Origin of the sequence: Brachybacterium sp. AOP3-A1-3, from assembly GCF_052378285.1 — a bacterium.
GTDB lineage: Bacteria > Actinomycetota > Actinomycetes > Actinomycetales > Dermabacteraceae > Brachybacterium.
The window spans coordinates 1-42,640 of the sequence record NZ_JBQSXM010000023.1; the positions used below are offsets into that span (position 1 = coordinate 1).

The following is a 42,640-nucleotide window of genomic DNA, read 5'->3' on the forward strand; positions in this document are numbered from 1 at the left end:
TCACCATCGGCCGCAACACCGTGATCGGTGCGGGGAGCGTCGTGCTGCGCGACATCCCGGACCACGTCGTCGCCGTGGGCAGCCCGGCGACGGTGATCAGGCAGCTTCCCGTCGAGGGCGGCACCGTCTGATCTCGGCGCGGGGCGGCAATGGTGCGCTGACCCTGGAATGATCACGCCATGACCTCGATACGTCTCCCAGTGGGCCTTCGCGCGTTCGTGTTCGACGTCGGGGAGACCCTTGTCGATGAGTCCCGCGCATGGAGCAGGCAGGCCGAGCTCACGGGCGTCACCCCGTTCACGCTGATGGCGATGCTCGGATCCCTGATCGAACGCGGAGAGGATCGTCGTCTCGTCTGGCGCGAGCTCGGTATCGAGGCGCCTACGGAACGTCCGACGATCACCCACGGCGATCTCTATCCTGACGCGCTCGCGTGCTTGCACGCGGTGCGGGAGGCGGGACACGTCGTCGGCATTGCCGGGAATCAGCCGTCCGGGGTGGATGAAGAGCTGCGCGACCTTGGCTTCACGGCGGACTTCATCGCCTCTTCCAGCGTCTGGGGCGTGGCGAAACCGTCGCCGGAGTTCTTCGCGCGGACGCTAGACGCCACGGGGGCCGCGCCCGCAGAGGTCCTGTATGTCGGGGACAGACTCGACAACGACGTCATGCCAGCGCGCCACGCCGGCATGCGTACGGCCTTGATCGTCCGCGGGCCCTGGGGGCACCTCCACTCCCGCCGTGCAGAGGCCGCATTCGCGGACCTGCGGATGGGCTCGCTGGCCGAGCTGATCGAGGGGCTTCGGTCGGCATAGTGGGAGGAGTTCAGCTCCCGCTGGTCGGGCGTAGGGCTTCGGCGAGGAACGCCAGGTAGGAAGGGTGAGCCAGATCGAGCGAGGGGACATCGTGGGCATCAACCCAACGCAGGTCGTCGTGCTCATCGGTCGCCAGATTGGCAGGTTCCCCACCCCAGTTGGTGACGATCCACAGCTGGAGAACCAGCCCGTCGTCGGCCGTCTCGTTCTCCACGAAGCGCAGTGCCGGCGCACCGGTGATCGTCGCGTCGACGCCGATCTCTTCTCGGAGCTCGCGGGCCAGAGCTTTCGCGGCGCTCTCGTCGGGTTCGATATGACCGCCGGGGAAGTCCCAGCAGTCCGGGTAGTACCGGCGGTTCGGGCTTCGGTGGGCGAGGAGGACTCCCTGCGGTCCGACGAGGGCACCGGCGACGACGTGATGGGGCATGAGGTCATTGCAGCACGCGTACTCTGCGCCGAGGGCTGTCCTTTGTGATCAGCGCGTCGATGGCGGCCTGTGCCCGTGGCATCCTCCGCCCCCGCACGTAGAGTGCTGATGATGCTCTCTTCTCCGGACCCCACCTCGACCTCGCCCCGTGTGCTCGCGGAGGCGACGCGACGCCGCACGTTCGCGGTGATCTCGCACCCGGACGCGGGCAAGTCGACTCTCACCGAGGCGCTGGCGCTGCACGCCCGCCTGGTGGATCAGGCCGGCGCGACCCATGGCAAGGCGAGCCGTGCCGCGAGCCTCTCCGACTGGGGCGAGGTCGAGCGCGAGCGAGGCATCTCGATCACCTCGACCGCTCTGCGCTTCGACTACCACGACGTCGTCGTCAACCTGCTGGACACCCCCGGGCACTCGGACTTCTCCGAGGACACCTTCCGGGTGCTGACCGCGGTGGACTTCGCCGTCATGCTCGTCGACGCGGCCAAGGGCATGGAGGCCCAGACCCGTAAGCTCTTCGACGCCTGCCGGCGGCTCGGGCTCCCCGTGGTGACCGTGATCAACAAGTGGGACCGGCCGGGGCTGGAGGCCCTCGAGCTCTTCGACGACATCCAGGAGGCCACGGGTCGCACGCCGGTCGCCGTGAACTGGCCGGTGGGATACGCCGGGGAGTTCCGCGGGCTGCTGGAGCCCGGGGCATCGACCTATCTGCGGCATGAGGTCATCGCCTCCGGGGCGCGCCTGGCCCGCGAGGAGATCGTCGACGGTGCCACCGACAGTGGGCTGGGCGAGGAGCTCTGGCATGAGGCGGTCGAGGGTGCCGGGGTCGCGGCCGAGCTGAACGGGACATTCGAGGCCCAGCCGTTCCTCGACGGCGAGCAGACCCCCGTGCTGTTCGCCGCCGCCGCGGGGAACATCGGCGTGCGGTATCTGCTGGACTTCCTCCTCCATCGCGCGCCGGCGCCCCGCCCCCGGCCCGACGAGGCGGGGGTGGCCAGGCCGCTGGACGCCGAGTTCTCCGGTTATGTGTTCAAGATCCAGGCGGGCATGAACCCTGCTCACCGCGACCAGGTCGCGTTCGTCCGGGTGAACTCCGGCGTGTTCAGCCGAGGCATGGAGCTGCGTCATGCGCAGTCAGGTCGCCCGGTGTCCTCGAAGTACGCCCATCACCTCGTCGGACGCAGCCGAGCCACCGTCGATGAATCCTGGCCCGGCGACGTCGTCGGCTTCGTCAACACCACCGGTCTGCACGTCGGGGACACCATCCACGAGGGCAGTCGCGTCGTCTTCCCGGGCATGCCCCGCTTCGACCCGGAGCGTTTCCGGGTTGCCCGGTCCCTGGACACCGCGCGTCACAAGCGCTTCACCAAGGGCCTCGCCCAGCTCGAGGAGGAGGGCGCCATCCAGCTGCTCCGGGACTCGAACGGAAGCCCCGGTGGGCCGGTGCTCGCAGCGGTCGGCGAACTGCAGTTCGAGGTGGTCTACGAGCGGATGCGTCGTGAGTTCGGGGTCGAGATCGCGCTCGATCCGCCGATGCCGTACAGCCTGTCGCGTCCCTTCGCGCGCTCCGAGGTCTCCACGATCGCGTCGATCGGCGGGGTCGAGGTGCTATTCCGACCCAGCGGCGAGCCCGTCGCGCTGTTCCCGGACCGTTGGCGGCTCTCGCGCGTGCAGGAGAAGCACCCGGACGTCTTCCCGGAGCGGGTCTCGCGCGGCTGATGTGTGCGGAGCGCCCTCGGGGGTGCTCGAACGATCGGGCGGTGCTTCTCGCCGTGGCCAGGGCCCTCAGACGATGATCGTCCGGCCGGTGTCGACGCCGTCGACCGCGCGGACGAACGCCCTGGCCACCTCCTCGTCGGAGACAGGCCGGTGGCCGGGGAACGTCGCGTGGAAGTGCGGGGAGTTCTCGAGCACGTCGGGGGAGACGACGTTGAGGCGGATGCCGCGCGGTGCCTCGGTCGCCGCGGTGGTCACGAACGACTCGATCGCCCCGTTGGCGGCCGCGGCGGCCGCGGCGGTGGCGATCGGTTCGCGGGACAGGACCCCGGACGTGAGCGTGACCGAACCGCCGGCGTTCAGATGGTCGAAGGCATGGCGGACCACATCGAGCTGTCCGAGAGTCTTCACGGCGAACGCGTCCGCATAGTCCTCGCGCGTGAGCTCGGTGACCGGCTTGAAGGGCACCCCGCCGGCGGTGACGACCACGGCGTCCAACGGACCGACCGCGTCGAACAGCGCGGTGACCGACGCTGAATCGGCCAGATCGACCGACGGCTCGCTCGACCGGGAGGCGCGGACGACCTCGTGCCCCTGCTTCTCGAGCGCGGACGCGGCGACGCGGCCGATGTTCCCGGTCGCTCCGATGACGAGCACCTTCATGACGGTTACCTTCCGACGGACTGGATGCATGGCGCCGCCCCTGCGAGGCCAGCTGACGAGGGCGAAGGTATCACTGCGAGATCGGTGTGCTGCGACGGAGGGCACCGTTCTCAGGCGAGCGTCTGGGTCAGGCGCGACCTCCCTGCGGTGTGCTCGACGCGGCACAGGGCCCCGTTCACCAGCGGCATGTACGGCGCGACGTGGCCGCACTCGACGTCGGCGAGGAGCGGCACGCCCAGGGAGCCCAGGGCGTCGATGACCGCCTCGTGCTGGGTGAGGGTCTCGAGGGACGGCGCAGGAGTTCGTCCGACGAGGATGGCCGAGGCGCCGTCGAAGAACCCGCTGAGTCGCATGCCGTGGAGGTTCCGGCAGATCTCGGCCGCGTCGTCCCCGGCGGCCTCCACATAGAGGATCAGGCCGTCACCGGCCGCGGCCAACGGTGCGGGGTCGAGATAGCGGGTGCCGGCGAGGTTCGAGAGGGTCTCGATGCATCCTCCGAGGAGGCGGCCCGTCACGTCGACGTCGCCGCCCAGGGAGTCCAGCCGGCACCAGCTGCCGGGGGTGTCGAGCACGTACTCGTCGACCTCCGGGTGCTCGACGTAGTCCACGAAGCCGAGTCGGTAGGCGCCAGGGGAGGACTGCGTGAATGCGGATCCGACGGGCAGCTGCACGAGGTCGAGCCATCCGAGCAGACCCTCGGGGATCGCGTACGGGGTGTCCAGGAGGTTCTGACCGTGGATCGTGGCCCATCCCGTGAGCAGGGTCAGCGGGGTGATGAGCGTGGAGATGTCGGAGAACCCCACCACCCACGTCGGCTCCGCCGAGGCGATCGCCTGCCAGTCCAGGAGGGGGACGACGTCGATCGCCAGCTCGCCTCCCCAGGGCGGGACGATCGCGCGGACCGACGGGTCCACCAGCATCCGCTGGAGCTCCGCAGCCCGCTCCGCGGCCGGCGCGCTCACGAGTCCCGAGCCGTCCATGCAGGAGCCGAGCTCGACCTCGAAGCCGGCATCCCGCACGACCTGCACGGCGACGTCCAGGCGGGGCTGCAGGTCAGCGGGCACCCCGGAGGACGGGCTCGTCACGCCGACGACGTCGCCGGGCACCAGCGGGGCGGGGAAGGTTGGACTCATCCGGCTGATCCTAGCCAGCGGCCGAAGCTGCGCCCAGTGCAAGGTAGTCGGCTGGAACGAGCAATTCCGCCCGACGACCAGGGTCGGCTACGAGGTCCATCGCTGGGAGAAGTGGTCCGCTTGCACGGAGAGCACGTCGGTCTTCGGCTCCGCCGTCAGCCACGTCGTGCGCGGGTCAAGGAGCGTCCCGGGGATCTCGAGCTGAGGGGTCGCCCCCAGCTCCTGGGCGAGCTCGGCCGGCGACTGGCCAGGTGGGGGCCGCACCGAGAACGTCACCCAGCAGCCTCCACTCCCGCAGTCACGGCTCTCACCGACGATCGTGGCGCCGTCGGGAAGCGGGATGTCGGACGCGGAAGGCACATCGCCCTCCGTAGCTCCCATGAACTGCACCGCCACGCGACCTCCGTAGAGCAGGGCGAGGATCGCGACGACGACGATGGCGATCGTCCACACCCTTCGCCGAGCGGTCGCAGTCATCGCGTCCGACCCTTGGCCACGACTGCTCCGGGGATGCCTTCCGTTGATGTCCCGTCGTCCGCCCCGGGCGGCAGGTCATAGAAGAGGTCAGCAGGGTGCCGGGGTGAGAAGTTCTGCTCGAAGTCGCGCTCGTTCGGGATCCAGACGTCGTGCCACAGAGCCTCATGGTTCCGGCCGAGCGCCCGATCCCGGGCGAGGCCGCGTCGAGCCGCGACATCGAGCTCGACATCGCACCAGATCCGGATGTCGAGGTGCGCGAGCGCTTCCGGATGGAAGAGCCCGATGAGGTCGACGACGAGGAGATCGGTGCGCGGGATCGGTTCGGGGTCGGCCACGGCGCGGGTGGACCAGTCGAAGCGACGGAAGGTGCTCGGTCGTTCGTGACGCAGCGGCTCCAGAACCTCTGCGACGAGGCGTGCCCGATCGACGCCATCCCAGTCCGTCGAGCGCTGGTGCGAGCGGGATGGATCGAGGAAGTCATCGCCGCGCAGTCGCACCGCACCGGAGAGCGAGCCCACCAGGTCACGGGCCAAGGTCGACTTCCCGGATCCGCAGTATCCCGAGATCCCGACGACGAGCGGGTGCCGAGCCGCGCGACGGCGCGAGGCGATGTGCTCGAGGAGGTCGTCGCGATCCATGCGCCGAGTGTAGGCGCGGCACCCGGCTCGAGCTCTCGCCGGTCAGCGCTCGCGCGCCGCCCCCAGCCAGGACGGGTCGCGGCCGGTCAGGCCGAGGAGGCGGTCCATCGCCGGTGCAGTCTCCGGCACCGGCTCGCGCGGGGCGAAGAGCCCCTCGCCCTCCGGCATCGGCGGCAGCGAGGACAGGAAGTCGATGAGGGCGAGCACATCGTCCTCGGGGGCGTCGAACGGCTGACCGGTGGCGCGGGCGAGCTCCCAGCCGTGGACCACGAGCTCGTCGAGCACGAACATCCCTGCTGCGGAGGCCAGCAGGGGCACTCCGCCCTCGACCGTCTCCCCCTGCCACGCGGAGGGCGGCGCCCAGGCACGGGCCAGGTCGGCCAGCTGGACGGGGATGCGCTCGCGCCAGTCGGGGCGCAGCAGATCCGCGTCCCCGTCGCGCAGCTCGGATTCGGGCACGGGCTGCTTCCGGGCCGCTGCCTGCAACCCGGTGGACAGGCCGTCGATGTGCTCGAGGAGATCGCCGACGAGGTATTCCGTCGACGGGGTCGGATGCGTCAGGGAGTCCGTTGGAACGCCTTCGACGATGGAGGCGATCGCGTCGGCGGCGGGGCGGAGGTCTCGCGGTTCAGCCATGGTGACATCGTGGCAGATGTCGTCACGGTGCGCGCCGAGATGTCCTGCTCACGGGCAGAGCTCCCGGGGAAAGTCAACGTTGTGCATCTGCCGCCCGATCCCCATAGTTGGTGGGGGTCAGAACGGCGGGGTGCATGGGGGAGCAGATGAGCATGGCAGGTCAAAACGAGGATCAGGCGATCCAGGCAGAGATCGAGCAGCGCGCGCTGGAGGGGATGTACGCGCATCTCGACGCCGATCTGCAGGCACGGGAGACGGCGCGGGACCGCGTGCTGGCAGAACCGGCGGAGGGCCCCGCGGGCACCCACGCGCGGGACCTCGAGTTCCATCGGCTGCAGGACAGGATCGGTCAGCTGCGTGCCGCGGAGCAGGGCCTGTGCTTCGGTCGCATCGACCGTGCGGAGGGCGGCGGGAGCCTGCACATCGGACGGATCGGGATGCGGACGGATTCCGGGGACATCCTCCTGGTGGATTGGCGCGCGGAGGCTGCGCGGCCCTTCTACGCGGCGACGATGGCCCACCCGATGGGCGTGCGGAAGCGCCGCCACCTGCGGGTGCAGCAGCGTCGGGTCGTGGACCTCAGTGATGAGATCCTCGACGGCAGCCCGCCGCTCCCGGAGGACGTCGTGGGCGACGGCCCGCTCGTCGCCGCGCTCGGCGGGGCGCGCACCGGGCGCATGCGCGAAGCGGCCTCGACCCTCCAGACGGAGCAGGACCAGATCGTCCGCTCACCGCACCGCGGGGTCATGGTGGTCGACGGCGGCCCCGGGACGGGCAAGACCATCGTGGCCCTCCACCGCGCCGCCTACGTGCTCTACGCGTGGCCGTCGGTCGCCGGCCACGGGGTGCTCGTGCACGGGCCGAACCAGCGGTTCCTGACCTATATCTCCGACGTGCTGCCCTCGCTCGGCGAGAACGACGTGCAGCTGTCGACCCTGTCGGACCTCGTGCAGGTGGACGCGCAGCGCACCGAACCCGATCACCTCGCGCGCCTCAAGGGCCGCGCCGAGCTCGCGGACGCCTTGGCGACGTGGGTGCGCGACCGGGAGCCGCACGGCGTGCCGCTCGGGCTGCGCACCGCGCACGACGCCCTCGTCCTGGACGCCGGCCTGGTCGATGCGGCACGGCGCTTCGCGCTGCAGGGCGGGATCGGCCACAACCCCGCCCGCGAGCTGTTCCTCGAGACCATCGTCGAGGACCTGGTCACCGAGCTGGAAGCGCGGTCGACGCAGGAGGACGCCGACTTCGAGCACGAGGCCGAGGCGCTGCTCGGGATCAGCTTCGATCGCCTGGCCGCGAAGGATCTCGGGGATTCCGGAGCGGGTCCCGCGAGCAGCACGGCGTCTGCCATCGACATCGACTGGGACGCGATCCGCGACGAGCTGCTCGAGGATCCCGGCATCGACCGCGCCGTGGAGCAGATCTGGCCGCGGCTGGAGGCCGAGCACGTGGTGCGCGGCGTGCTCAGGGACCCCTCCGCTCTCGCGACGGTGCTGCCGGATGCCACGGCCGAGGAGCTCGAGATGATCGCGGACGGCGCCCCGGAGGAGTGGTCCACTGCCGATCTCGCCCTGCTCGACGAAGCGCGAGCCCTCGTGGACGGACCGCCCGGCGAGACGTTCGGCCACGTGGTCGTCGACGAGGCCCAGCAGCTCTCCCCGATGCACTGGAGAGTGCTGATGCGCCGCTGCCCGGCGCGCTCGATGACAGTGGTGGGCGACCTCGCCCAGGCGGGCCCGACCACGACGGTGCGGACCTGGGCCGACGCTCTGGAGCCGTTCGTCCAGGACCGGTTCCTCCACCACACCCTGACGATCAACTACCGCACCACGGCCGAGATCCTGGAGACGACCCGGCCGCTGCTGGCGAGGATCGCCCCGGACCAGCAGCTGTCCCGCTCCATCCGCCACGGCGAACCGCCACGGACCGTCACCACGGAGCACGGCGACGTCGTGGCCACGCTGCGCACGCTCATCGGCGAGCTCGGTGCGTCGCACCAGGGTGAGCTGATCGGGGTCGTCGCGACCGCCGCCGAGGCGCCGGCGCTCGAGGCGGCGCTGAGCTCCACGGGGGTCACGGTGCTCGGCGCCCCGGAGGCCCGCGGCCTGGAGTTCGACACCGTGCTCATCGTCGACCCGGCCGCTATGGAGAACGCCGGGGACGCGGGCCTGCGCGACCTGTACGTCGCGCAGACCCGCGCCACCCAGCGTCTGGTCACGATCGTGCCGTGACCCCCACCGTCACAGTGCGTAGGCGTACTGCTCGATGAACCGCGGGGTCGTGCCGAGCTCACGGGCCGCGTGGTTGGCCCAGGAGGGATCGCGGAGCATCTCGCGCCCCACGAACACGGCGTCGGCCTCGCCGTCGCGGATCAGCTGGTCGGCGCGCGCGGCGTTCTTCACCCGGCCGACGGCCGCGACCTGCACGTCCGTGTCGCGGCTCAGGCGCGCGGCGTAGCGGGTCTGGTAGTCCTCATCGTGCGGGATCGGGACGACGTCGGAGCCGCCCGAGGAGGCGTCGACGAGGTCCACGCCGTGCTCGCCGGCCCATGTGGCCAGCTGGGCGGACTGCTCGTAGGTCCAGCTCTCGCGGGCGTCCTCGGGGTTCTCCTCCACCCAGTCGGTGGTGGAGATGCGCAGGAAGACGGGCTGGTCCTGCGGCCAGACCTCGCGGACGGCGTCGATGACCTCGAGCACGAGCCGCGCCCGGCCGGCGAGGTCGCCGCCGTACTCGTCGGTGCGCTCATTGGCGAGCGGGGACAGGAACGAGTGCAGCAGATAGCCGTGCGCCGCGTGGATCTCGGCGACCTGGAAGCCGGCCTCGAGGGCGCGGCGCGCCGCGTCGGCGAACGAGGTCACTACGGCGGCGATGTCCTCCCGGCTCATCTCCTGGGGGACGGGGCCGCCGGGGAACGCGACGGGGCTGGCCCCGTGCGGCGTCCACCCGAGGGCGTCGGCACCGAGCCAGGCGCCGCCCTCCCAGGGACGCCCGGTGGAGGCCTTGCGCCCGGCGTGCGCGAGCTGGATCCCGGCGACGGCGCCCTGGGCGCGGATCGCGGAGGCGACCCGGGCGAAGTCGGGGATCTGCGTGTCGTCCCACAGGCCCAGGTCGAACGGGGAGATCCGTCCCTCGGGAGCCACGCCCGTGGCCTCCAGCACCACCAGGCCCGCCCCGCCGGCAGCCCGCGCGGAGTAGTGGGCGAGGTGGAAGTCCGTCGGACGGCCCGCGGCAGTGGCCGACGGGTCCGCGCTGTAGGTGCACATGGGGGACATCCAGGCCCGGTTGGGGATCTCGAGGCCGCGGAGCTGGATGGGGGTGAACAGGGTCGTCACGGGAGACGCCTCCAGGGGATTGCCGGTTAGTACGACGGGAAGCGTACTACGGGAGCCCTAGTACTATGAGAACTCGTTCCGACCGACCAGGAGGCGGCAGTGCGTACCCTCGATCACCCTGACGTCCAGGAGATCGCCCTCGACCAGGTGCTCTCCGCGCTCGCGGACCCGATCCGGCGCACGATCGTCGCCCAGCTCGCCGACGGGCACGACGATCAGGCCTGCATCGCCTTCGAGCTGCCGGTCACCAAGTCGACCTCCACCCATCACTTCCGCGTGCTGCGCGAGGCCGGCGTTATCTCGCAGCGCTACCGGGGGACCGCCATCCTCAACTGCCTGCGCGAGGACGACCTCGCCCAGCGGTTCCCGGGCCTGCTCGACGCCGTGCTCGCCGCGGAGGCGCCGACGGCCAGCTGATCTTCCGGGCGTGTGGCTAACGGATCGGGGTCTCGCCTCGGCTCCGGCTCACCGGGAAGGCCGGAGGAGGTACGTCCGGGAGCGCCTCACTGTATGCACTGAGCGTCTCACTGTAGAGAGTGACGTCCTCACTGTAGAAAGTGACGTCCTCACTGTGCAGAGTGAGGCCGTGGCTCGAGCGGAAGGTCTGTCAGCGCCGGGTCGTCACGAGCCGCTGCGGAATCGTCGCGCAGATCGAACCCGTCGTCCCGACGATCTCGCTCTCCGTGTCGCGCTCTGATGGAGCACGGCCCGGACGGAGCGAGCGGTCGGCCCGGGATCAGCTGATCGAGCGTCGACGCATCGCGACGATGCACGCGGCGCCGAGCAGTGCCAGCGGAGCGATGACCAGGGAGAGTGTCGGGCCCGCGGCCTCCACCGTCATCCCGGCGGCGGCGCTGCCGAGGGAGACCGCCACCAGGTTTGTCGCGATCATCGAGGTGTAGGCCACGGTCAGTCGCGAGCGAGGCACCGTGATGTCCAGGAGGGCCGACATCGCGACTCCGGCGGGCGTGCTCATCGCTCCCAGCAGGAACATCGTGCAGAGTGCCAGTGCCGGCCAACTGACCAGTGACGCGAGAAGCGCTGCGGCGCAGGCTGCGAGGACCAGGGACAGCAGCAGGTGCTGGCGAAGGGCTCCGGGCCAGTTGCGGCTGCCGTAGAGCATGCCCGAGCTCAGATCGCCGACTGCCAACGCGGTGAAGGCGACACCGACGAGAGCAGGGTTGGCCGCCTCGAGCGCCGCAGGCACGCCTACGGCGATCACGCCGGTGGAGATTCCGAAGCCCGCCATCCCCAGCAGGACCGTGACGTAGCCGCGGGACAGCAGCGCCGGGTCTGTGCGACCTGAGCGTGCTGGCGGGGGGCGCATCGGCTGTCCCGGGGACGATGCCAGCAGCTGAGCCGCGGGGCGCGTTGGGCGTGGCAGCCCGGCCACGCACACGGTTGACGCCGCGACGAGACCGGCAATGACGAGGAAGGCGTAACCGCTGTACCGCAGCGGGGAGAAGGCGGCCGCTGCGAGCGGCCCGCAGGCCATGCCCGCCTGGAACGTCACGGCGATGGCCGAGTACATCCGCAGATGAAGGCGTTCGGGGTAGAGAGCCGGCACGGCAGCGCGGACGACACCGGTGACCGCGGGGAGTGAGAGTCCGGCCAGGAGGAACAGCCCGAGGTAGACCCCCTGGTGGGTCGAATGCCAGAACACCGCAGAGCTGAGCGCGAGGCAGAAGATCGCGGAGGCCGGGTAGAGGACGCGAGTCGCGGAATGCCGATCGATCAGTCGACCTTGGGCGACGAGGCCGAGTGCATTGCCCAGGGAGAATGCCCCGACGACCAGGGCGGCCGGGGCGTAGCTACCGAGGCGAGCAGCGACCATCTGCAGCGCGGCCAGGTTCACCGCCCCGATGGCAGTCGCGCAGATGAGCACGGCCAGGAGGCCGAGTGCGCCGCGACGGGACGAGTTGACGGGCGTCGATGTCGACGTGGAGGGCTGTATTGGCATGACGGAATCCTGGAGATTCCCACCCACCCGAGAGACGTACTCTCTATGCCGCGAGACTACCAAGACGCGGTGATCGGCGATCGAGATCCTGGCGCCTCGAACCCGGGACGAGGGCTCGAGATCGCGGTGACGGTGAGGACGTCAGGACGCTCTGGTCAGAAGCTGGTGATGATCTGGGCCAGTACCTCTGGCTGCGAGATGTACGGCGAATGGCTCGTGGCAACCGTCTGATTGGACGTGCACCGATCCGCCATGAGGCGCTGCAGAGCCGGATCCACGGCCTGGTCCTCCGAGCAGACGATGTAGTGGCTCGGAGTGCTTTTCCATGTCGCGCGCTGAACGATCCCCCGACCGTGGCCGCCGGCCTGGGGCACGAGCAGTGCGGCGGCTCGTTCAGCGTCGCGAGGAGAGCAGTCGGCATAGAACAGCTCGATCGCTTCCTCAGGATCGATGCAGGAACCGCCCGACGGATGCGGGCGAACCCACGGGTTGATGAGGGCGTCCGGGCCGCCCAGCTCTGCGCAGGACTCGCCCACATCGGGGACGAACGCCGCGACGAAGACCTGCGCACACCCGCCATGAACATCCGCGATGACGGCGCCGCCGTAGCTGTGGCCCAGGAGGACGGGTGTGCTCTCGCAGCCGTCGACCACCTCCTGGACCGCGGCGACGTCTTCGGCGAGGGAGCCGCGATGCAGGCGCGGGATGTGGACGATCGCTCCCTCGCGCCGCAGCACGCCGGCGAGCTCCTCCATGTGGGCGGGCTGATGGAAGAGGCCATGCACCAGGACGACGTCGGGCGGGTTCATGAGTTGCAGTAGACCATGGTCCCTTGGCGGTCGCTCCGGCCGATGACCGATCGAGGTCAGTGCACGACGTCGTAGACGAGCTTCACCACGCCGTTGGAGTAGGTGGCGCTGTCGCGCAGCTTCAGATCCCGTCGCTCGTGCTCCGAGGTGGGCAGGGCCCGCTTCCCCGTGCCCAGCAGCACCGGGAACAGCAGCAGGTGGTAGCGGTCTATGAGATCCGCCTCGGCGAGACGGCGGGCGAGCTCGGCGCTGCCGTGGATGAAGATCGCGCCGCCGTCACCGTGCTCGTCCCGCTTCACCTCCGCGACGTCCTCCGTGCTGCGCAGGATCCGGGTCTCGCCCCAGCCGTCGACCAGATCCGCCTCGTCGAGCGAGCTGGAGACGACGAGCTTCGGGATGTCCTGGTAGGCGGCGTGATCCGGGGAGCCGTTCCACTCCGGCGCGAAGTCCTCGTAGCTGCGCCGGCCGAACATGAGTGCGGACGTCTCGGCGATCTCCTCGCCCTTCAGGGAGAAGGCCTCAGGGTCCATCGGTGTGCTGAGGGCCCAGCCGCCCTGCGGATGCCCCTCGACCACGCCGCCGGGGGAGTCGACGATGCCGTCGAGCGTCATGAAGCCGGTCCAGACCAGTTCGCGAGCCATAATGTTCCCTTGGGGGTCGTGATGGCCGGAGGGCGTCCTCGCCCGGGCGTTCGATGCGCCGAGGCCATCACGTGCACAGTAGTCGCCGTCGGTCGCCGACGCACGCGTCGACGAGCTCGAGGGAAGGGCCGGTTCGCCGGGCAGAGGGGCACACTGGGCCCATGGAGGATCGCCCGCAGAACGCCGACATGGCCCGGGATCGCGCCTCGCAGCTCGCCACGCGCCGCCGCGAGGTGCAGGCGCAGCTGGACGAGGTCGAGCGGGAGCTCGCAGCGCTGCGCCGCACCCGCGAGGGTGCGTCGGACGACGACGAGCACGACCCCGACGGGGTGCCGCTATCGGAGCAGTGGTCCCGGCTGGAAGGGCTGCGGCTCGCGCGGACCGAGGCGCTCGCCGGGATCGTCGAAGCGGAGGGGCGCCTGGGACGGGGCGAGGACGGGCGCTGCCGACGTTGCGGAGCCCCGATCGCCCCGGCCCGGCTGGCAGCCCGTCCTGAGGCCACGACCTGCATCGACTGCGCCCCGTGAGCCACTGCGGAATCACCGCGGTGGATCAGCGGGCCCCGTGACGTTCACGGAAGGGTGATGCGATGCCAGTCGATGCGATCCCGGGCGTCGCCTCCCTCGTCCCCGGCCTCGTGGAGGAGGCCGAGCACCTCGTCGTCGAGCATCGTCATGTCCGAGTAGCCTGCGCGCACAGACACGACGTCGAACGCCTTGGACCATGACGTCCCAGCATCCTCCGAGGCGAAGACCGCCAGATGCATGCGCTTCTCAGTGTCGGTGGGCGCCGAATACAGCAGGCGATCTCCCGCATCGCCTCCGAACTGGTCGCGGTTGAGCAGAGCTCCCTGGACGCCGGGGGTCGTCTTGAGGTCCGCCACCGTCTCGAAGGTCGCGGTCTCGAAGGTCTTGCCGCCGTCGGTGCTGCGGGCGACGGCGCGCGAGCGCGATGTCGACGTCTCGCCCTCATCCTTGAGCCGACCGATGGCGACGAGTGTCCCGTCGGCCGTCTCCTCGACCCCGACCTCGCTGAAGTGGGCGACGTCCTTGGGGCCCGGTGATCCCCGTTCCCTGCGTCCACGACGCTCCGTCGTCGTCGCTGAAGATGATGGCTCCCATCCCGCCCTCGTAGTACACGCCGGCGACCAGACGTCCGGCATGCTCGCCGTGGACCATCTGGATGCCGTGCTGCGGACCCGTCGCGTACCAGCCATCGCTCGGGGCGCCGTCGCCACCCTTGAGCTGATCCTCGAGGCTGACCGCCTCCGACCAGGTCTTCCCGTCGTCGTCGCTGTGCATGACGAACGGGATCCGCTTGTCCCGGGTCCCGGCCTGATTCCACGTGGTCAGCAGGACGATGCGACCGGCGTTCTTCCCCTGCGTGAGGACGATGGGCACGGGATTTCCGCGAGTGGCCCGAGCCGTCCCGCCCCACGGGTTGCCGGTGAGGATCACCTCCTGCGGATCCCAGTCCGTGCCACCGTTCGAGCTTCTCTTCATGACGATGTCGATGGACCCGTCGTCGTAGCAGAAGTCCTCGCCGTCGAAGGCGCGGCGCCCCTCGACGAAGGCGATCGTGGTGCCTGCGGGCGTGGTCAACAGCGAGGGGATGCGGAAGCATTCGAACTCCTCGCTCTGCCTGCCCTCGAACAGCGTGAACGACGTGTCGTTCGCTGCTGCGGGTGCGCCGGGCGCACTGGCCGTGTCTGCTCCGCCGCGAAGTGCGTCGGCCGACGCCTGCGGGGCGCGGAGCGTGCCGGCCACACCGGCGGTGCCGAGCACCGCCGCACCGATCGAGCCGACGATCGCCGCCCGGCGGGTTGGGCTGTTGCGTGTCGAGATCTTCACGATGGACACCCCTCTCAATCGGTGATCTTCGGGTAGCGGTAGGGCTCGTAGCTCTCGCCGTTCCCCGAGTCGTAGGGGTAGGAGATGGCCCGCTTCGTCGTCTTGTCGAGGGAGCCGCCGACCTGCTCGAGGCCCTCGTACTCCGTCTGTGCGTCGTCCGTCCACCCGTTGAACAGGACGACGTGGCCGTAGCTCTGACCGTTCGCACCAGGGGTGATGAGCAGGGCATCGCCGGGCTTCAGGTCTTCCTTTTCGATCCGCTCGAGGACCTCCGGGAGCTGACCCGTGCCGGTTCCCGTGTCCCCGTTGCTGCGCCGCAGGTTCCAGGCCATCGAGACGAAGCCCGAGCAGTCCGTGCGCCACTGCTTCCCGTCGATCCCCGGGCTGGCCTTCTTCATGCTGTACGGGCGCGGATCGTCGACCCAGAACATCGCCCGCTCGATGACGTCCTCGCGCGAGATCTCGGCGTTCGGCTCGCCACCGACCGGCTCCTTGATCCGCTCGACGTCGAGCGCCTTCATCGTCTTCTCGCCTGCTCGGCCAGTCGGCTCGAGCCCGTCCTGGGAGGTCTGGAAGGCGGTGACCGCCTTGGTGGTGGCGTCGTCAAAGGTCCCGGACGCCTCGATGTCCAGCGCGCCCTGCACGGCGCCGATCACCGACTCGAGCTCCGCCACGGTCTGCGGGCCCGGCTCGCCGTCGACGCTGAGGAGGCGATCCTTCTGGAACGCCTTGGTCGCGGCTGCTGTCTCCGGGCCTGTCTCGCCGTCGATCGCGCCGCTGTAGTAGTCCAGGCCGAGAAGACCCGTCTGGGCGGTCTTCAGGGAGTCGTCGGCGGCGGAGGCTCGCAGTGGGACCGCGAGGATCCCGGTCGCGGTGAGGAGCCCCGCCGCGCCGATTCCGCGGAACAGCGTCCGACGGTCCAGCTCCTGCGGAGCCGGGGTTCGGCGCGTGCTGGCCGAGAGGGTGGATGTGCGGGTGGTTGCCATGATCTGTCCCCGTTCATCGTTCAGCGTGGATTCGCGCGTTCCGCCGGATCCTTGTCATCCCTGCGAGAGATGGTCCGCATCGACGATGCAGCGCCATCGCGGTGCAAGGTGGCATCGAACCTTCCCGATCGCTCCACGGCGGACAACCCCGAGGGCCGAGAGTTCACGCAGGGTTCATGGCTCGACCGGGAGCGAGCAGCTCACGATGCTGGCGCGACAGCCCTCGCCGTACGGAGGGGCAGGTCAGACCGAAATTCCCTGTCATGCTCCACCGAGGAACACGGAGGTCCGCCACGGCGTGATCCGTCCTGGGCGGCGCGAAGAGAACGGCTGGGCGGCTCTCCGGACCGACCTGCGCACTTGTGGTCCGCCCGACACCGCGCATAACGTTTCGGTCACGGGCAGATTGCTCGGTCGGCGTGCGGCCGACGGACACGATGGGAGTTCCGTCATGACTGAACAGAACAACTCCGGACAGTTCGGCGCTCAGGACGAGGGGCAGCAGGGCGGCGGCTTCGGCGGCGGCCAGGACCAGCAGAGCCAGCAGAGCCAGCAGAGCCAGAGCCAGGGGGGCCAGGGCGGCTTCGGCGGTGCCGATTCCGGCCAGGAGCGCGACCAGGGCCAGGGCGGTGGCTTCGGCGGCGCCGGCCAGAACCAGGACCAGGGCGGCGGCCAAGGTGGTCAGGGCGGTATCGGTGGCGCGGACGCCGGCCAGGGCCAGCAGAGCCAGGGTGGCGGCCAGGGCGGCCAGGACCAGAACCAGCAGGGCCGAGGGCAAGGCCAGAGTGACAGCCAGGGCGGGTCCTCCCAGCAGGGACAGGGCGGCTTCGGCGGTGTCGACTCCGGTCAGGAGCGCGATCAGGGTCAGGGTGGTGGCTTCGGCGGTGCCGGCCAGAACCAGGATCAGGGCGGCGGCCAGGGTGGTCAGGGCGGCGTCGGCGGCTCCGACTCCGGCCAGGGCCAGGGCGGCTTCTGACGACGAGCCGATAGGCGCCGAGAGCGCCTGCATGACGACGAGGGGCGGCCCGCAGGCCGCCCTTCGTCGTGCGTTCCTATCCGATGTGCCCCTGAGCGGTGCACGTGCTCAGCTGTGTTCACAGCGGCATGAGCGTTACGGCAGGGATGTCGTCCTTCGCTCCCAGCCCACGTCCGACAGGACCGCATCCAGAGCGCTCTCGGCGGAGACAGCGGCGTCGAAGACGATCTCCGGCAATGTTGTAACCGGATCGAAGGGTCGGTGCCAGGAGCTCACCTGATCCTCGCTCACCTCCGACGCCAGAACCTTGGTGCGGTGACGACGCAGGGTCTCGGCCAGGTCGAGGTGATAGCGGTAGCAGCGGCTCACGCCGACGTGGTCTTCCACGAGGCGCGTGAGCATCTCACCGTAGGACTCGGAGTGCAGGATCCCCTCGACGACCACGTGCAGGCCATGGTTCAGCGCGAATCGTGCCGATAGGTCGATGTACCCGACGCTCAGGGACTCGGGATGGTCGCGCACGTGGAGGATCTCCCGGCGCAGGACATCGTGGCTGATGATGGCGATGCCTCGGGGCCGCGCCTCTCGAATCGCGTGGGCGAGCAGGGTCTTCCCGCTGCCGGAGTTGCCGCGGATGATGATGAGCCGCGAATCAGTTGTACCGATCATGTCGTGGCTGCTCCTTCGTCCCGATCCTTCTCCCTCGCTGACGACGGTCCCGAGTGAGGTCCTGCGAAGTCCACCGGAGCCAGCAGGCATGCCTCTGTGTACCCCGGTGTCACCCGTCCTGGCGAGCATCCAGCGCGCGCTGGTGCTCCTTGTAGAACTCGGTCTCGGCCGGCTCAGGGCGGTCCTGACCGTTGAGCAGGCGATGCCACAGCGGGTAGTAGGCCGGCTGCTGCGAGGCCAGGGTGATCCGGTCCCGGGCCTCCTGGGGGAGCGTGAGGTCGGCGGCGGCGAGATCCTCCTGGAAATGCTCGAAGGACCGCGCCGCGATCACCGTGCCGTCCACCCCGGGGCGATCGAGGATCCACGAGATGACCACCTGGGGGATCGTCCACCCCAGGTCACCGGCGATCTCGTCGAACAGCTCGATGAGGTCGTAGGCGCGATCCCAGTCCGTCACGTGCGGCTCGGGCCAGCCGGCGCCCTGCCGCGTATCGGAGGGGGTCTCCTTGCCTCGGCGCACCTTGCCGTTGAGCAGTCCCTCGCCCAGCGGGCTCCATCCGAACGTGGCGACGCCCAGGTCGCGGGCGGCCGGGATGATCTCGTACTCGATCTCCCGCGCCTCGGGCGTGTAGTAGACCTGCTGCGCGATCGGAGCCTCGAGCCCGGCCTGCCGCGCCTCGTAGACCGTCTTGGTCAGCTGCCAGGCGCTGTAGTTCGACACGCCCCAGTAGCGGACCTTGCCGGCGCGGATCAGGTCGGTGACGGCCGAGATCGTCTCGAGGATCGGGGTCTGACCGTCCCACTGGTGCATGTACAACAGGTCGAGATGATCGGTGCCCAGGCGCTGCAGGCTCTCCTCGACCGCACGGGTCAGGTGATACCTGCTCGCTCCGGAGTCGTTGGGTCCGTCGCCCGTGGCCGTGCGGGCCTTCGACGTGAGGATGATGTCGTCGCGGCGCGTCCCCAGAGCCTTCCCCAGGACACGCTCGGCGTCGCCGGCCGAATAGATGTTCGCCGTGTCGACGAAGTTCACGCCGTGGGCGATGGCCTCGTCGAGCTGCCGTCGGGCGTCGTCCACCGTGAGCCCGGCGATCTTCTCGAAGCCTCCTCCCGAGCCGTAGGGGACGGTCCCCAGAGCCAGACGGGAGACGTAGAGACCGGAGTGACCAAGACGGACATAATCCATGAGAAGCATTCCCCTCGCGCAGTCGCAGGTGATCGCCCCGTGTGGAGCGAGCAGCGTGCCAGCGACGGTACGTCACCCCTGCACCCTGGTCACCCCTGCACCCTGGTCACCCCTGCGCCGGGGTTGCTCCGGTGCTCTGGTGAGGAGGTGCTGCGCAATGACCCTCGACGGCATGGATCCAACGGCATAGATTCATGGCACGGGTCTTCTGACATTCAGCATCAACGTCACTCTGGACGGCTGCGTCGATCACCAGGAGGGGATCGCCGACGAGGAGACGCACGCCCACTTCACCCGCCTCATGGACGAGAGCGGCGCGATGCTCTGGGGTCGCACCACCTACGAGATGATGGAGGACTACTCGCCGGCGGTCGCCCGCGGCGAGGTCGACGCACCACCGGCGCTGCTGGCCTGGGCGCGCTCGCTGGAGGACAAGCCGAAGTACGTCGTCTCGGCGACGCGCAGCGACTTCTCGTGGACCAACAGCCACCACCTCGTCGGCGACCTGCGCACGGCGGTACAGGAGCTCAAGGATCGAACGCCCGCCGGCGTGCTCGTCGGCAGCGGCGCGCTCGCGACGGAGCTGGACCGGCTCGATCTGATCGATGAGTACAGATTCCTCGTCCATCCGATGATCGCCGGTCACGGCCCCACCCTGTACCAGGGCGGGCTGCACAGCACCCGGCGACTCGAGCTGATCTCGGCGGATCCGCTGAGCAACGGCGCGATCACCACGCACTATCGACGGACGGATTGAGGCCCCGTCGCGCGGACGCGTCGCGGCGGCAGGGAGCCAGCGGCGGACGGCACGGAGCCAGCAGCGAGAGGCGTCGTGCGGGCCCTGAGGATGCGGGCGCGGAGCGGCTCGGTCCCGTCGTCCCGACCCCGTGGCAACCAGCTGGCCATCCTTGGCGTTCCCTGGTCAGGCGGCGCATCATGGAGCCATGAGCGAGACGACAACGGCGACGCAGCCCACCATCGACCCGATCCCCGAGGGCCTCGCGGAACGCGCAGCCCTGCTCGGAGGCCCGGAGGGCGTGCTCACCGACGAGCAGATCCACGAGTTCGTCACCGAGCAGATCGCCGGCACCGACTACGACGGCAAGAGCGTCTGCGTGATCATCCCTGACGGCACCCGCTCCGTCCCGCTGCCCAAGGTGCTGCCCGCGATCCACGACGCCCTCGCCGGCCGTGCCAGCTCGGTGACCGTGCTGATCGCGCTGGGCACCCACGCCGCGATGGGCGAGGAGGCGATCGACAAGCTGCTCGGTTCCACCGAGCGCGGGGCGCAGGCCACCTACCCCGAGTGGACCGTCGTCAACCACGCCTGGGACGACCCGGATCAGATCGCCGACCTCGGCGAGATCTCCGCGGAGCGCATCGGCGAGCTCACCGGCGGCCTGCTCACCGACGTGCCGATGCGCGTGCAGATCAACAAGCTGTGCGTGGAGTCCGACGTCAACCTGATCGTCGGCCCCGTGTTCCCCCACGAGGTCGTGGGCTTCTCCGGCGGCAACAAGTACTTCTTCCCCGGCTGCTCCGTGCACGACGTCATCGACATCTCGCACTGGGTGGGCGCGCTCATCACCGCCAGCCGGATCATCGGCGCCCTCGGCATCACCCCGGTGCGTCAGCTCGTCGACGCCGCGAGCGACCTCATCGACGCCGAGAAGTACTGCTTCACCATGGACGTCAAGGAGGGCGGCGCGGATCTCGGCGCCATCGCCTACGGCGACCCGCAGGCAGCCTGGGCCGCGTGCGCGAAGATCTCCGCCCTCACCCACATCACCTACGTCGACAAGCCGTACCAGCGGATCGTCGCCCTGGTCCCGGAGATGTACGACGACATGTGGACCGGCGCCAAGGGCTTCTACAAGTCCGAGCCCGTGTGCGCCGACGGCGGTGAGGTCATCATCTACGCCCCGCACATCACCGAGGTCGCCGCGATGCACCCCGGGATCCGCGATATCGGATACCACAACATCGAATACTTCACGAAGCAGTGGGACCGGTTCAAGGACCATCCCTGGGGCGAGCTCGCCCACTCCACGCACGTCACCGGTCTGGGGACCTACGACCCCGAGACCGGCGTCGAGGAGCAGCGCGTGAACCGCTACTTCGCCACGTCGATCTCCCGAGAGGAGTGCGAGGCGCACAACGTCCTCTACATGGACCCCGCCACCCTCGACCTCGAGGCGCTGCGCGAGGATCCCGACACCCTCGTGATCGACCACGCCGGCGAAGTCCTGTTCCGCCTGGCCGCGGAACGCGACGGCGCCGCGGATCATGACGGCGCGACGGAGCAGGGCCGATGACCACCACCGACCGCCGCTCCGGCCACCTGACCCTGACGACCACCCCGCGGGACGATACCGACTCCGCGGCGAGGGAACCCGGCTCCACCCCGTCGGCCGCCGGTCCGTCGACCATCGATCCGTCGGCTGCCGGTCCATCGGCGGTCGATCCGGCGGGCGGGGACCCTGCGGTGCATCCGGCGTCCCTGTTCGCTCCCGGGCGGCCCGCCTTCGAGGTCACCGAGATGACGGTCGGGGCGCTCGCCGGGGAGGAGCTCGCCCTGGCCGATGGGGTCTCCGCCCTGCTCGCGGGCGTCGGCCGCCTCGGCGTCGCCTACTCCGGCGGCGTCGACTCCGCGACCCTCCTGGCGCTGGCCGTGCGCGCGCTCGGCGCCGAGAACGTGGTGGCGCTGCTGGGCGTCTCCCCGTCACTGGCCCGCCGGGAGCGCCGCCTCGCCCACCAGGTCGCCTCGGTGATCGGCGCGGACGTGGTCGAGGTGCACACCCATGAGGGCGAGAACCCCGAGTACCAGAAGAACGACGCCTCGCGGTGCTTCCACTGCAAGAACGAGCTGTTCACCCGCATCGGCGACGACATCGTCGGCGAGCACCAGCTCGACGCGGTCGCCTACGGGGAGAACGCCGACGACGCCACCCGGCACGACCGCCCCGGCGCCGGCGCCGCTACCCGGCACCAGGTGCTGCGCCCGCTCTCCACCGCGGGCGCGACGAAGGCGCAGGTGCGGAGCATGGCCCGCGCGCTCTCGCTGCCCGTGGCCGATAAGCCTGCCGCGCCGTGTCTGGCCTCCCGGGTCCCCTTCGGCCAGAGCGTCACCCCGGAGAAGCTGCGCCAGATCGACGACCTCGAGGATGCCGTCTACGAGCAGGGCTTCAGCGACTGCCGCGTGCGCCACCACGGCGAGGTGGGCCGCATCGAGCTGCCCACTGACGAGCTCGCGCGCGCCATGGAGCCGCAGATCCGCGCCGCGCTCGTCGCGGCCGGCAAGGAGACCGGGTTCTCGCACGTCACCATCGACCTCGACGGCATCCGCTCGGGCCTGTTCTCCCTGCAGATCCTCAACTCGGGCTCCCGTGGCTGAGGACGCTCCGGCCGACGGGCAGAACGCTCCGGCCGACGGGCAGATCCCTCCCGCCGACGGGCAGATCTCTCCCGCCGACGGGCAGATCGACGGCGTGCTCGAGCTCGATCTCGACCGGGCCCGTCGTCGCGGGGCCCCCGAGGCCGTGCTGTGCGACGCCAAGAGCGTGGACCAGGTCGCCGCCATCGCCCAGGAGTACGCCCGCCTGGCCGCGACCGGTCGCGAGGACCTCGGGCCGGTGCTGTTCACCCGCGCCGACGTGGCCCGCGCCGAGGCGATCCGCGCCGCCCTGCCCGGCGCCTTCCACGACGCGGACGCGCGCCTCCTCGCCTGGCCCGCGGAACTCCCCGAGCCGACGGGAGGCCTGGTCATCGTGGCCTGCGCGGGGACCAGCGACCTGCCCGCGGCCCGCGAGGCCGAGCTGACCGCCCGCTACCTCGGCCGCCCCACAAGGCTCATCGCCGACATCGGCATCGCCGGCCTGCACCGCCTGCTCTCCCGGCTTCCCGAGCTGCGCGACGCGGCCTGCGTGGTGGTCGCCGCCGGCATGGACGGTGCCCTGCCCACCGTGGTCGCCGGCCAGATCAGCGCGCCCGTGGTCGCGCTGCCCACGTCCGTCGGCTACGGCGTCGCGAGCGGCGGGGTCACCGCGGCGCTCACCATGCTCTCGGCCTGCGCGCCCGGCATCGGAGTGGTCAACATCGACAACGGCTACGGCGCCGGACACCTCGCCGCCCAGATCGCCCGCTGGGCGCCGGAGGCGGGGGAGTAGTCCCTTGCGGTGGGATCAATGCCCCCTGGAGAGGCTGTCGGCGGAGTCTTCCGCCGCGGTGGAGCCGGTTGCCACGGCGATCACGAGATCGTAGGCCTTGGCTTAGTCGTGGTGAGGAAGACTGTCACTGGCCGAGTCGATCGAGAAGATCCGCATACCGGGTGCGTCCCGTGGCAGACAGCTCGCTGACCTGCTGCTGGTGTCCGTGTCGGGCTGCGACCTCGCGGATGGCGCGAACGGCTGCCTCCTGGTGGCTCACCCCATCCTTCTCGGCCAGCTCCGCCAGAATCTTCTCGTCAGCGTCGGTCAGATGCAGCGTCATCGCCATAGCCGCAACGGTACCGCTGCAGTACCACGCGCGGACTTCCGGTCGTGACCGCGTCCTCCCGGTGCAGTCCGATGACTTGCATTACTTGTCTGACTGGTTGGTAAAGTAACGAGCATGCCCAGCTTTCGCTCCACTGCTTCCGGGGTGCCCACTGCCCGCTCCGCGTCCACCCGCCCCGCACATCGTCCGTCCGCCCGCGAGGCGATGCTCGATGCCGTCGAGGCGCACCTGGGGGCGGACGGCACGCTGAGTCTGGACTCCGCCGCCCGCGCGGCCGGGGTCACCAAGCCTGGGCTCATGTACCACTTCGCCACGAAGGAACAGCTGCTCACGGCCATCCTCGACCGCCTCGCGGACCGCTACGAGCGGGAGATGGCGGGCGCGGTGTCGGCGCTGACGGGGACGGTGTCGGCCGAGAAGACTGGAGCTGGAGCTGGAGCTGGAGCTGGAGCTGGAGCTGGAGCTGGAGCTGGAGCTGCGCCCGCGAGCAGCGTTCCCGCGGACCGGGTCATCGCCGAGGCGACCGCCTCGCAGCGTTTCCTGGCCTACCTCGACTGGGCCTGCCAGGCCCCGCTCGGCCCCGCCGACCTCGTGATCTTCGCCGATCCCAAACTGCGGGTCGCGCTCACCGAGCGCTGGCGGGATCAGCTGGATCGCTGGCTCGACGTTCCCGCGGGAACGCCTTCTGGCCGTCGGCGCCGGCTGCTCGCCGTGCGCCTCATGGCCGACGGGCTCTGGTTCGACCGTGCCAGCGGACTGCTCGAGACCACCGCCGCAGAGGCCGATGCCCTGAACGCCATCGCTCAGGATCTGCTCGGAGGTGACGCATGACCGCCTGGCTGCTGCTGGTCGGCGCGATCCTCAGCGAGGTGTCCGCGACGCTCTCGCTGCGCGGGGCCCTCGACCAGCCCGCGCTGTACGGAGTGGTCGTGCTCGGCTACGGACTGTCGTTCGCGTTCCTCGCGCTGGTGCTGCGCCGGGGGATGCCCCTGGGGGTCGCCTACGGGATCTGGGCCGCATGCGGCGTGGTGCTCACGGCGATCCTCTCCGCGCTGCTGTTCGGCGAGGCGTTCACGCTGATGAAGGCCAGCGGCGTCGTGCTGATCGCGGCGGGCGTCGCGGTCGTCGAGATCGGCTCGCATCGGGCACGCGGCGCGACGCTCGAGCGACGGACGGAGGGCGCATGAGCTGGCTCCTGCTCGGCGGCGCGGTCGTGAGCGAAGTGGTCTCGACGCTCGCGCTGCGGGTGGCCTCGGGCGGCCGACGGTCCTGGTACGCCCTGGTCATCGTCGGATACGCCCTCGCCTTCGCGCTGCTGTCCGGATCGCTGCAGGCGGGCATGCCCCTCGGGGTGGCCTACGGAGTGTGGGCCGCGGCCGGCATCGTGCTGACCGCTCTGCTCTCCCGGCTGCTGTTCCGGGAGGCCCTCACGCCGGTGATGATGGGTGGGATGGGACTGATCGTGGCCGGCGTGCTGCTCATCGAGCTCGGCGGTGCGCACTGACGGCGGGGCGCACTGACGCGGCAGGCCCGAGGTCCCGGGGACCACGTGGATCTGGCACAGTGGCCGCGTGACCGGCCCGCCCGTCGGCAGGCGCCGGATGAGCGTGATCACGCAGGAGAGGAGGCGACGTGACCGGAGCGCAGACACCGGACCCTGAAGCGGGCCGGCAGGCTCCGCCGCGGCGACGCCTCCTCGTCCCGATGACGATCCTGCTCGTGACGGCGCTGCTCATCGCGGCCGTCCTCTGGCTCCGGCCGGGCACCGAGGACGACAGCAGCGATCCCCGGAGCGCGACGGAGACGGCCCCTGTCGCCGCGGACCTCCCGCAGCCCTCCGAGGTCGCCCAGCCGGACCTCAGCAGCGCCGAGACCCGCGACCCGGGGGATCTGCTGGCCGACGGCCCGGTCGATGCCCCCGTGGCCCTCGTCGTCTTCACCGACTACCAGTGTCCGTACTGCGCCCAGTGGACCGACGAGACCCTGCCCGCCCTGCAGGAGTACGTCGAGCGCGGGGAGCTGCGCATCGAATGGCGCGACGTGAACGTCTACGGGGAGGATTCCACGCGGGCGGCACGTGCGGCCCTGGCCGCGGCCCGGCAGGGCAAGCACGGCGAGTACCAGCAGGCGCTGTTCGACGGGGGCGAGATCCGTTCCTCCGCGCAGCTCAGCGAGAAGTCGCTGATCGAGCTCGCCGAGCAGCTGGGCCTGGACGTCGAGCAGTTCACGGAGGATCTGCACTCCGAGGAGGTCGCGCGGATCATCTCGGACAATGCCCGGAGCGGCATCGAGCTGGGCGCCATGACGACCCCGTCGTTCGTCCTGGCCGGGACGCCGAGCGTCGGAGCGCAGCCCACCGAGGTGTTCACTGACCACATCGACGACGCTCTCGCGGGGGAGGAGTTCTGACATGGAGATCGGCCTGCTCACGGCGTTCCTCGGCGGCGCTCTCGCCCTGCTCAGCCCGTGCGGCGCCCTGCTGCTGCCCGGATTCTTCGCCTCGACCGTGACCACCCGCGCCGGGCTCGCCGTGCACGGCGCCGTGTTCTACCTGGGGCTCGTGCTCACCCTGGTCCCACTCGGCATCGGCGCGGGCGCTCTGGGCTCCCTGCTCGTGGACCACCGTTCGACGCTGGTCACCGTGACCTCGCTCGTGCTGATCGTGCTCGGAGTGATGCACGCCCTCGGGATCGGTGTCGACCTCGGGCGCCTCGTCCCGGGCATGCGGCGCGCCCAGCAGGCGTCCTCCCGGGGCGTCGGCCTGCCGCGCACGTTCCTGCTGGGCGCCGTCGGCGGCGTGGCAGGGTTCTGCGCGGGCCCGATCCTCGGAGCCGTGCTCACCCTGGCCGCGGGGCAGGGGAGCGTGGTTCGCGCCGGTGTGCTGCTGGCCGTCTACGGCGCCGGCATGGTCGTCCCGCTGCTCGTGCTCGCCGCGCTGTGGGACCGCCTCAGCCCCCGGACGCTGACGATGCTGCGGGGCCGGACCCTCACCGTGCTGGGCCGCCCCCTGCACACCACGGCCCTGGTTACCGGCATCGTGATCATCGCCCTCGGGATCCTGTTCTGGGCCACGAACGGCCTGGTCACGATGCCGTCACTGGTGCCCACCCGGGTACTCGCCCAGTGGCAGGCGAACGCCGCCGTGCTGTCCGACACCGGGATCCAGATCGCCGTCATCCTCGCTCTCGGTGCGCTCGCCCTGTCGCTGTGGTGGTGGAGCGACCGCCGCCGACGCCGCCCCGCCTCCCCGCGCTCCCAGACCCCTCAGGGCTCTGAGGCCTCCCTGGCTTCCGAGACCTCTCAGGGCTCCGAGACTTCTGAGGGCTCCCGTGGCGCTACCGAGGCGCGTCGGCCGGGACCCGGAGGCCGACGATGAGACGCCGCAGCCTCCTCCTGGCGCTCCCGCTCGGTGCGCTCACGCTCAGCGCCTGCGATGCCGAGCCCCCCGGCCCGTCGGAGCCCGAGCCCTCCATCCGGCCGGACCTCGCCGTCGATCCCGCTCCGACCCTGATCGGGGAGAGCGCGGATGTCGTCGACCCCACCACCCTGCGTCTGCCGCTCGAGATGACCGTGATGATCGTGGTGGATCCCGGCTGGACCGCGACACCCCAGGTCATGGACGGGATCTTCCTCGGCTATGACAGCAGCGGGGACCGCCTCCGGTACACCGCCGTCGATCAGGACGGCACCGCACTGTGGTCCGCGCAGCGGCCGCTGAGCTGCACGGACTTCGCCCTGTCCCGGGACGCCGGGGGTCGGGCCGTCGCAGTGCTCACCGACACGACACCGCCGGGCGCAGCGGCCGACGGGACGGCCGACGGGACTGCCGACGGGACGGCCGACGGGACCGCCGACGGGGCTGCCTCGGACGGCGGGGGCTCGACGGACGCGCCGCCGATCGAGGGAGACGCCGAGAGAACGGCGACCGGCTACGACCTGCGCACCGCGGAGACGCTCTGGGGACCGGTCTCCGTGCCCGGCCCGCGGGCGGCCCCCGGGCTGGTCTACGCCGCCGCCGACACCGCCGCCACCACCGACACTGCCGACGCGGGCTCGGCGGACGCTGGCCCGCGCATCGTGCTGTCCGCGGACACCGGTGAGGTGCTGTTCACGGAGAGGGACCTCGACGACGGCCGGATCCTCGCCGAGCACGCCGGCGTCGTGCTCCGCACCGCCGGGACCGACGTGGTCGCCGGCCTCTGGCGCGTCCCCCTCCCGGACGGCGTGGCCCCGTCGGCCGCCCGCATCGCCGGAGCGATCGACGAGTCCACGGGGCAGGCGGTCCTCGTCGGCGAGGAGGGCGTCGGGATCCTCCTGGACATCGCCGACGGGAGCGTCCTCGCCGAGGGCGTCCGGGCCGCCGCCTACGACCACGGCCTGGACGTCACCGTGGTCGCCGCGGGCAGCACCGTCCGAGGCCTCGACGAGGACGGCGAGGAGACCTGGCGGCACGAGGACCCCGAGCAGCTCGTGTTCCTCACCGCCGGGGAGCGCCTCGCCTACGCCCAGCGCCCCGAGGAGGGCACGCTCGTGGTGCTGGACACCTCCCAGGGGCTCATGGTCCAGCCCTACGATGCTGACCTCACCGGGCCGCTCGCCGTCCCCGAGCTCTTCTCCGCGGACGCCGCGACCTCGGTGTACGTCGAGGACACCCGGTACCTCGTGACGACCACACTCGATGAGGAGTACGGCCTGCGCGACTGACCGGTTGCCCGGACGGCCGGTGCTCGACCAGCCGGCGCTCGATAGGCTCAACGCCGATGACGGGCCGAGACGCGGCCCCACCGAGGAGCCCCGTGCCGCACAGACCCCGCACCCGCGCCGCTGATCCCGCAGCGGTCGACGGCGACGTCGTCGGCGACGCCGCCCGGTCGGCGCAAGGTGACATCGCCGGGGCTGCGCCAGGTGACCTCGCCGGGGCTGCGCCAGGTGACCTCGCGATCACCCCTGGGGCCGACGGCGGTCCGCAGCGCGCCGCGATCCGGGACCGCGCCGCGATCCAGCGCCGCACCCTGCACACCCTGATCCTCATGCAGGTCATCGGCACCATCGGGGTCGGAGTCGCCCCGTCCATCGGGGTGCTCCTGGCCGGCGAGGTCACCCAGAACGAGGCCTGGGCAGGCCTGGCCCGCACGGCCAGCACCCTCGGTGCCGCCCTCCTCGGCCTCCCGCTGGGGAATCTGGCCGCCCGGTACGGACGACGGATCGCCCTGGCCACCGGCTGGTGGACCGCCGCCGCCGGTGGCGCCCTGCTCGTGGTCGCCGCCCAGGCGAGCCTGGTCGTCCCGCTGTTCGTGGGTCTGCTGCTGATCGGCGCCGGCAGCGCGGTGAGCCTGCAGGCGCGCTTCGCCGCCACCGACCTCGCCGCCCCCGCCCAGCGTGCCCGCGCCCTGTCGATGGTGGTGTGGGTCGGGATGCTGGGCTCCGTCCTCGGCCCGAACCTCGGCATCCCCGGGCAGTGGATCGGGGACCGCATCGGGCTGAACGTCTACGCCGCGTCCTTCCTGATCGCCGCGGTGGCGCTGGCAGCAGCCGGCCTCGTCGTGGTGGTGCGCCTGCGACCGGACCCTCTGCTCCTGCTCGAGGCCGACGCCCCGGACCCGCAGGCCGTCGCCATGGCGCGCGGCGTCGGCCCCCGCACCGGTCGCCCGGGCACCGGTCGTTCCCGCGCTGACCGCCCCCGCGCAGGTCGCCCCCGCGCCGGCCGCACCCGCCTCATGCTCGCCGAGCTGCGCACCAACGCCCCCGCCCGCTTCGCCGTGGTGGCGCTGCTGACCGCGCAGATCGTCATGGTCTCGGTGATGACCATGACCCCGGTGCACCTGGCCGGGCACGGCGACTCGATCGCGGTGATCGGCCTGACCATCAGCCTCCACGTGGTGGGCATGTTCGCCCTCGCCCCGCTGGTGGGCCTCCTCGCCGACCGGCGCGGCGTGCGCTTCACGATCGTGGTGGGGATCCTCGTGCTGCTGGTCTCGCTGCTGATCGGGATCCTGCGGCCCGACGCGACGGGGTGGGTGATCGCCTCCCTGATCCTGCTGGGCCTGGGCTGGTCGTTCGTGAACGTCTCCGCCTCCGCCCTGTTCAGCACCGTCGTCCCGCCGACGGTGCGGGCCTCCGCTCAGGGCGGGGTCGATGCCCTCGCGAACCTCTGCGGGGCGACCGCAGCCTTCCTGGCCGGTCCGCTGCTGGTCGCGACCAGCTTCGCAACGCTGTCCGCGCTGGCGATCGTGGTGCTCATCCCGCTGACCGTGATGGTCGTGGGCCCCGCCCGGCTGCGCGGCGCAGCGCCCGTGGGCTGATACCGCTCCCTCGCCGCGGCGCGTCCAGGACCGGCAGGGTTGCCGCCGGTTGCCCCACGCCCCGGGGTAGGATCGTCCCTCAGAGAGGGGGCGCGGACGACCCTGCCGGCGCATGACCGGCACGGAGGGGGCGCCCCATCGACAGGCAGCGCCGAGCAGGCGGGGACGGAGCCGGCCAGGTGGCAGACAAGCGTGTGACCATCTACGACGTCGCGAAGACGGCAGGGGTCGCCCCGTCGACCGTGTCCCGCGCCTTCTCCCGGCCCGGCCGCGTCAGCGCCTCCACCCACGCGAAGGTGATGGCCGCCGCCAAGGAGCTCGACTACCGCACCGCCGCCCCGGACTCCCAGGAGCGCGGGCAGCGCCACCATCGTCTGGGCATCGAGATCGCCGACCTCACCAACCCCTACTTCGCCGAGCTGGTCTCCGGCATGCAGGAATCCGCCCATGAGCAGGACTTCCTGCTCCTCCTGCTCGACACCGTCGAGGACGAGGTGCGCGAACGCTCCAGCCTCGAGAGCGCGATCAGCGTGGTCGACGGCCTCGTGCTGTCCGGGACGCGGCTGTCGGACGCGACCCTGAACCACCTCACCAAGCGCATCCCGCTGGTGGTCCTGAACCGCCGCGTCGCCGGCCTGGACTCCGTGACCCCCGACTACGAGCACGGGATGCAGCAGGCCATGGCGCACCTCGCCGAGAACGGCATCCACACCGTCACCTACGTCGCGGGCCCCGTGAACTCGTGGTCCGACGGCGAACGGTGGCGCGCCGCCCGCTCGGCGGCCCGCACCCACGGCCTCGCCGTCCAGCGCCACGGCCCCTTCGCCCCCACCACCGCCGGCGGCGAGCAGGCCTTCGAGGAGCTGCGCGACTCCCTGCCCCACGCCGTGATCTGCTACAACGACCTGGTCGCCTTCGGCTTCCTGGTCTCCGCCCTGCGCGCCGGCGTGCGGGTGCCCTCCGAGCTGTCCGTCATGGGGCACGACGACATCCCCCTGTCGCGGTTCATCGGCGGCGGCCTCACCACCGTGGTCACCCCGAAGCGCGCCCAGGGCCGCGCCGCCGTCGAACGGCTCGTGCGCCGCATCGAGAACCCGTCGGCCCATCGCACCCCGGTCGAGGGTTCGCTCCCGGTGCGCCTCGTGCCGCGTGGCACGACCGGCCCACGTGAGAAGCGCTGAGGCTGTGACCTGCCGATTCGGCCCGTCGGCCGCTGTCAGGATCGGCAACCCGTGACAACCCGTCGGCGGCCCGCGCCCCGTCGCGCCATCATGAGGGCATGAGCAACGACGCCTTTGTGCCGCACCCCGATCGCCTGCTTCCCTCCGACCCCGCCGTGCGGGACATCGCGCGTGGGCTCTATACCGAGATGAAGGATCAGCCGATCGTCTCGCCGCATGGCCACGTCGATCCCCGCCTGCTGCTCGACGACGAGCCGTTCCGCGACCCGACCTCGCTGTTCATCACCCCTGATCACTACGTGAACCGGCTGCTGCACGCCCGCGGCGTGGACCTCGCGGACCTCGGCGTGGGCCGCGGCCCGCTGGACGAGAAGGACTCCCGGAAGGCGTGGCGCCTGCTCGCCGAGCACTGGCACGCCTACGCCGGCACCCCCTCGCGCTACTGGATGGAGCACGAGTTCTCCGAGGTCTTCGGCCTGAAGACCGTGCTGAACCCGCGCACCGCCGACGCGATGTACGACGAGCTCGTCGAGAAGCTCGCGCAGCCCGAGTTCCGGCCGCGTGCGCTCTTCGACCAGTTCAAGATCCAGGTCATGGCCACCACCGACGACCCGGTCGACGACCTCGCCCCCCACGCCGCGCTCGCCGCCGATGACGCCTTCACCGGTCGCGTGATCCCCACCTTCCGCCCGGACAAGTACCTCGAGGCCGGCCGCGCCGACTTCCCCGTGCTCACCGACGCGCTCGGCGAGGCCGCCGGGGTCGACGTCGACACCTACGAGGGCTACCACGAGGCGATGCGCGCCCGCCGTCTCTACTTCCGCGACCACGGCGCCGTCTCCTCGGACCACGCCCACATCGACCCGGGCACCGCGCGCCTGAGCGTCGAGGACGCCCGCCGCCTGTACTCCGCCGCCCGTGCGGGGACAATCCGTTCCGGGGAGGCCACCGCGCTGCGCCGTCATCTGCTCGCCGACCAGGCGCGCCTCGCGGCCGAGGACGGCCTCGTGATGACCATCCACCCCGCCGTGTACCGCAACCACAGCTCGGCGATGTTCAAGAAGTTCGGCCCCGACGTCGGCTTCGACATCCCCGTCGCCGTCGACTTCGTGCACCACATCGCGCCGATGCTCAACGACGTGGGCCACGACCCGAACTTCCGCACCGTGCTGTTCACGATCGACGAGACCGTGTTCTCGCGCGAGATCGCCCCGCTGGCCGGCGTGTACCCCTCCGTGTTCGCCGGTGCACCCTGGTGGTTCATCGATGCGCCCGACGCGATCCTGCGCTACCGCCGCGCCGTCTCCGAGACCATCGGCTACAGCCGGACCAGCGGTTTCATCGACGACACCCGGGCGTTCTGCTCGATCCCGGCCCGTCACGACATGTCCCGCCGTATGGACGCCACCCACCTGGCGGGCCTGGTCGCCGAGCACCGCATGCGTCTCGAGGACGCCCAGGAGCTCGCCGCCACCCTGCCCGATCAGCAGCCGCGCGAGGTCTTCCGCCTCGGCGCCGCGCACGAGGAGAACAACTGATGACCACCCCCAGCCCGTCCGACGAGGGCCGCCTCGTCCACCTCGGCATCGGCAACTTCGCCCGCGCCCACACCCTGGTCGACACCCAGCACGCCGGCGGCTGGTCCGTCAGCGCCTTCACCGGCCGCACCGCGGCGATGGCCGACGCCCTGAACGCCCAGAAGGGTCAGTACGGCCTGATCGTGCGCGGCGCCGAGGACGATGAGGTCAGCATCATCGACGTCATCGACGAGGTCTACCCGGCCGACGACGTCGACGCCCTGGTGCGCCTGGTCGCCGACCCCTTCACCGCCGTGGTCACCCTGACCATCACCGAGAAGGGCTACAGCGCTGGCAACGACCCCGCGACCTCGGCCCCCGCCCGCCTGGCGCTGGGCCTGAAGGCCCGCCGCGAGGCCGGGGTCACCGAGCCCATCGCCCTGGTCTCCTGCGACAACCTCACCGGCAACGGCGACGTGCTGCGCGAGGCCGTGCTCGCCGCGGCCGACGAGGACACCCGCGCCTGGTTCCCGGACCACGTCGACGTCATCTCCACCATGGTCGACCGGATCACCCCGTCGGCCGACGAGGGCGCCGCCGCGCTCGTGCAGGAGCGCACCGGCCTGGCCGACACCGTCCCCGTCGTCACCGAGCCCTTCACCGAGTGGGTCGTCGAGGACCGCTTCCGCGGCCGTCGCCCCGCCTGGGAGAAGGCCGGCGTGCAGTTCACCGACGACATCGAGCTGCACGAGCTGCGCAAGCTGCGCCTGCTCAACGGCGCCCACACCCTCATGGCCTACGCCGGGCAGGTCGCCGGCGTGGAGCGTGTGGACGAGGCCATCGGCCACCGCGAGGTGCGCGCCCTGGTCGAGCAGCTGTGGAGCGAGGCCCGCGCCACGCTGGACCTCCCCGCCGCCGACCTCGACGCCTACACCGCCGCCCTCGAGGAGCGCTTCCGCAACCCGCGCCTCGCGGACAACCTCATCCGCATCGCGGCCGACGGCACCGCCAAGCTCCCCGTGCGCGCCCTGCCCGTGATCGCCGAGCTCGGCGGCCCGGACAAGGCCCCCGGCGAGGTCGCGGCCGTCGCCGCCTGGACCGCCTGGGTCACCGACCGCGTGCGCGCCGGCGAGGACGTCAAGGACCCGAAGGCCGACGGGATCGCGACCGCTGCGGCGACCGAGGATCCGACCGAGCGGGTCACGGCTCTGCTCGCCCTGCTCGACGTGCCCGCCGGTGACCCCCTGGTCGCCGCCGTCGCCGCCGAGGAGCGCCGCCTGCCCCGCCCCTGACGCTGGCGTGCCCTGGACCCGGACCTGGACCCGAGCCTGGACCTGGATCCGGGCCTGGACCCGGACCTGGGCACCTCCGCGGGGCTACTTCATAGTTATGTGCACGTCTCATCCAATATTGGAAAGGGCGTGCACATAACTGTTTGGTAGGAGCCTCGGCTTGGTGCTTGGTGCTTGGTGCTTGGTGCTTGGTGCTTGGGGACCGAGGACCGGGGGCCGGGTGGAGCGGAGCCGGCTCGGTTCAGGCTCGGGGAGCTCCGTGGTGGGCGACGCGGCCGATGAACATCTCGGACTTCTCCAGGTCATCGTCCGACGCGCGGACCACGTTCCATGCTAGCTCGTGCAGCACGTCGTCCTTCCGTCGGTCCTGGCGGTGGCGCTTCTTGTCGGTGCTGTGCCAGAACCCGTCGTACTCGATCGCGAGCTTCTGCTCGGGGTAGGACAGGTCCAGGCGGAAGGTCTCCCCGGTTCCCGGGGCGCGGATGGTCAGGTTCACCACGGGTTCGGCGAAGCCGGCGTCCCGGAGCAACAGCCTCGTCTCGGTCTCCTTGGGCGATTCGACCCGCTCCCGCGCGTCCTCCACAACAGCACGCACGGCGCTGATCCGGTACCTCGCAGGCGCGTCCTTCGCCATCACCCGGAGCTCCGTCAGTGAGAGGTGCGGCCGCACGCGGGAGTTCGGGCCGACGAGGTGGTCGCAGCAGGCGACGAGCCGCGTGGGGTCGAGCAGCCCGGCGAGTTCGCAGAGCAGGGGTACCGGGGCGCTCAGCCGCACGCCCCGGACGCGCAGGGTCGCGTGATCCTCGGGAGAGGTGTGCATGATCGCGCCATGCCCGGAGCGGCGTCGGCGGCTGCCCGGGACGGAGCAGTGCACGGTCCGAGACGTCGCGTACTCCAGGTTGCGTGGAAGGGGCAGCCCCAGAATCTCCGCCGCCGAGGCGTAGCTGATCACCGCGCCCGGGACCGCCTTCTGCTGGAGGACGCGCGCAGCGAGCTCGAGGGTCGCCGGGGCGTCCGACGGGGTGAAGAAGCCGGGAACCGCTTCGTGAAACTCTCCCGACGTGAGCCGTCGTGGATGGACGCCCCACTCCAGAAGCTCGGCACGACGATGCAGGCTGTGGGGGTTCGGTGACCAACGGGGCGTCATGGCCGTGGAGGCTAGGGCTCTTCGGGAGCGTCGTGGGCACCGGACATGGCTTGTGTGGATGAGATGACCCTGGGGAGGAACGAGGAGGTGAGCGGTGGTCAGCGCTCTCTCGGTCAGCGCTCTCGGTCAGCTCTTTCTCGGTCTGCTCTTTCTCGGTCAGCTCTCTCTCGGTCAGATCTCTCCCGCGTGCGAAGAGCGGGTCGACGGTGGCAGCCGTGGAGCCGGCGGCCTCCGGTGGAACGGCGGTGCCCGCAGTCCGGCTCCCTGGCCCAGCTCCCAGTCCTCGCCCCCGTTCCCAGCACCCGTTCCCACTCGCTGTCCCCTGTCCCTGTTCCCAGTCCCTGTTCCCAGTCCCGGCTCTCTGGCTCCCGTTCCCACTCGCAATCCTCTTGCTACTACAGGGTTATGAGCACGCCAGTTCCAAAAGTGGAAGAGACGTGCTCATAACCCTGTAGTAATCGGGACGGCGGGTGCGGGGATGCTGAGCTTGGGTGCCAGTGCCAGTGCCAGTGCCAGTGCCAGTGCCGGTGCCGGTGCCGGTCAGGACCCGGGCTGATTGTTGCGGGGAGTGGGCTTGCCCTGACCGATCGCGATGAAGGCCGCGCCGATGGCGATGAAGGCGGCGCCAGTGCCGACGTTCCCGGTGACCATGAAGACGACTGCGGCGATCATGAAGACGATCGCGGTGAACGTCATCAGGGTCGAGGAGGAGGTCTGCTTCGTGGGGGTGAGGGTTCGTGAGGTGTTCATGGCTCCAGAGTGCTCCGGCTGAGCACGACGGGAATCCACCCGTGGCATGGTGCGCCCCCGACCAATGTCGCGAGCAGACCGACCGATGGTCTGGGTCCTCGCAGGAACCTCGGTGAATGTGCTCGCGTCGGCACCGTGGGCGCGGCAGAATGGCGCAGCGCCGCTCGCCTGTGCGACGCGACGCCGTGAGGAGAGCATCGATGTCGCAGCACCAGGATCGGCACACGCAGCAGCTTGAGGAACAGCGCAACGACCAGCCGTCCGGAGACCGAGCGGCCACGCACCGCGCGGAGGTGCCTTCGTCGGAGTCACCGGGAGCTCGCACCTGGTTCTCGGCAGAGCGGGCGAAGGCCTTCGTCGATGCCGTGGTCGCGATCGCGATGACTCTGCTGATCCTGCCGCTCATGGAGTCCGTGGGCGAGGCGGCCTCGGAATCGCTGACCGCCGCGGACTGGCTCGCCGACCACGGCGGCCAGATGGTGAGCTTCGCGCTCAGCTTCTGGATCATCGCGATGTTCTGGATCCGCCACCATCAGCTCTTCGCCGACGTCGAGCGGGTCACCGCGCGCCTGCTGTGGATCACGGTGGCCTGGATGCTCACGATCGTCTGGATGCCGGTCGCCACGGCGATGTCCGGGCAGATGGAGGGGGAGCCCGTGGTGCAGTCGCTGTACATCGGCACCATGGTGGCGGCGACCGTGGGCACCCTGATCACCCGCGCCTACCTGCACCGGCATCCGGAGCTGCACGAGATCCCACCGGACACGCTGCGTCGCGGGACCCTCGTGGATCTGGCGATGGCCCGGCTGTTCGCGCTCGCCCTGGTCGTGGCGATCCTGGTGCCGGCGATCGGGTACTTCGCCCTGTTCCTGCTGTGCCTCGTGGGGCCCGTCGTGCGGCTCCTCCGACGCACGCCCCTGGGCCGCTGAGTCGCAGACCCGCAGACCCGCTGAGCCGCTGAGCCGCTGAGCCGCTGAGCCGCTGGGCCGATCGTGGCGGCCGCCGGTGCCGTCCCGTCCATCCTGCCGACACGGTCTGGTAGGTCGGATAGCTGAGGGCTATCCGACGCGTCGGACCGCATCACCGGGCGCTGTGCCATCTCTCCCCTCAGCCCGCTCAGCCCGCTCAGCCCGCCCTGCCACCCGAACCGGGGGTCTCGGGTACCGCGACGATGCGGTTCTGGTAGGCCCACACCACGGCCTGCAGGCGCGAACGCACCCCGAGCTTGGGCAGCATCCGCGCCACATGGGACTTCACGGTGGTGATCTCGACGGTCAGCTCATGGGCGATCTCCTCGTTGGACATGCCCTGAGCGAGCAGCCCGAGAATCTCCAGCTCGCGGGTGGTGAGCAGACCGTCGGCTCCCTGGACGGTGACGGGCTGGAGGCTGCGGCGCTGCACGAACTCGGCGAGGATGCGCCGGGTGAGGGCCTGGTCCAGCGTGCCTTGACCAGCGGCTACCTGGTGCACGGCGCGCACGATCACCTCGGGGTCGGCGTCCTTGAGGAGGAACCCCGCGGTGCCCGCCTCCAGCGCCCCGAACACGTAGTCGTCCAGGTCGAAGGTGGTCAGGATGAGCACCGGGATCGGGGGATCCAGCGCTGTGAGCTCCCGGGTGGCCTCGATGCCGTCGAGGACCGGCATGCGGATGTCCAGGCAGGCCACGTCGGGGCGCAGCTCGCGCGCGAGATCCACCGCCTCGCGACCGTCGGCCGCGGCGGCGACCACCTCGAGGTCAGGCTCGGTGCCGAGCAGGCCGGAAAGGCCGGCGCGCACCAGCGGCTGGTCATCGGCGAGCAGGAGTCGGATCATCGGATGGGTGCCCTCCCTGTCGGGACGGTCGATCGACCCGTGACGGTCGGTGGTCCCGGTGCGCTCGGTGGCCCCGGCGTGCTCGATGGTCCAGAGGCGGTCGAGGTGCCGACGCGGTCTCGAGGGATGCTCAGGCGCACCGACCAGCCGCCGTCGGCGGTGGGGCCGTGCTCCAGTCGCGCGCCGATCAGGTCGGCGCGCTCGCGCATCCCGGTCAGCCCGTACCCTCCGGCGTTCGCGGCCCCGGAGGGCGGGGCGCCGGTCGGAACCGGGCAGTTCGGAACGGTGCCACTCGTAACCGGGCCGGTCGAGACGGTTCCGCTCGCGCCGGACCCGTCCGGGCCGGGCCCGCTCGAGCCGTGGTCCCGGACGGTGATCACGAGCTCGGCCGGATCAGCATCCTCGACGGTGACCAGGCACGACGCTCCGGGAGCGTGCATGGCGGCGTTGGTCAGGGACTCCTGGATCATCCGATAGGCGACGAGCTGGGACAGCGGGCCGACGCCGTCCCCGAGCTCGCGACCGTCGGCCGGGACGTGCTGCTCGAGCCGCACGGGCATGCCGGCGTCGGCGCGGGCCTCGACCAGCGCGGGGACCGTTGCCAGGGTCGTCACGGACCGCTCCGCCGGTTCTCCGCCGCGCAGCAGGCCCACCACCCGGCGGATGTCGTCGAGCACCGAGCGGGTCTGGCTGCGCACCTGACGCACCGACTCGTGCGCGGCCTGCGGATCCGTCTCGATCTGACGGTCTGCGGCCGCCGCAACGACCGCGATCCCCGAGAGGTGGTGGGCGGCGATGTCGTGCAGCTCGCGGGCCATCGCCGCGCGCTCCTCGGAGGCTGCGGCGCGCGTCAGCGCCTCGCGCTCGCGGCCCAGCGCATCCCGCTCCCGGCCCAGGGCCTCGCGCTCACGGTCGAGCGCCGCGGACTCCTTGCGCTGCGCCTCACGCGCCGCACGGATCGACGCCAGCGCCAGGGCCACCAGAGCCGTGATGCCTACGACGCCGATGCCCTGCACGAGCGCTTCGCCGAGGGCTCCGGGCATGGTGCTGAGTCCGCCGCGCAGGGCGTTCAGGAGCGTCCCGGCCGCGACCATGAGCGCAGCGAGCAGCAGTGCCGGACGCGCCTGTCGCCACGGACGCAGCGGTGCGGCCAGGAACACCGCCACCACGATCGGCAGGTGCGACAGGGTGTAGGCGACGCCCGGGGCCGGCACACTCAGCGCGAGCGCGAGGGCGGCGCTGACCAGCAGGATCGCTCGAGGCGCAGTGCGGATCCACAGCAGCGCCACGCACTGGAGGGTGACCGTCCCAGCCATCGCCCACCACAACGCCGACCCCGGAGGGCTCACGACCGCCGACGGACCGCTCTCGGCCGCCGCGGCCGCGGGGAGGGCGACCAGCAGGGCGATGGCCACCACCCAGGTGACCAGGGCGGTCATGAAGGCGACCGCCCTGGGGGCACCGACGTCGGATGTCATGGGCGAGAGCCTAGTGCGGCGGCGCCGCGATCCCGCCCGACGGGGTTCAGCCCGGGGCTGGGATATCCGAGCCGCCCACGGGTGGCGAGCAGCAGCACGATCGCGGCGACCACGGCCGCGGCGGTCATCGACAGCAGGGAGGACTCCGCATCCAAGGTCGGGAACATCTCCACCGCGAGCACCGACGCGAAGGTGTTCACGCCCGTATGCATCAGCATCGACAGCGGCAACGACTCACCGGTGCGGTTGAAGACCCAGCTGATGACGATGTTGAAGGAGAAGCAGAAGAGGAGGAACTCCACCGGTCGGGTCCAGCTCGCATCCGGCCAGCCGCCCCACTCGGTGAGGAACAGCGGCAGGTGCCACAGACCCCACAGTGGTCCGAGCAGGACCGCCGAACGCAGCGGACCCATCATGCGCTGCATGCGGGTCAGCGCGAAGTCGCGCCAGCCCGGCTCCTCCGCGAGACCGGTGGTGATCATCTGGAACAGCAGCACCGGAACATAGGCGAGGAGCACCATCATGGACGGCGCGTGGATCTCGCCGCCGGAGAAGACGAGCCCGGCGATGAGCATCGCGGCCGGCACCGTGAGCAGGGTGATGGCATACCAGCGCCAGTTCACGTTCCAGCGCAGCAGGCGTCCGGCCCAGCAACGCATGCCGGCCCGGCCGTCGACGATCGCGGTGACCAGCAGGGCAGATCCGATCGGGCCGAGATACGCGCCGGGCAGCACGCCCAGCACCTGGCTGCTGCCCAGCACCGCCGGGAACTCGATGCCCCAGACGCCGAGTCCGTTCAACGACAGGATGTACGGAAGCCAAGCCAGCCAGCTCATGCCGTTGGCCAGGAGGAAGAACGCCAGCAGGGGGTGGCGCCGGATGGCGCCGAGCGGGCCGACGCCACCGCTGCGGACGGTGGGGATCGGGGCCGGGGGCCGGTCAGTGATGGTCACGGGAGTGCCTCTCGTCATGGTCGATGCCCGGGGATGAGCATGCCTCAACGCTAGATATCCGTGCAGGTCGCAGCCAGATCACGAAGGATGAACCCGGCAGGTTCCTCCGAAAGGATGCACGCGCCGGTCCCGGCGTCCCGCTGTCCTGCCGTCCGGGCCGCTGGCCTTCCCGTCGGCCGCACCACGCGTCCCGTCGGCCGCACCACCCGCGCCGACGACCGGTCGGTCAGATCTGCCCGGAGCCTCCAGGAACCGCTGGTGAGCTGTGTGTCTGCTCGGCTCGTCCCCGATCCGTCGGCCGAACGAACGGGATTCCTGGCCGGTCCTTCCCGGCAGGCATAGCCTCACCGCACAGGCGGCGGGACCACCCTGGTCCTGCCATCCACCAGGAGGCCCTGATGGCGCGCACCGAGCTGAAGACGGTCACGACCGACATCCCCGCCCGGCTGGATCGGTTGCCATGGTCGCGATGGCACCTGAAGATCCTCATCGGTCTGGGGACCGTATGGATTCTCGACGGCCTCGAGGTCACGATCGTCGGCAACGTGACCACCCGCCTGTCCGAACCCGGAAGCGGTATCGACATCACCGATGCGCAGGCCTCCGGCACCGCCGCCGCGATGTACGTGCTCGGTGCCTGCCTCGGTGCGCTCTTCTTCGGCTATCTCACCGACCGGCTGGGTCGCAAGAAGCTGTTCATGCTGACCCTCGTGCTGTACCTCGCTGCGACCGCGGGCACCGGCCTGGCCACTGACGCCTGGATGTTCTTCATCCTGCGCTTCCTCACCGGCGCCGGCATCGGCGGGGAATACGCCGCCATCAACTCCGCCGTCGACGAGCTGATCCCCGCCTCGCATCGCGGGCGCGTGGACATCATCATCAACGGCTCGTTCTGGCTCGGGGCGATCGGCGGGTCGATGCTCTCCATCGTCGCGCTGAACACCTCCCTCTTCCCGACCGACATCGGCTGGCGCCTGACCTTCGCCCTCGGGCTCGTGCTGGGGCTCGCGATCCTGCTCGTGCGGCGCACGGTCCCGGAGAGTCCCCGGTGGCTCGTGATCCACGGCAGAGAGGAGGAGGCCGAACGACTCGTCGCGGGCATCGAGGACGAGGTGCGCCGAGCCGCCGGCACGGAGCTCGCCGCGCCCAGCGGGTCGATGCGGATCCGTCAGCGTCACGCGATCGGGTTCGGCGAGATCGCCGGCACGATGTTCAAGACGTACCCCAAGCGCTCCACCCTCGGGTTCTCGTTGTTCATCGGGCAGGCATTCCTCTACAACTCGATCACCTTCGGGTTCGCCACGATCCTCTCGTCGTTCTACGACGTCCCCTCAGGCAGCACCGGCTACTACTACGCCGCCATCGCCGCCGGAAACTTCCTCGGGGCGGTGCTGCTGTCGCGTCTGTTCGACACCTGGGGCCGACGCCCGATGATCGCCGGCACCTACCTGCTCTCCGGGGCGCTGCTGCTGATCACCGCCTGGCTGTTCTACGCCGGGATGCTCACCGCCGTGACGCTCACGCTCTGCTGGGCGATAGCCCTGTTCTTCGCGTCCGCCGGCGCCAGCGCCGCCTACCTCACGGTGTCCGAGGTGTTCCCGATGGAGACGCGGGCCCTGGCCATCGCGTTCTTCTACGCGATCGGCACCGCGGCCGGCGGCATCAGCGGACCGCTGCTGTTCGCCAAGATGGTCGAGACCGGGGAACCTCGCGACACCGCGATCGCCTTCAGCATCGGCGCCGGCCTGATGATCGCCGCCGGCATCGTGGCGGTGTTCCTGGGCGTTGCGGCCGAAGGCAAGGGCCTAGAAGCCATCGCCCGACCCCTCACCCAGCAGGACGACGACGAACCGGCCGACGGGGAGCCCGCGACGACGTGATGCGTCGTGGGCCGTGGGCCGTGGGCCGTGGACCGTGGACCGTGGACCCGTGTCGCGCGGCGTCGAACCCGCATGGTGTGTCGGTGAGGCAGCGCTCACCGACACACCACACAGGCTCGACGCACCAGGCCCGGCCTGCCAGGCGGCACGCCCCTCATCCCCGGCCCGCCAGGCGGCACGCCTCTCAGGCGAGGTCGGCGAGCTTCTCGAAGCGCTCGAGGCGCTCGCGGTAGTACTCGGTGTGCGCGGCGACGGGCTCGACGCGGCGGAGCACCGGCACCTCGGCGACCGTCGTGTCGGGGGAGACCTGCTCGAGGGCCATCACGGCGGAGCCGCGCATGGTGGAGCGGGACACCGCGACGTGGTCGATGGGCGCTCCGAGCGCGTCGGAGAGCAGGTGCAGCCAGGCGGGGATCGCCTCGGTCATGCCACCGGAGAGCACGATCCGCTCGGGCTCGCCGCCGGCCTCGCGCATCTGGTCGGCGATGCGCAGGAACGACAGGGCCACACCCTCCATCGCGCCGCGCAGCATGTCCTCGGCGGTGGTGGAGGCGCCCACATTTGCGAACAGGGCCCGCGAGGAGCCGCGCCACTTGGTGCCGCGCTCGCCCGAGAAGAACGGGACGACCAGCGGGGTTCCCGCTGTCGGCGCGGCGGAGAACAGGGACTTCGTGTCGGTCTCGCCGATCTCGAAGGGGATGTCGAGCTCGTTGCGCGCCCAGTCCAGCACGCGCCCGCAGTCGCTCATCGCGGAGCCGACGAGCGTGCGCTGCGCGTCGAAGCGGTAGGCCCACAGGCCGCTGGGGAGGGTGGGGATCTCGGTGTCCAGGAGCTGACGGATCGCGCCGGAGGTGGCGGTGGAGATCCCCCAGGTGCCGGCGCCGAGTGCGCCGATGCCGAGGTTCGCGGCGAGACCGTCGCCGATC

At 70.8% G+C, this 42,640-nt stretch carries 44 protein-coding genes; 22 read left to right on the forward strand and 22 right to left on the reverse strand.

The features are described 5' to 3' along the window. The first annotated feature begins 179 nt into the window (after positions 1–179). Positions 180–812 carry an HAD family hydrolase gene (locus tag ACT3T5_RS17545; RefSeq protein WP_444595059.1) on the forward strand — a complete coding sequence of 211 codons (633 nt, stop codon included), beginning with the start codon at positions 180–182 and terminating at the stop codon, positions 810–812. A gap of 10 nt (positions 813–822) precedes the next feature. On the opposite strand, the gene ACT3T5_RS17550 is transcribed toward ACT3T5_RS17545, so the two are convergent. After that, entirely contained in the window at positions 823–1,239 is a 417-nt protein-coding gene (locus ACT3T5_RS17550; protein WP_444595060.1) for an NUDIX domain-containing protein, read from the reverse strand. A gap of 111 nt (positions 1,240–1,350) precedes the next feature. Here ACT3T5_RS17550 and ACT3T5_RS17555 point away from each other — a divergent pair, with 111 nt between their 5' ends. Further along, positions 1,351–2,955 carry a peptide chain release factor 3 gene (locus ACT3T5_RS17555; RefSeq protein ID WP_444595061.1) on the forward strand — a complete coding sequence of 535 codons (1,605 nt, stop codon included), beginning with the start codon at positions 1,351–1,353 and terminating at the stop codon, positions 2,953–2,955. A gap of 66 nt (positions 2,956–3,021) precedes the next feature. On the opposite strand, the gene ACT3T5_RS17560 is transcribed toward ACT3T5_RS17555, so the two are convergent. The 5 genes from ACT3T5_RS17560 to ACT3T5_RS17580 form a co-directional block, all read right to left on the reverse strand. After that, positions 3,022–3,615, reverse strand: coding sequence for a short chain dehydrogenase (locus tag ACT3T5_RS17560; RefSeq protein WP_443335641.1), 594 nt, complete (start codon positions 3,613–3,615; stop codon positions 3,022–3,024). A 110-nt stretch (positions 3,616–3,725) separates the two neighbouring features. Then, entirely contained in the window at positions 3,726–4,748 is a 1,023-nt protein-coding gene (locus tag ACT3T5_RS17565; RefSeq protein ID WP_444595062.1) for a S66 family peptidase, read from the reverse strand. A gap of 87 nt (positions 4,749–4,835) precedes the next feature. Further along, positions 4,836–5,225 (reverse strand): hypothetical protein, encoded by a 390-nt coding sequence (locus tag ACT3T5_RS17570; RefSeq protein WP_444595063.1) that lies wholly within the window; start codon positions 5,223–5,225, stop codon positions 4,836–4,838. Further along, positions 5,222–5,863, reverse strand: coding sequence for a uridine kinase family protein (locus tag ACT3T5_RS17575; RefSeq protein ID WP_444595064.1), 642 nt, complete (start codon positions 5,861–5,863; stop codon positions 5,222–5,224). Before ACT3T5_RS17575 ends, ACT3T5_RS17570 begins: the two co-directional genes overlap by 4 nt. Before the next feature lie 42 nt (positions 5,864–5,905). Continuing rightward, positions 5,906–6,499: a TIGR03086 family metal-binding protein gene (locus tag ACT3T5_RS17580; RefSeq protein ID WP_444595065.1), complete on the reverse strand. Its 594-nt coding sequence runs from the start codon at positions 6,497–6,499 to the stop codon at positions 5,906–5,908. A 146-nt stretch (positions 6,500–6,645) separates the two neighbouring features. Between ACT3T5_RS17580 and ACT3T5_RS17585 the strand changes: the two genes are divergently transcribed. After that, entirely contained in the window at positions 6,646–8,730 is a 2,085-nt protein-coding gene (locus ACT3T5_RS17585; RefSeq protein WP_444595066.1) for a HelD family protein, read from the forward strand. A 9-nt stretch (positions 8,731–8,739) separates the two neighbouring features. Here ACT3T5_RS17585 and ACT3T5_RS17590 read toward each other — a convergent pair whose 3' ends face one another. Continuing rightward, a complete protein-coding gene (locus ACT3T5_RS17590) occupies positions 8,740–9,831 on the reverse strand; it encodes an NADH:flavin oxidoreductase/NADH oxidase (protein WP_444595067.1) in 1,092 nt (363 codons plus the stop codon). Positions 9,832–9,930: 99 nt separating this feature from the next. Between ACT3T5_RS17590 and ACT3T5_RS17595 the strand changes: the two genes are divergently transcribed. Then, on the forward strand, positions 9,931–10,248 hold the full coding sequence (locus ACT3T5_RS17595; RefSeq protein WP_343925126.1) for an ArsR/SmtB family transcription factor: 318 nt from the start codon (positions 9,931–9,933) through the stop codon (positions 10,246–10,248). A 319-nt stretch (positions 10,249–10,567) separates the two neighbouring features. On the opposite strand, the gene ACT3T5_RS17600 is transcribed toward ACT3T5_RS17595, so the two are convergent. From ACT3T5_RS17600 to ACT3T5_RS17610, 3 genes are all read right to left on the reverse strand, one after another. After that, a complete protein-coding gene (locus tag ACT3T5_RS17600; RefSeq protein ID WP_444595068.1) occupies positions 10,568–11,791 on the reverse strand; it encodes an MFS transporter in 1,224 nt (407 codons plus the stop codon). Between the two features lie 155 nt (positions 11,792–11,946). Continuing rightward, positions 11,947–12,600, reverse strand: a complete 654-nt coding sequence (locus ACT3T5_RS17605) for an alpha/beta hydrolase (RefSeq protein ID WP_444595069.1) — start codon at positions 12,598–12,600, stop codon at positions 11,947–11,949. Positions 12,601–12,656: 56 nt separating this feature from the next. Next, a complete protein-coding gene (locus ACT3T5_RS17610; protein ID WP_444595070.1) occupies positions 12,657–13,241 on the reverse strand; it encodes a dihydrofolate reductase family protein in 585 nt (194 codons plus the stop codon). A gap of 161 nt (positions 13,242–13,402) precedes the next feature. On the opposite strand from ACT3T5_RS17610, the gene ACT3T5_RS17615 reads away from it, so the two are divergent. Further along, a complete protein-coding gene (locus tag ACT3T5_RS17615) occupies positions 13,403–13,768 on the forward strand; it encodes a TraR/DksA family transcriptional regulator (RefSeq protein WP_443416858.1) in 366 nt (121 codons plus the stop codon). A 44-nt stretch (positions 13,769–13,812) separates the two neighbouring features. On the opposite strand, the gene ACT3T5_RS17620 is transcribed toward ACT3T5_RS17615, so the two are convergent. The 3 genes from ACT3T5_RS17620 to ACT3T5_RS17630 form a co-directional block, all read right to left on the reverse strand. Continuing rightward, the gene (locus ACT3T5_RS17620) at positions 13,813–14,124 is read right to left on the reverse strand and encodes a hypothetical protein (protein WP_443426379.1); all 312 of its coding nucleotides are present in this window, start codon (positions 14,122–14,124) and stop codon (positions 13,813–13,815) included. An 85-nt stretch (positions 14,125–14,209) separates the two neighbouring features. Then, the gene (locus ACT3T5_RS17625) at positions 14,210–15,091 is read right to left on the reverse strand and encodes an exo-alpha-sialidase (protein ID WP_444595071.1); all 882 of its coding nucleotides are present in this window, start codon (positions 15,089–15,091) and stop codon (positions 14,210–14,212) included. Between the two features lie 14 nt (positions 15,092–15,105). After that, a complete protein-coding gene (locus tag ACT3T5_RS17630) occupies positions 15,106–16,077 on the reverse strand; it encodes a peptidoglycan-binding protein (RefSeq protein ID WP_443416860.1) in 972 nt (323 codons plus the stop codon). Between the two features lie 451 nt (positions 16,078–16,528). On the opposite strand from ACT3T5_RS17630, the gene ACT3T5_RS17635 reads away from it, so the two are divergent. Further along, on the forward strand, positions 16,529–17,053 hold the full coding sequence (locus tag ACT3T5_RS17635) for a hypothetical protein (RefSeq protein WP_443426376.1): 525 nt from the start codon (positions 16,529–16,531) through the stop codon (positions 17,051–17,053). Between the two features lie 135 nt (positions 17,054–17,188). Here ACT3T5_RS17635 and ACT3T5_RS17640 read toward each other — a convergent pair whose 3' ends face one another. After that, the gene (locus tag ACT3T5_RS17640; protein WP_443426375.1) at positions 17,189–17,722 is read right to left on the reverse strand and encodes an AAA family ATPase; all 534 of its coding nucleotides are present in this window, start codon (positions 17,720–17,722) and stop codon (positions 17,189–17,191) included. Between the two features lie 109 nt (positions 17,723–17,831). Beyond that, entirely contained in the window at positions 17,832–18,908 is a 1,077-nt protein-coding gene (locus ACT3T5_RS17645) for an aldo/keto reductase (protein ID WP_443426374.1), read from the reverse strand. A gap of 220 nt (positions 18,909–19,128) precedes the next feature. Here ACT3T5_RS17645 and ACT3T5_RS17650 point away from each other — a divergent pair, with 220 nt between their 5' ends. The 4 genes from ACT3T5_RS17650 (at position 19,129) to larB (ending at position 23,074) form a co-directional block, all read left to right on the forward strand. After that, positions 19,129–19,665 (forward strand): dihydrofolate reductase family protein, encoded by a 537-nt coding sequence (locus tag ACT3T5_RS17650; protein ID WP_444595084.1) that lies wholly within the window; start codon positions 19,129–19,131, stop codon positions 19,663–19,665. A gap of 187 nt (positions 19,666–19,852) precedes the next feature. Beyond that, positions 19,853–21,223, forward strand: a complete 1,371-nt coding sequence (locus ACT3T5_RS17655; RefSeq protein ID WP_444595072.1) for a lactate racemase domain-containing protein — start codon at positions 19,853–19,855, stop codon at positions 21,221–21,223. Positions 21,224–21,447: 224 nt separating this feature from the next. Then, a complete protein-coding gene (gene larE, locus ACT3T5_RS17660) occupies positions 21,448–22,302 on the forward strand; it encodes an ATP-dependent sacrificial sulfur transferase LarE (RefSeq protein WP_444595085.1) in 855 nt (284 codons plus the stop codon). Between the two features lie 64 nt (positions 22,303–22,366). Then, complete coding sequence (gene larB, locus ACT3T5_RS17665) at positions 22,367–23,074, forward strand: nickel pincer cofactor biosynthesis protein LarB (RefSeq protein ID WP_444595086.1); 708 nt, start codon at positions 22,367–22,369, stop codon at positions 23,072–23,074. Positions 23,075–23,198: 124 nt separating this feature from the next. Here the strand turns inward: larB and ACT3T5_RS17670 are convergent, their stop codons facing one another. Next, complete coding sequence (locus tag ACT3T5_RS17670) at positions 23,199–23,402, reverse strand: CopG family transcriptional regulator (protein ID WP_193119583.1); 204 nt, start codon at positions 23,400–23,402, stop codon at positions 23,199–23,201. A 114-nt stretch (positions 23,403–23,516) separates the two neighbouring features. Here ACT3T5_RS17670 and ACT3T5_RS17675 point away from each other — a divergent pair, with 114 nt between their 5' ends. The 10 genes from ACT3T5_RS17675 (at position 23,517) to ACT3T5_RS17720 (ending at position 33,694) form a co-directional block, all read left to right on the forward strand. Continuing rightward, the gene (locus ACT3T5_RS17675) at positions 23,517–24,233 is read left to right on the forward strand and encodes a TetR/AcrR family transcriptional regulator (protein WP_444595073.1); all 717 of its coding nucleotides are present in this window, start codon (positions 23,517–23,519) and stop codon (positions 24,231–24,233) included. Next, on the forward strand, positions 24,230–24,589 hold the full coding sequence (locus ACT3T5_RS17680) for a DMT family transporter (protein WP_444595074.1): 360 nt from the start codon (positions 24,230–24,232) through the stop codon (positions 24,587–24,589). The genes ACT3T5_RS17675 and ACT3T5_RS17680 overlap by 4 nt, the downstream gene beginning before the upstream one ends. Next, positions 24,586–24,906 (forward strand): DMT family transporter, encoded by a 321-nt coding sequence (locus ACT3T5_RS17685; protein WP_193118569.1) that lies wholly within the window; start codon positions 24,586–24,588, stop codon positions 24,904–24,906. The genes ACT3T5_RS17680 and ACT3T5_RS17685 overlap by 4 nt, the downstream gene beginning before the upstream one ends. A gap of 128 nt (positions 24,907–25,034) precedes the next feature. After that, entirely contained in the window at positions 25,035–25,811 is a 777-nt protein-coding gene (locus ACT3T5_RS17690; protein ID WP_444595075.1) for a DsbA family protein, read from the forward strand. 1 nt (position 25,812) lies between these two features. Beyond that, a complete protein-coding gene (locus ACT3T5_RS17695) occupies positions 25,813–26,778 on the forward strand; it encodes a cytochrome c biogenesis CcdA family protein (protein ID WP_444577118.1) in 966 nt (321 codons plus the stop codon). Next, entirely contained in the window at positions 26,775–28,106 is a 1,332-nt protein-coding gene (locus tag ACT3T5_RS17700) for a hypothetical protein (protein WP_444577119.1), read from the forward strand. Before ACT3T5_RS17695 ends, ACT3T5_RS17700 begins: the two co-directional genes overlap by 4 nt. A 92-nt stretch (positions 28,107–28,198) precedes the next feature. Continuing rightward, on the forward strand, positions 28,199–29,704 hold the full coding sequence (locus ACT3T5_RS17705) for an MFS transporter (RefSeq protein ID WP_444577120.1): 1,506 nt from the start codon (positions 28,199–28,201) through the stop codon (positions 29,702–29,704). Positions 29,705–29,883: 179 nt separating this feature from the next. Further along, a complete protein-coding gene (locus tag ACT3T5_RS17710; RefSeq protein WP_443351627.1) occupies positions 29,884–30,885 on the forward strand; it encodes a LacI family DNA-binding transcriptional regulator in 1,002 nt (333 codons plus the stop codon). Between the two features lie 98 nt (positions 30,886–30,983). Further along, entirely contained in the window at positions 30,984–32,423 is a 1,440-nt protein-coding gene (gene uxaC, locus ACT3T5_RS17715) for a glucuronate isomerase (RefSeq protein ID WP_444595076.1), read from the forward strand. Next, positions 32,423–33,694 (forward strand): mannitol dehydrogenase family protein, encoded by a 1,272-nt coding sequence (locus ACT3T5_RS17720; RefSeq protein WP_444595077.1) that lies wholly within the window; start codon positions 32,423–32,425, stop codon positions 33,692–33,694. Before uxaC ends, ACT3T5_RS17720 begins: the two co-directional genes overlap by 1 nt. A 241-nt stretch (positions 33,695–33,935) precedes the next feature. On the opposite strand, the gene ACT3T5_RS17725 is transcribed toward ACT3T5_RS17720, so the two are convergent. Together ACT3T5_RS17725 and ACT3T5_RS17730 are read right to left on the reverse strand one after the other, a co-directional pair. After that, entirely contained in the window at positions 33,936–34,841 is a 906-nt protein-coding gene (locus ACT3T5_RS17725; RefSeq protein WP_444595078.1) for a DUF559 domain-containing protein, read from the reverse strand. A 540-nt stretch (positions 34,842–35,381) separates the two neighbouring features. Continuing rightward, a complete protein-coding gene (locus tag ACT3T5_RS17730; protein WP_444577124.1) occupies positions 35,382–35,591 on the reverse strand; it encodes a hypothetical protein in 210 nt (69 codons plus the stop codon). Positions 35,592–35,791: 200 nt separating this feature from the next. On the opposite strand from ACT3T5_RS17730, the gene ACT3T5_RS17735 reads away from it, so the two are divergent. Further along, positions 35,792–36,520, forward strand: coding sequence for a TMEM175 family protein (locus ACT3T5_RS17735; RefSeq protein ID WP_444595079.1), 729 nt, complete (start codon positions 35,792–35,794; stop codon positions 36,518–36,520). Positions 36,521–36,716: 196 nt separating this feature from the next. On the opposite strand, the gene ACT3T5_RS17740 is transcribed toward ACT3T5_RS17735, so the two are convergent. The 3 genes from ACT3T5_RS17740 to ACT3T5_RS17750 are packed head-to-tail and all read right to left on the reverse strand — an operon-like array spanning position 36,717 to position 39,834. Continuing rightward, on the reverse strand, positions 36,717–37,403 hold the full coding sequence (locus ACT3T5_RS17740) for a response regulator (RefSeq protein WP_444595080.1): 687 nt from the start codon (positions 37,401–37,403) through the stop codon (positions 36,717–36,719). Further along, a complete protein-coding gene (locus ACT3T5_RS17745; RefSeq protein ID WP_444595081.1) occupies positions 37,400–38,881 on the reverse strand; it encodes a sensor histidine kinase in 1,482 nt (493 codons plus the stop codon). The genes ACT3T5_RS17740 and ACT3T5_RS17745 overlap by 4 nt, the downstream gene beginning before the upstream one ends. Further along, positions 38,878–39,834: a CPBP family glutamic-type intramembrane protease gene (locus ACT3T5_RS17750; RefSeq protein WP_444595082.1), complete on the reverse strand. Its 957-nt coding sequence runs from the start codon at positions 39,832–39,834 to the stop codon at positions 38,878–38,880. Before ACT3T5_RS17750 ends, ACT3T5_RS17745 begins: the two co-directional genes overlap by 4 nt. Positions 39,835–40,232: 398 nt before the next feature. Between ACT3T5_RS17750 and ACT3T5_RS17755 the strand changes: the two genes are divergently transcribed. Further along, positions 40,233–41,714 carry an MFS transporter gene (locus ACT3T5_RS17755; RefSeq protein WP_444577129.1) on the forward strand — a complete coding sequence of 494 codons (1,482 nt, stop codon included), beginning with the start codon at positions 40,233–40,235 and terminating at the stop codon, positions 41,712–41,714. Between the two features lie 184 nt (positions 41,715–41,898). On the opposite strand, the gene ACT3T5_RS17760 is transcribed toward ACT3T5_RS17755, so the two are convergent. Further along, on the reverse strand, positions 41,899–42,640 hold a 742-nt coding region (locus tag ACT3T5_RS17760; protein ID WP_444595083.1), incomplete at its 5' end, for an FGGY-family carbohydrate kinase.

Excerpts from the sequence above, each read along its gene's own strand:
- ACT3T5_RS17605 (WP_444595069.1), bottom strand. The coding sequence starts at position 12,600 with ATGAACCCGCCCGACGTCGTCCTGGTGCATGGCCTCTTCCATCAGCCC.
- ACT3T5_RS17735 (WP_444595079.1), top strand. The coding sequence starts at position 35,792 with ATGTCGCAGCACCAGGATCGGCACACGCAGCAGCTTGAGGAACAGCGC.
- ACT3T5_RS17545 (WP_444595059.1), top strand. The coding sequence starts at position 180 with ATGACCTCGATACGTCTCCCAGTGGGCCTTCGCGCGTTCGTGTTCGAC.
- ACT3T5_RS17730 (WP_444577124.1), bottom strand. The coding sequence starts at position 35,591 with ATGAACACCTCACGAACCCTCACCCCCACGAAGCAGACCTCCTCCTCG.
- larE (WP_444595085.1), top strand. The coding sequence starts at position 21,448 with ATGACGGTCGGGGCGCTCGCCGGGGAGGAGCTCGCCCTGGCCGATGGG.
- ACT3T5_RS17695 (WP_444577118.1), top strand. The coding sequence starts at position 25,813 with ATGGAGATCGGCCTGCTCACGGCGTTCCTCGGCGGCGCTCTCGCCCTG.
- ACT3T5_RS17630 (WP_443416860.1), bottom strand. The coding sequence starts at position 16,077 with ATGGCAACCACCCGCACATCCACCCTCTCGGCCAGCACGCGCCGAACC.
- ACT3T5_RS17640 (WP_443426375.1), bottom strand. The coding sequence starts at position 17,722 with ATGATCGGTACAACTGATTCGCGGCTCATCATCATCCGCGGCAACTCC.
- ACT3T5_RS17585 (WP_444595066.1), top strand. The coding sequence starts at position 6,646 with ATGAGCATGGCAGGTCAAAACGAGGATCAGGCGATCCAGGCAGAGATC.
- ACT3T5_RS17680 (WP_444595074.1), top strand. The coding sequence starts at position 24,230 with ATGACCGCCTGGCTGCTGCTGGTCGGCGCGATCCTCAGCGAGGTGTCC.
- ACT3T5_RS17655 (WP_444595072.1), top strand. The coding sequence starts at position 19,853 with ATGAGCGAGACGACAACGGCGACGCAGCCCACCATCGACCCGATCCCC.
- ACT3T5_RS17740 (WP_444595080.1), bottom strand. The coding sequence starts at position 37,403 with ATGATCCGACTCCTGCTCGCCGATGACCAGCCGCTGGTGCGCGCCGGC.
- ACT3T5_RS17560 (WP_443335641.1), bottom strand. The coding sequence starts at position 3,615 with ATGAAGGTGCTCGTCATCGGAGCGACCGGGAACATCGGCCGCGTCGCC.
- ACT3T5_RS17575 (WP_444595064.1), bottom strand. The coding sequence starts at position 5,863 with ATGGATCGCGACGACCTCCTCGAGCACATCGCCTCGCGCCGTCGCGCG.
- ACT3T5_RS17600 (WP_444595068.1), bottom strand. The coding sequence starts at position 11,791 with ATGCCAATACAGCCCTCCACGTCGACATCGACGCCCGTCAACTCGTCC.
- ACT3T5_RS17685 (WP_193118569.1), top strand. The coding sequence starts at position 24,586 with ATGAGCTGGCTCCTGCTCGGCGGCGCGGTCGTGAGCGAAGTGGTCTCG.
- ACT3T5_RS17645 (WP_443426374.1), bottom strand. The coding sequence starts at position 18,908 with ATGGATTATGTCCGTCTTGGTCACTCCGGTCTCTACGTCTCCCGTCTG.
- ACT3T5_RS17635 (WP_443426376.1), top strand. The coding sequence starts at position 16,529 with ATGACTGAACAGAACAACTCCGGACAGTTCGGCGCTCAGGACGAGGGG.
- uxaC (WP_444595076.1), top strand. The coding sequence starts at position 30,984 with ATGAGCAACGACGCCTTTGTGCCGCACCCCGATCGCCTGCTTCCCTCC.
- ACT3T5_RS17610 (WP_444595070.1), bottom strand. The coding sequence starts at position 13,241 with ATGGCTCGCGAACTGGTCTGGACCGGCTTCATGACGCTCGACGGCATC.
- ACT3T5_RS17550 (WP_444595060.1), bottom strand. The coding sequence starts at position 1,239 with ATGCCCCATCACGTCGTCGCCGGTGCCCTCGTCGGACCGCAGGGAGTC.
- ACT3T5_RS17725 (WP_444595078.1), bottom strand. The coding sequence starts at position 34,841 with ATGACGCCCCGTTGGTCACCGAACCCCCACAGCCTGCATCGTCGTGCC.
- ACT3T5_RS17615 (WP_443416858.1), top strand. The coding sequence starts at position 13,403 with ATGGAGGATCGCCCGCAGAACGCCGACATGGCCCGGGATCGCGCCTCG.
- ACT3T5_RS17555 (WP_444595061.1), top strand. The coding sequence starts at position 1,351 with ATGCTCTCTTCTCCGGACCCCACCTCGACCTCGCCCCGTGTGCTCGCG.
- ACT3T5_RS17675 (WP_444595073.1), top strand. The coding sequence starts at position 23,517 with ATGCCCAGCTTTCGCTCCACTGCTTCCGGGGTGCCCACTGCCCGCTCC.
- ACT3T5_RS17755 (WP_444577129.1), top strand. The coding sequence starts at position 40,233 with ATGGCGCGCACCGAGCTGAAGACGGTCACGACCGACATCCCCGCCCGG.
- ACT3T5_RS17670 (WP_193119583.1), bottom strand. The coding sequence starts at position 23,402 with ATGGCGATGACGCTGCATCTGACCGACGCTGACGAGAAGATTCTGGCG.
- ACT3T5_RS17580 (WP_444595065.1), bottom strand. The coding sequence starts at position 6,499 with ATGGCTGAACCGCGAGACCTCCGCCCCGCCGCCGACGCGATCGCCTCC.
- ACT3T5_RS17570 (WP_444595063.1), bottom strand. The coding sequence starts at position 5,225 with ATGACTGCGACCGCTCGGCGAAGGGTGTGGACGATCGCCATCGTCGTC.
- ACT3T5_RS17565 (WP_444595062.1), bottom strand. The coding sequence starts at position 4,748 with ATGAGTCCAACCTTCCCCGCCCCGCTGGTGCCCGGCGACGTCGTCGGC.
- ACT3T5_RS17720 (WP_444595077.1), top strand. The coding sequence starts at position 32,423 with ATGACCACCCCCAGCCCGTCCGACGAGGGCCGCCTCGTCCACCTCGGC.
- ACT3T5_RS17745 (WP_444595081.1), bottom strand. The coding sequence starts at position 38,881 with ATGACATCCGACGTCGGTGCCCCCAGGGCGGTCGCCTTCATGACCGCC.
- ACT3T5_RS17700 (WP_444577119.1), top strand. The coding sequence starts at position 26,775 with ATGAGACGCCGCAGCCTCCTCCTGGCGCTCCCGCTCGGTGCGCTCACG.